Origin of the sequence: Amycolatopsis sp. NPDC059235, assembly GCF_042754125.1 — a bacterium.
Taxonomy (GTDB): domain Bacteria; phylum Actinomycetota; class Actinomycetes; order Mycobacteriales; family Pseudonocardiaceae; genus Amycolatopsis; species Amycolatopsis albidoflava.
This window is the reverse complement of the sequence record NZ_JBHZAG010000001.1, coordinates 1-57,428: the sequence shown is the minus strand read 5'-3', so window position 1 is coordinate 57,428 and position 57,428 is coordinate 1. Positions and strand designations below refer to the sequence as shown.

Annotated in this window: 52 protein-coding genes and 1 pseudogene (1 of these 53 running past the window's edge); 31 read left to right on the top strand and 22 right to left on the bottom strand. The window is 67.8% G+C overall.

Going from position 1 to position 57,428, the window contains the following annotated elements; translation table 11 throughout:
- Positions 1-525 carry the 5' portion of an ATP-binding cassette domain-containing protein gene (locus ACFXI3_RS00265; protein ID WP_378397094.1) on the bottom strand. The gene continues 438 nt to the left of window position 1, outside the view, so the window shows 525 of its 963 coding nt (coding positions 1-525); its start codon is at positions 523-525; its stop codon lies off the left edge, out of view.
- A 218-nt stretch (positions 526-743) separates the two neighbouring features.
- Here ACFXI3_RS00265 and ACFXI3_RS00260 point away from each other — a divergent pair, with 218 nt between their 5' ends.
- Together ACFXI3_RS00260 and ACFXI3_RS00255 are read left to right on the top strand one after the other, a co-directional pair.
- The gene (locus ACFXI3_RS00260) at positions 744-1,481 is read left to right on the top strand and encodes a helix-turn-helix domain-containing protein (RefSeq protein WP_378397093.1); all 738 of its coding nucleotides are present in this window, start codon (positions 744-746) and stop codon (positions 1,479-1,481) included.
- Between the two features lie 383 nt (positions 1,482-1,864).
- Positions 1,865-2,119, top strand: coding sequence for a hypothetical protein (locus tag ACFXI3_RS00255; RefSeq protein ID WP_378397092.1), 255 nt, complete (start codon positions 1,865-1,867; stop codon positions 2,117-2,119).
- Positions 2,120-2,729: 610 nt separating this feature from the next.
- Here the strand turns inward: ACFXI3_RS00255 and ACFXI3_RS00250 are convergent.
- Entirely contained in the window at positions 2,730-4,184 is a 1,455-nt protein-coding gene (locus ACFXI3_RS00250; protein WP_378397091.1) for an ATP-binding protein, read from the bottom strand.
- Positions 4,181-4,870 (bottom strand): response regulator, encoded by a 690-nt coding sequence (locus tag ACFXI3_RS00245; RefSeq protein ID WP_378397090.1) that lies wholly within the window; start codon positions 4,868-4,870, stop codon positions 4,181-4,183. Before ACFXI3_RS00245 ends, ACFXI3_RS00250 begins: the two co-directional genes overlap by 4 nt.
- Positions 4,871-5,522: 652 nt before the next feature.
- On the opposite strand from ACFXI3_RS00245, the gene ACFXI3_RS00240 reads away from it, so the two are divergent.
- Entirely contained in the window at positions 5,523-7,169 is a 1,647-nt protein-coding gene (locus tag ACFXI3_RS00240; RefSeq protein WP_378397089.1) for a hypothetical protein, read from the top strand.
- Between the two features lie 634 nt (positions 7,170-7,803).
- On the opposite strand, the gene ACFXI3_RS00235 is transcribed toward ACFXI3_RS00240, so the two are convergent.
- Positions 7,804-8,553 (bottom strand): TetR/AcrR family transcriptional regulator, encoded by a 750-nt coding sequence (locus ACFXI3_RS00235; protein WP_378397088.1) that lies wholly within the window; start codon positions 8,551-8,553, stop codon positions 7,804-7,806.
- Positions 8,554-8,624: 71 nt separating this feature from the next.
- Here ACFXI3_RS00235 and ACFXI3_RS00230 point away from each other — a divergent pair, with 71 nt between their 5' ends.
- Both ACFXI3_RS00230 and ACFXI3_RS00225 read left to right on the top strand, forming a co-directional pair.
- A complete protein-coding gene (locus ACFXI3_RS00230; RefSeq protein ID WP_378397087.1) occupies positions 8,625-9,086 on the top strand; it encodes a VOC family protein in 462 nt (153 codons plus the stop codon).
- A complete protein-coding gene (locus ACFXI3_RS00225; RefSeq protein WP_378397086.1) occupies positions 9,083-9,529 on the top strand; it encodes a nitroreductase family deazaflavin-dependent oxidoreductase in 447 nt (148 codons plus the stop codon). Before ACFXI3_RS00230 ends, ACFXI3_RS00225 begins: the two co-directional genes overlap by 4 nt.
- 1,248 nt (positions 9,530-10,777) lie before the next feature.
- On the opposite strand, the gene ACFXI3_RS00220 is transcribed toward ACFXI3_RS00225, so the two are convergent.
- Complete coding sequence (locus ACFXI3_RS00220; protein ID WP_378397085.1) at positions 10,778-11,527, bottom strand: TetR family transcriptional regulator; 750 nt, start codon at positions 11,525-11,527, stop codon at positions 10,778-10,780.
- Positions 11,528-11,637: 110 nt separating this feature from the next.
- On the opposite strand from ACFXI3_RS00220, the gene ACFXI3_RS00215 reads away from it, so the two are divergent.
- Both ACFXI3_RS00215 and ACFXI3_RS00210 read left to right on the top strand, forming a co-directional pair.
- A complete protein-coding gene (locus ACFXI3_RS00215) occupies positions 11,638-12,093 on the top strand; it encodes an anthrone oxygenase family protein (protein WP_378397084.1) in 456 nt (151 codons plus the stop codon).
- Positions 12,094-12,185: 92 nt separating this feature from the next.
- Positions 12,186-13,163, top strand: a complete 978-nt coding sequence (locus tag ACFXI3_RS00210) for an ATP-binding protein (protein WP_378397083.1) — start codon at positions 12,186-12,188, stop codon at positions 13,161-13,163.
- Positions 13,164-13,228: 65 nt separating this feature from the next.
- Here the strand turns inward: ACFXI3_RS00210 and ACFXI3_RS00205 are convergent, their stop codons facing one another.
- Together ACFXI3_RS00205 and ACFXI3_RS00200 are read right to left on the bottom strand one after the other, a co-directional pair.
- Positions 13,229-13,915, bottom strand: a complete 687-nt coding sequence (locus ACFXI3_RS00205) for a hypothetical protein (protein ID WP_378397333.1) — start codon at positions 13,913-13,915, stop codon at positions 13,229-13,231.
- Between the two features lie 169 nt (positions 13,916-14,084).
- Positions 14,085-14,588, bottom strand: coding sequence for a tyrosine-type recombinase/integrase (locus tag ACFXI3_RS00200; RefSeq protein WP_378397082.1), 504 nt, complete (start codon positions 14,586-14,588; stop codon positions 14,085-14,087).
- Positions 14,589-14,801: 213 nt separating this feature from the next.
- On the opposite strand from ACFXI3_RS00200, the pseudogene ACFXI3_RS00195 reads away from it, so the two are divergent.
- Positions 14,802-14,898: pseudogene (locus ACFXI3_RS00195) on the top strand (transposase); the annotation flags it as partial.
- 503 nt (positions 14,899-15,401) lie between these two features.
- On the opposite strand, the gene ACFXI3_RS00190 reads toward ACFXI3_RS00195, so the two are convergent.
- From ACFXI3_RS00190 to ACFXI3_RS00180, 3 genes are read right to left on the bottom strand one after another with little or no spacing between them, the layout of a single operon-like run.
- Positions 15,402-16,190, bottom strand: coding sequence for an SDR family NAD(P)-dependent oxidoreductase (locus tag ACFXI3_RS00190; protein ID WP_378397081.1), 789 nt, complete (start codon positions 16,188-16,190; stop codon positions 15,402-15,404).
- Positions 16,191-17,666, bottom strand: a complete 1,476-nt coding sequence (locus ACFXI3_RS00185; RefSeq protein ID WP_378397080.1) for an APC family permease — start codon at positions 17,664-17,666, stop codon at positions 16,191-16,193.
- 54 nt (positions 17,667-17,720) lie between these two features.
- Positions 17,721-18,785 carry an NAD(P)-binding domain-containing protein gene (locus ACFXI3_RS00180; protein WP_378397079.1) on the bottom strand — a complete coding sequence of 355 codons (1,065 nt, stop codon included), beginning with the start codon at positions 18,783-18,785 and terminating at the stop codon, positions 17,721-17,723.
- Between ACFXI3_RS00180 and ACFXI3_RS00175 the strand changes: the two genes are divergently transcribed.
- Positions 18,784-19,575: a carbon-nitrogen hydrolase family protein gene (locus ACFXI3_RS00175; protein ID WP_378397077.1), complete on the top strand. Its 792-nt coding sequence runs from the start codon at positions 18,784-18,786 to the stop codon at positions 19,573-19,575. The two genes, ACFXI3_RS00180 and ACFXI3_RS00175, sit on opposite strands and share 2 nt — an antisense overlap.
- A gap of 49 nt (positions 19,576-19,624) precedes the next feature.
- On the opposite strand, the gene ACFXI3_RS00170 is transcribed toward ACFXI3_RS00175, so the two are convergent.
- Complete coding sequence (locus ACFXI3_RS00170; RefSeq protein WP_378397075.1) at positions 19,625-21,100, bottom strand: APC family permease; 1,476 nt, start codon at positions 21,098-21,100, stop codon at positions 19,625-19,627.
- Between the two features lie 369 nt (positions 21,101-21,469).
- Here ACFXI3_RS00170 and gabT point away from each other — a divergent pair, with 369 nt between their 5' ends.
- Genes gabT through ACFXI3_RS00150 form a run of 4 tightly spaced genes read left to right on the top strand, consistent with a single transcriptional unit; the run spans position 21,470 to position 26,590 of the window.
- The gene (gabT, locus tag ACFXI3_RS00165) at positions 21,470-22,804 is read left to right on the top strand and encodes a 4-aminobutyrate--2-oxoglutarate transaminase (protein WP_378397073.1); all 1,335 of its coding nucleotides are present in this window, start codon (positions 21,470-21,472) and stop codon (positions 22,802-22,804) included.
- Positions 22,801-24,276, top strand: a complete 1,476-nt coding sequence (locus ACFXI3_RS00160) for an aldehyde dehydrogenase family protein (protein ID WP_378397071.1) — start codon at positions 22,801-22,803, stop codon at positions 24,274-24,276. Before gabT ends, ACFXI3_RS00160 begins: the two co-directional genes overlap by 4 nt.
- Positions 24,273-25,415: a CaiB/BaiF CoA transferase family protein gene (locus ACFXI3_RS00155; RefSeq protein WP_378397070.1), complete on the top strand. Its 1,143-nt coding sequence runs from the start codon at positions 24,273-24,275 to the stop codon at positions 25,413-25,415. Before ACFXI3_RS00160 ends, ACFXI3_RS00155 begins: the two co-directional genes overlap by 4 nt.
- Complete coding sequence (locus tag ACFXI3_RS00150) at positions 25,412-26,590, top strand: acyl-CoA dehydrogenase family protein (RefSeq protein WP_378397069.1); 1,179 nt, start codon at positions 25,412-25,414, stop codon at positions 26,588-26,590. The genes ACFXI3_RS00155 and ACFXI3_RS00150 overlap by 4 nt, the downstream gene beginning before the upstream one ends.
- Before the next feature lie 6 nt (positions 26,591-26,596).
- On the opposite strand, the gene ACFXI3_RS00145 is transcribed toward ACFXI3_RS00150, so the two are convergent.
- Positions 26,597-28,000, bottom strand: a complete 1,404-nt coding sequence (locus tag ACFXI3_RS00145; RefSeq protein ID WP_378397067.1) for an NAD(P)/FAD-dependent oxidoreductase — start codon at positions 27,998-28,000, stop codon at positions 26,597-26,599.
- Positions 27,997-28,707, bottom strand: coding sequence for a DsbA family protein (locus ACFXI3_RS00140; RefSeq protein WP_378397066.1), 711 nt, complete (start codon positions 28,705-28,707; stop codon positions 27,997-27,999). The genes ACFXI3_RS00145 and ACFXI3_RS00140 overlap by 4 nt, the downstream gene beginning before the upstream one ends.
- Before the next feature lie 198 nt (positions 28,708-28,905).
- Between ACFXI3_RS00140 and ACFXI3_RS00135 the strand changes: the two genes are divergently transcribed.
- The 4 genes from ACFXI3_RS00135 to ACFXI3_RS00120 all read left to right on the top strand — a co-directional run bounded on the left by ACFXI3_RS00135 (position 28,906) and on the right by ACFXI3_RS00120 (position 34,084).
- A complete protein-coding gene (locus ACFXI3_RS00135) occupies positions 28,906-29,757 on the top strand; it encodes an FAD binding domain-containing protein (protein WP_378397065.1) in 852 nt (283 codons plus the stop codon).
- Positions 29,754-30,263: a (2Fe-2S)-binding protein gene (locus tag ACFXI3_RS00130; protein WP_378397063.1), complete on the top strand. Its 510-nt coding sequence runs from the start codon at positions 29,754-29,756 to the stop codon at positions 30,261-30,263. The genes ACFXI3_RS00135 and ACFXI3_RS00130 overlap by 4 nt, the downstream gene beginning before the upstream one ends.
- A complete protein-coding gene (locus ACFXI3_RS00125) occupies positions 30,253-32,658 on the top strand; it encodes a xanthine dehydrogenase family protein molybdopterin-binding subunit (protein WP_378397062.1) in 2,406 nt (801 codons plus the stop codon). The genes ACFXI3_RS00130 and ACFXI3_RS00125 overlap by 11 nt, the downstream gene beginning before the upstream one ends.
- A gap of 142 nt (positions 32,659-32,800) precedes the next feature.
- On the top strand, positions 32,801-34,084 hold the full coding sequence (locus ACFXI3_RS00120) for a flavin monoamine oxidase family protein (protein ID WP_378397061.1): 1,284 nt from the start codon (positions 32,801-32,803) through the stop codon (positions 34,082-34,084).
- A 59-nt stretch (positions 34,085-34,143) separates the two neighbouring features.
- Here ACFXI3_RS00120 and ACFXI3_RS00115 read toward each other — a convergent pair whose 3' ends face one another.
- From ACFXI3_RS00115 to ACFXI3_RS00105, 3 genes are all read right to left on the bottom strand, one after another.
- Positions 34,144-34,617, bottom strand: a complete 474-nt coding sequence (locus ACFXI3_RS00115; RefSeq protein ID WP_378397060.1) for a (2Fe-2S)-binding protein — start codon at positions 34,615-34,617, stop codon at positions 34,144-34,146.
- On the bottom strand, positions 34,614-35,486 hold the full coding sequence (locus ACFXI3_RS00110; RefSeq protein WP_378397059.1) for an FAD binding domain-containing protein: 873 nt from the start codon (positions 35,484-35,486) through the stop codon (positions 34,614-34,616). Before ACFXI3_RS00110 ends, ACFXI3_RS00115 begins: the two co-directional genes overlap by 4 nt.
- Before the next feature lie 125 nt (positions 35,487-35,611).
- Entirely contained in the window at positions 35,612-36,823 is a 1,212-nt protein-coding gene (locus tag ACFXI3_RS00105; protein WP_378397057.1) for a PucR family transcriptional regulator, read from the bottom strand.
- A gap of 70 nt (positions 36,824-36,893) precedes the next feature.
- Here ACFXI3_RS00105 and ACFXI3_RS00100 point away from each other — a divergent pair, with 70 nt between their 5' ends.
- Positions 36,894-38,102 (top strand): PucR family transcriptional regulator, encoded by a 1,209-nt coding sequence (locus ACFXI3_RS00100; RefSeq protein ID WP_378397055.1) that lies wholly within the window; start codon positions 36,894-36,896, stop codon positions 38,100-38,102.
- 12 nt (positions 38,103-38,114) lie between these two features.
- Here the strand turns inward: ACFXI3_RS00100 and ACFXI3_RS00095 are convergent, their stop codons facing one another.
- On the bottom strand, positions 38,115-38,465 hold the full coding sequence (locus ACFXI3_RS00095) for a cupin domain-containing protein (protein ID WP_378397054.1): 351 nt from the start codon (positions 38,463-38,465) through the stop codon (positions 38,115-38,117).
- Positions 38,462-39,574: an alpha/beta hydrolase family protein gene (locus tag ACFXI3_RS00090; RefSeq protein WP_378397052.1), complete on the bottom strand. Its 1,113-nt coding sequence runs from the start codon at positions 39,572-39,574 to the stop codon at positions 38,462-38,464. The genes ACFXI3_RS00095 and ACFXI3_RS00090 overlap by 4 nt, the downstream gene beginning before the upstream one ends.
- A 166-nt stretch (positions 39,575-39,740) precedes the next feature.
- On the opposite strand from ACFXI3_RS00090, the gene ACFXI3_RS00085 reads away from it, so the two are divergent.
- The 6 genes from ACFXI3_RS00085 (at position 39,741) to ACFXI3_RS00060 (ending at position 47,040) form a co-directional block, all read left to right on the top strand.
- Positions 39,741-42,086 (top strand): xanthine dehydrogenase family protein molybdopterin-binding subunit, encoded by a 2,346-nt coding sequence (locus tag ACFXI3_RS00085; RefSeq protein ID WP_378397050.1) that lies wholly within the window; start codon positions 39,741-39,743, stop codon positions 42,084-42,086.
- A gap of 97 nt (positions 42,087-42,183) precedes the next feature.
- Positions 42,184-42,483 carry a Dabb family protein gene (locus ACFXI3_RS00080; RefSeq protein WP_378397049.1) on the top strand — a complete coding sequence of 100 codons (300 nt, stop codon included), beginning with the start codon at positions 42,184-42,186 and terminating at the stop codon, positions 42,481-42,483.
- Positions 42,484-42,485: 2 nt separating this feature from the next.
- On the top strand, positions 42,486-43,430 hold the full coding sequence (locus ACFXI3_RS00075) for a cyclase family protein (protein ID WP_378397047.1): 945 nt from the start codon (positions 42,486-42,488) through the stop codon (positions 43,428-43,430).
- Positions 43,421-44,590, top strand: coding sequence for an FAD-dependent monooxygenase (locus tag ACFXI3_RS00070; protein WP_378397046.1), 1,170 nt, complete (start codon positions 43,421-43,423; stop codon positions 44,588-44,590). Before ACFXI3_RS00075 ends, ACFXI3_RS00070 begins: the two co-directional genes overlap by 10 nt.
- A gap of 34 nt (positions 44,591-44,624) precedes the next feature.
- Positions 44,625-45,272: an SRPBCC family protein gene (locus tag ACFXI3_RS00065; protein ID WP_378397045.1), complete on the top strand. Its 648-nt coding sequence runs from the start codon at positions 44,625-44,627 to the stop codon at positions 45,270-45,272.
- Positions 45,273-46,053: 781 nt separating this feature from the next.
- Complete coding sequence (locus ACFXI3_RS00060; protein WP_378397044.1) at positions 46,054-47,040, top strand: hypothetical protein; 987 nt, start codon at positions 46,054-46,056, stop codon at positions 47,038-47,040.
- A gap of 119 nt (positions 47,041-47,159) precedes the next feature.
- Here the strand turns inward: ACFXI3_RS00060 and ACFXI3_RS00055 are convergent, their stop codons facing one another.
- The 4 genes from ACFXI3_RS00055 to ACFXI3_RS00040 all read right to left on the bottom strand — a co-directional run bounded on the left by ACFXI3_RS00055 (position 47,160) and on the right by ACFXI3_RS00040 (position 52,716).
- Positions 47,160-47,537 carry an integrase core domain-containing protein gene (locus tag ACFXI3_RS00055; protein WP_378397043.1) on the bottom strand — a complete coding sequence of 126 codons (378 nt, stop codon included), beginning with the start codon at positions 47,535-47,537 and terminating at the stop codon, positions 47,160-47,162.
- Positions 47,538-47,838: 301 nt separating this feature from the next.
- On the bottom strand, positions 47,839-48,570 hold the full coding sequence (locus ACFXI3_RS00050; RefSeq protein WP_378397042.1) for an SDR family NAD(P)-dependent oxidoreductase: 732 nt from the start codon (positions 48,568-48,570) through the stop codon (positions 47,839-47,841).
- Positions 48,571-48,696: 126 nt separating this feature from the next.
- A complete protein-coding gene (locus ACFXI3_RS00045) occupies positions 48,697-51,204 on the bottom strand; it encodes a CoA transferase (protein ID WP_378397041.1) in 2,508 nt (835 codons plus the stop codon).
- Positions 51,205-51,459: 255 nt separating this feature from the next.
- Positions 51,460-52,716 carry an MFS transporter gene (locus ACFXI3_RS00040; protein ID WP_344276084.1) on the bottom strand — a complete coding sequence of 419 codons (1,257 nt, stop codon included), beginning with the start codon at positions 52,714-52,716 and terminating at the stop codon, positions 51,460-51,462.
- 360 nt (positions 52,717-53,076) lie between these two features.
- Between ACFXI3_RS00040 and ACFXI3_RS00035 the strand changes: the two genes are divergently transcribed.
- From ACFXI3_RS00035 to ACFXI3_RS00005, 7 genes are all read left to right on the top strand, one after another.
- A complete protein-coding gene (locus ACFXI3_RS00035) occupies positions 53,077-53,808 on the top strand; it encodes a GntR family transcriptional regulator (protein WP_344276087.1) in 732 nt (243 codons plus the stop codon).
- Positions 53,809-54,657: an urea carboxylase-associated family protein gene (locus tag ACFXI3_RS00030; RefSeq protein ID WP_378397040.1), complete on the top strand. Its 849-nt coding sequence runs from the start codon at positions 53,809-53,811 to the stop codon at positions 54,655-54,657.
- A 184-nt stretch (positions 54,658-54,841) separates the two neighbouring features.
- Positions 54,842-55,090, top strand: coding sequence for a hypothetical protein (locus ACFXI3_RS00025; protein ID WP_344276093.1), 249 nt, complete (start codon positions 54,842-54,844; stop codon positions 55,088-55,090).
- Entirely contained in the window at positions 55,090-55,503 is a 414-nt protein-coding gene (locus ACFXI3_RS00020; RefSeq protein WP_378397039.1) for an acyl-CoA thioesterase, read from the top strand. The genes ACFXI3_RS00025 and ACFXI3_RS00020 overlap by 1 nt, the downstream gene beginning before the upstream one ends.
- A 32-nt stretch (positions 55,504-55,535) precedes the next feature.
- Positions 55,536-55,862, top strand: coding sequence for a hypothetical protein (locus ACFXI3_RS00015; RefSeq protein ID WP_378397038.1), 327 nt, complete (start codon positions 55,536-55,538; stop codon positions 55,860-55,862).
- A gap of 97 nt (positions 55,863-55,959) precedes the next feature.
- On the top strand, positions 55,960-56,838 hold the full coding sequence (locus ACFXI3_RS00010) for a 3-keto-5-aminohexanoate cleavage protein (RefSeq protein WP_378397037.1): 879 nt from the start codon (positions 55,960-55,962) through the stop codon (positions 56,836-56,838).
- A 399-nt stretch (positions 56,839-57,237) separates the two neighbouring features.
- The coding region (locus ACFXI3_RS00005) for a hypothetical protein (RefSeq protein WP_378397036.1) at positions 57,238-57,428 on the top strand (191 nt) is incomplete at its 3' end.

The following is a 57,428-nucleotide window of genomic DNA, read 5'->3' as shown; positions in this document are numbered from 1 at the left end:
GCTGCGCGGGTCCAGCCCGGTGGTCGGCTCGTCGAGGAAGATCACGCGAGGCCGGCCGACCAGCGTCATCGCGAGGTCCAGGCGGCGGCGCATCCCACCGGAATACGTCGCCGCGGGCTTCCGGGCCGCGTCCACGAGATCGAGCCGCTGCAGCAGGTCAGCTGCACACTGCCGCCGTTCCCGGCGGGGAAGGCGGTTCAGGTCGGCCATCAACAGAAGGTTCTCCTCGCCGGCGAGGAAGCCGTCCACCGCCGAGAACTGGCCGGTGACACCGATCGCGGCACGCACCGCGTCCGGATCCCGCACCACGTCATGGCCGGCGACCCGCATCTCGCCGGCGTCGGCGCGGATGAGCGTGGACAGGATCTGCACCACGGTGGTCTTGCCCGCTCCGTTCGGACCGAGCAACGCGAAGACCGACCCCGCGGGGATGTCGAGGTCGATGCCGTCGAGCACGACGTGGTCGCCGTACGCCTTGCGTATCGAGGTCGCTGCAAGCGCGGGTCGACCGAGATCAGTAGTCATGGGCTTCGCTCCCCGTTGGTGAGATCCAGTGTCAGTGAGAACCTTCACGATTTGGCGAAAGTTACGTTGCATACACAAGATCGTCAATCTAATCTTTGTGAAGCAACGGCATAATCCCAGTTAGAAGTGGGTAAATCGTTGCGTGATCTATGCTGGCTAATGCAACTGCGCTCTCGTTGCATTAAGCTGGACACGACGCCGACAGCGGAGGCCGCCCGATGCCTGGTGACAGACTCACCCTCCAGGACCGACAGCAGATCGCCGCAGGACTGCGCGAGGAGCTGACCTACGCCGCCATCGGCCGCCGCATCGGACGGCCGACCTCCACCGTCACCCGTGAGGTGATGCACAACGGCGGACCGCGCGGCTACCGCGCCGAGGCGGCCCACCGGGCCAGCACACGACGTGCGCGTCAGCGCGGGACCAGTGCGCCAACACCGTCACCGGGCAGGGCCGACCTCGGCGGGCGCGATCCACGGCTCGTGGACGAGGTGGACGCGCAGAGCATGGAACTGATGATTCAGGCAGGACTCCCGCAGATGATGGCCAGGGTGCTCGGCGCGCTGTTCACCACTGACAGCGGCAGCCTCACCTCCGCGGAACTCGTGCGACGCCTGCGCGTCAGCCCCGCCTCCATCTCCAAGGCCATCGGATACCTGGAGAACCAGGCACTCGTCAAACGTGAACGCGATCCCCACAGTCGCGCCGAACGCTACGCCATCGACGACGACGTAGCATTCCAGTCCATCATGGCCAGCGCGCGCAACCAAACCCGGATCGCCGAAGCTTGCAAGATCGCAGCCCAGAAACTCGGCACCGCCACCCCCGCCGGCACTCGACTGGAAAACACGAGCGAGTTCCTCCTCCACGTCATCGACGACCTGGTCCGCTCAGTCCAGCACTGGCACAAGATCTACTCCGCCCACCCTCGGCAGACGTCCGAAACCGACGACTGAACAGATCCCGTTGACCACAGGTCTCGCCACGTCGCTTCCGTCGCGATATCAAGCATCCGCTTGATAGGCCTTACCGCCGAGACAGCTTCCGCGCAAGAATCATCGTTCTCGCGCGCAGGCGGCCACAACATTGTCACGTGATCAGGAAAGAGACGCCACTCGGCTCGCCAGGGCCAATTGATCCTGTTCGCCTGCCTCGAGCATTCGCCTGCAACCCGGGCGGCAGGCTGCTGCGCGAACACCGCCTTCGGGCTGTGGCAGGGCTCCGGCACGATGTGGCCTGTCATGACCAAGGGGCACTAGCGCCGTCCTGCCGGACCACGATCCCAAGTTGACTTCCTGCCGCAAGCGCTTCTTCTTGCACGCCATAAGAAGGAGCTGAAATGGGGCCAGGGGCCAGCATCCACGAAGCGGCATCCTTGCCGATTCTCGTCGTGTCCGGCCTGCCGATCGTTGTGTACGTGGTCTTGGTCGCAGTAACGGCACTTACGGCGATCCGCACAAACGACAAAGACCGCCGCGAGGAGGCCTTCACAGTCTTGAGAATGCTCCTGCCGGGAGGTCGCCGCCGCAAGCAGGCCGCGACAATGGAGCGTTTGACCTTTTGCGCCGTCGGCGTCCTGGCCGGCCCACGCTGAGAGCCGATCTTGCGATCCTGTCCCGGATTCTGGAGCGCAGCAACCTCGTCGCACCAGCAATCAAGCAAGTGATCGAGCAGTGCAGGACACAGGCGCCGCACGTGCGGTCAATCGGGCTTAAAACCACGTCACGGTTTAAATTGCCCGTGCGCACACGGAACGTACAGATGACGGACTCGTCCGAATCGCCTAAGACGACTTCTCAAATGCCCGGCGATGGCGTCCGCGAGTTTTGACCGCACTTGTTCGTGGATTCTGAACGCACATGTTGATCGCCTGTCATGATCAATGTCGCTGAGTTTCAACCGCGCTATGGCGTTCCTCGCGGTCAAGCCTGACCGCCGCTCGATGCCCTGGTGCTTGCCTCGTTGCGGACCACCAGATTGCCAGTGGCGGAGTCACCGACGGCAGCGCAGAAGTGGAACAGGTTATCGCGCTGTCAATCGGTGAATACCGTGCTCCTGTAGGCGCGCTATGCGGCATGTGCGGACGATTGGTCGATCGCCGTCTTGTCGACCACCTCGCGTCCCATCAGCAGATACCGCACCCGGTTGCAGCGTTCCCACGCACGTCCCGATGGCGTGCTTCGACAGCTGCGCACCCAGTGACATCACCCTGGTTGGCCCGCCACACGCCGTGGGAGCGTCAAGGTGAAGACGGCACCGCCGTCGTTGTGCGCAGTGAGGTCACCGCCGTGGACCAGCGCATTCTCCCTGGCGATGGACAGTCCTAGCCCGCTTCCCTCCGTCTCCCGGCGCGCCTGATCGCCCCGGACGAACCGGTCGAACAGGATGGGGAGCAGGTCCTCGGGGATGCCCGGGCCGGAGTCGGAAACCGCGATCGCGACGTCGGCGGCGGTGCCGTGGATCGACACGGTGACCGGGGTCCGGCCGTGCCGGACGGCGTTGACCAGGAGGTTGCACACGATGGCGTGGACGCGGCGCGGATCGGCGACCACGGTCGTGTCGCCGGTGCCCGTGGCCCGGACCTCCGTGCCCGGCACGCTGACCTCGATCGCGTCCTCCACCAGTTCGGGCAGATCGACCGGTTCGGGGAGGAAGTCCGTGGACCCGGCGTCGAAACGGGAGATCTCCATCAGGTCCTCGACGAGTTTCGCCAGCCGCCGGGCCTGTGTCGCGAGCAGCCGCTTCGCCCGGGTCCGGGTCTCGTGGCTAGCGCTGTCGAGGGTGTCGGCTGTGGCGACCAGCGAGGAGACCGGGGTCCTCAGGTCGTGGGCCACGTCGGCGACGAACCGCTGTTGCTGGCGGTCCTTGGCGCGTAGTTCCCCGACCGACTCGCTGACGCGCTGCGCCATGGAGTTGAAGGACGCGGCGAGGTCGGCGAGTTCGTCCCGGCCCTTGACCGGCACGCGCACGTCGAAGGTGCCCTCGCCCAGTTCACGGGCGGCGGAGGCGACCCGGCGGACCGGGCGCTGGATGTACCGGGCGGCGAGCAGGGCGGCTCCGACACCGAAAACGGCGACGCCGAGGGCGAGACAGGCCAGCTTCCGCCGTTGTGCGGCCAGGTTCTGTTCGAGCGGGGTGAGGTCGAAGAACTGCACCATCCAGTAGGTGACGAAGTTTCCGCTGACCACGAGGACGTCCCGGCCGGTCGCCGGGTCAACGGTGCTCGCCGTCAGCAGGTCCGCCGGCTTGCCAGTGCGGACCAAGACCCTGTTCGCGACCGAGGCCACGACGCTTTCCCGGTCGGAAACGCGGATCGGAACCGGTTTCGGGGCCCACCAGAGGTTGTGCGCGCCGTAGTCCACCAGCTCGGCGGAGCCGTCGGGTCTCTTGGTGAACAGTGCCCACTCCGTCGTCCTGCCATCCATCGCACGCGCGAAATCCGTCACGGTGCCGTTGCCCGCCATCGCTTGTTCGAGTACCGGCCATGTCTTGTCGAAAAGGGCGCTGACCGACGATTGCGCGGCGAAGGTGAATCCGGCGATCGCGTCGTCTTCCTGCAGCTTGGTCGCTGCGAAGGCCATCACCGCGGTCGCCGTCGTCGTCACCAGCACGACCGCCGCCGTGATCCGCACCCGGAGACCGAAGGCCGGCAGCTTCACGGGTTCACCAGCCGGTAGCCGAGCCCGCGCACCGTCCGCAGCACCACCGGATTCGCCGGGTCGTCCTCGATCTTCGCCCGCAGCCGGGCGACCGCCGCGTCGACGATCCGCGAGTCGCCGACGTAGCCGTAGTCCCACACTCGCTTCAGCAGCGCCTGCCTGCTGAGAACCTGGTTCGGCCGCTCGGCGAACTCGACGAGCAGCCGGATCTCGGTGGCTGTGAGCGCGATTTCGGCACCGTCTCGGGTCACGCTCATCGCCCCGACGTCGATCTCCAGGCTTCCCGCCCGCAGCAGGCCCGCCGACGGACCCGCGGCGGTGACCGCGCGACGGCCGACCGCCTTGATCCGCGCGTCGATCACCCGCGGTTCCGCGGGTTTGACCACGTAGTCGTCGGCACCGCATTCCAGCCCGACCACGATGTCGATCGGGTCACCGCGAGCGGTCAGCAGGATCAGCGGCAGCCTGCTCCTGGCGCGGATCCGGCGGCAAACCTCGAAGCCGTCCATCCCGGGCAGCATGACGTCGAGCAGCACGAAGTCGAATTCGAGCCGGTCGGTGAACAGCGCCTCCAGCGCTCGTTCCCCGGTCGGCGCCGCGACGACGTCGTGCCCGAGCGCTTCCAGCGCCAGCGTGAGTGCTTCGGCCAATGCCCGGTCGTCCTCGACGAGCAGGAGTCGCGGCATAGGGCCCCTCCAAAGATCAAGTTCGTGTCCGATTCTAGGGACGCTGGGGCGCGTGCGCGGTGAATTCGTGCGCAACCGTGGCGGTGTCGTGCGGTTTCGTTACAAACATCTGCGTTCTCGGGTTCAAGGCTCCAGGCAGTCCCTGTCACTTCGCCGGTGGCGCTGACTTCGACGCATGCCCGTCCGAACCGGACGTCGCCACGGCCTTGCCGAGGCTCTGCGTGCGAAGGCATTCCTGGCGTACGTCACGACGCGAGCGGCTCGGTCACAGAACCGTGCGGAATGGTCGATCTTCGATCGCGGCAGGCACATGATCCGTTCCTAGCCTGGACTCCGAGAGATTCCTTGAAGAGCTGAGCGATGACGACCTTGCTGCCAGGACCAGTGCGGGCGCTGCGGCCGGGCGGTATGGAGCGGTCGTCGCATACGGTGCGCGAGCCGTATCCAGCCCATCGGGGAAACCGGCCGCGCTCGTGAATTAGTTCGGGAACCGGAATTCGATTCGAAACGTAAGGGCTAATCTTCTATGGATACCGCTGTATCCGTTGCACCTGCCGCGGTCAATGCCGCCCGCGATTCGAAGGCGACGAGAACTCGCTGGAATCTGACAGTCGTTGCGGGCTCGGCGTTACTCATCGCGGTGTTGGGGTACTTGACGCGCTGGATCTGCGACGACGCGTTGATCTTCACTCGTGCGGTGGAGCAGATCCTCGCCGGAAACGGACCTGTCTACCAGATCGGCGAGCGGGCGGAGACGTCAACCAGCGCACTCTGGCAGTGGCTGCTCGCGCTGGCCGGATTCCTCTTCGGACAGCCGGATACCTCGACGATCTCGTGGGTGCTCGGCCTTGTGCTCACCGCGGCCGGGTTCGGCCTCGCGGTCGATGCCACGCGGCGGCTGCACAGCCGACGCCACGCGACAGTGCTGCTGCCCTGTGGCGTCCTCGTGCTGCTGGGATTGCGGCCCGTCTGGGAGTACGCCACCTCCGGCCTGGAGACCGGGCTCAACACATTCTGGATGGCGGCCAGCTGGTGGCTTCTCGTACGGCTGCGCGAGCGGGGCTCGACGAAAGCAGTCTTGTTCGCGGCCTTCACGATCGGCCTCGGCCCGCTGGTACGGCCGGACCAGGCACTGGTTGCCGCGGTGTTCCTCGCCGCGTTGTGGTTGACAGTCCGGCCCGGCTGGCGCTTGACCCTGGGTGCCGTCGGCACCGCGGCCACCCTGCCGGTCGCCTATGAGATCTTTCGGATGGGCTTCTACGGCATCGTCGTTCCGATGCCCGCGCTCACCAAGAACGCGGGCGAGTCGATGTGGACGCGCGGATTCGCCTACGCCGCGGATTTCGCCGGTCCCTATCTGTTGTGGCTGCCGCTGGCCGTGGTCATGGTCGTGTCCGCCGGGCTGCTGCATCGGCTGGGCGGCAGGCGCACCGATCTGATGGTGGCGCTCGCCCCGGTAGTGGCGGGTGCGCTGCACCTGGCGTACGTAGTGAAGGTCGGCGGAGACTACATGCACGCGCGCATGGCGCTACCGGCCCTGTTCCTCATCCTGCTGCCTGTCCTGGTGGTCTCCCGTTCGAAGAACGCGGGCGTAGCCGCGGTGATCGTGGTGGTCTGGGCGTCCCTCTGCGCGGGCTTGTGCCGGTATCCGGCGGTGGACGGCTCCGTGCACGGCATCGACGACGAGCGCGCGTACTACGTCGCCTGGACCGGCAGCTCGCATCCCACGGATTCCGCGACCTACGTTCAGCAGCTCCAGAGACTGAAGAACGTCGTGACGGCCGAGGCCGTTTCGGGGCATCGATCACTGATTTACCACGGTTTGGGCCCAGGCAACGACATCATCACCACGCCCATGCGCACGGGTATTGCGGAGAAGGCCATGGTCGTCGGCGTGTACCTCGGCACGGCCGGGATGCTCGCGCCCACTGACGTCGGGATCGTCGATTTCTGGGGCCTGGCCAACCCGATCGGTGCCCGGTTCGAATTCCCGACGGTGAAACCGGGACACTCGAAACCCCTCGGCAACGCCTGGCTGCTCGCCGACTACGCCGCCCCGGCGACACCGCCCCACCCCTCGGGAAACTTCGCGGTATCCGGCACCGTCACCTCGGAACAGGTGATCGCGGCGCGGCACGCACTCAGCTGCGGGGACCTCGCCGAGATCCAGCAATCCGCACGAGAACCGTTGACGTTCAAGCGCTTCTGGGACAACCTGACCGGCGCATGGCACCGGACCCGGGTCACCATTCCCCCGGACCCCTTCGAGGCCGAGCGAAAATTCTGCGGACGACCGTGAACCAGGAATCAGCACCTGGCCACCGCCAACGAGTCCTCAGCGACACCTCGGTGTCAGCCATGAGCACACCCGCCGATCTGCCTGCCCCGCACGACAACCCCAATAGCGCAGCAAACGCTCGCCTGACGACGATCATCCACTGCGCGAACACACGGCAATCGGCAATAGCTGACGTCCAGTCGCTGTCGCCGTGGTCGGTCCGCCGCGCACGGCGGCGCGGCGATTCGCCCCGCGAGGCGGGCCAACACGCACAAGGCCGTGCCACCCACACAGTGGCAAGCGCCTCCGGCAAGTGACACCTATCGCCTGTAGCCGCAAGCGTTGGCATGGCGGCTTCGACACCGCAGTTGTCGCCGACTGGCCAAGCTAGTTGTCGCCAGTCGCATCCGCGCCCTGACGTTCACGACATGGTGGGGGCGGCCGCGCTCGGGTTCATCGGCGCTTGCGGGGCAACTGAGGCGGCCAGCTCGTGACGTCTCGACGTGACGATCGCTGATGCCGCGGCGAGTGCGAGCGGCTCCGGTGACGTCCGTTCGCCGTCGACGAGAGCGTGGCCGGGTCGGCAAGCAGGCTGTGTTCGCGTGCGGGATGTCCCTGGGGATCGGGCGCTGCGCGAGCGCGGCCGGAAACGCGGCTATTTGCCGTTCACGAATGACTCGATGCCGTCGATGACGCGCTGGAGGCCGAATTCGAAGGCGTGTTCGGCGTCGTGGACGCCGTTGTAGTGGGTGGTCGCGGCGGTGCCGACGCGGATCGCCAAGGCGTAGCGCCGGGGGTCGAGCAGCCGTTCCAGGCGGGGGGCGAGGGTGGACCACCACTGGTCGTCGCCGTGTTCGGCGTGCGCGGCGAATTTCCTCCTCTCGACGAGGTTCGCGGTCGCGCCGTGGACGTATTCCAGGACGAGGGTCAGCACCGAGTCCATCTCGACGTCGGTCAGCCCGATCTCGGCGACGGCGCCCAGTTCGGCGTTGTATTTGGCGATCACGCCGGGTCCCAGGGGCGGTCGCCGGGGGAACAGCGGCAGCAGCCAGGGGTGGCGCTCGAACAGCGCGCGGTTGGCGCGGGCGACCTGCTCCAGCCGGGCACGCCAGCGACCGCGGCCTCCGTCGTCGTACCGGATCTCGGCGCTGACCCGGTCGACCATGATGTCGAGCATCTCGGTCTTGCCGGGCACGTACCGGTACAGCGACATCGTGCCGACGCCGAGCCGGTCGGCGACCCGGCGCATCGACAGGTTGTCCAGCCCGTCGGCGTCGGCGAGTTCGATCGCGGCCGACACGACCCGGTCGAGGCTGAGCTCGGGTTTGCGGCCGAGGCCGGAATGGGGCCGCGCGTCCCACAGCAGCTCGAGCGTGCGTACCGGGTCACCGGCGGACGTGGCCATGGGCGTCCTCCCTTGTTTGCGTGTACTGTACGCACAGAGTTCGCGTATGGTGTACCCAAATGGAGGTCTAGATGGTTGCGGCATCGTTTCGAGTGGGTCTGCGGGTCGGCGACGTGGGGGCCGCCGCACGCTTCTACCGGGGGTTCGGCTTCGACGAGGTCGGCGGCGTGCCCGGCCCCGACGGCCGGCCGGTGATGACGATCCTCCGGCGCGGCGAGGTGCAGTTGATCGTCGACGCCCTGGCGGGCATGCCTTTCCCCGACAGCGAGCGGGAGCGGCAGACCCAGGCCGGCCCGCGCGGGCTCGGCGTGGCGATCGGCCTCGGCGTGGACGACCTCGCCGAGAGCTACGAGTACTGCCGGGCCTCCGGGTGCACGGTCACCGCGGAACCGGCGGACCAGGCGTGGGGCGACCGCGTGTTCGAGTGTATCGACCCCTTCGGCTACCAGTGGGAATTCTCCCAGCCCGTCAAGGACTGGGAGGCCGCCGCAGGACTCGAAGCCGCGCAGGCGACCTGGTTCGGCACCCGGTGAACCCGTCCGGAGCGGAGGTGCGGATCAGCCCGGTCGGATGGGTGGCCAGGCAAGCACGGCTGTACGAGGAGTCCGAGGGCGCCAAGGGAACCACGGTCAACGGCGCGCCCTGCCTGCTCCTGGACTACCGCGGCCGGCGCAGCGGCCAGTGGCGCCGCACCGTGCTGATCTACCACCCGGACGACGGGGCCTACCTGGTCGTCGCGTCCAACGGCGGCGCCGACAGCCATCCGCTGTGGTATCTCAGCATCCAGCAGCATCCGGACGTGAAGGTGCGAGTGGGAACCGACCGGTTCGCCGCCCGCGCCCGCACGCTGTCGCGAGAGGAGAAGTCCGACGCGTGGCCAAGCCTGGTCGAGGTCTTCGCGCCCTATGCCGCCTACCAGCGCAAAACCTCCCGCGACATCCCAGTGGTGCGACTGCATCCCCAGACCGGCGAGTGATCGGACCACGCCGACACCGAATGCCAGCCGAGCGCTCTCGGTCCGGGCCAGCCGCGCACGGAACCTCGGAGAAAATCCTCAGCAGACCAGCGACGACGGCAGCGACACATCCAACGCGAGCCCGGCTGCCGGCTCGGAACGACGGAACCCGTGCACAGCAACCGGAAAGCAGCAATCCCGCGACGGCATACGGCGCGCTCCTTCGCGAACCCGCAGTTCCATAAGCCGGCCCCGACAACCGGCACCCCGGCGACGAGAGAATGGCGGTCAGATGACAGACAGCGTGGCCAGCCGCAAACCGTGTGACAGCAGGTGCCAGTCGGCGTCATCGTGACGTCCGACGTGGCTGTTCCTCGTCGAGTGCAGGCGGCAGACTGCATGGAACACCGGCAATTGCCGGCATAGCTGACGTCGCGTCTGCCGGCTTCGGCGCGGCGTGCTTGGACGGCGCGGTGGTGGGCGAGCAGGCACCAGCGTGGTCGCACGCGTGCAGCCGGGGCGGGCCTGGCGCGGAGCGAGTCCTCGTCCGTTGACGGCTGTGCCCGGTTGCGACCGGAGGACTTCCCGCGTCGGTGGCCGGCGGTGGTCCGATGGGGCGGCGGTGGCGTATCAGTCCCGGCTCGGAGGAACCTTCCGGGGTGTCGACAGCTGCGCGAGAGCCGGCACGGCGGTTCTCGCGGCACCCGGGGTTCACGGCATCGTCCGGGGCTGGAGCAGCTGGCCAGCCCCGGACGAATGCACGGGTTCGAGTCGCCGGCCGAGGCGCAGCTGTCGTTGATGCTCTATGTCGCCGGCCAAAGATCATTTTCTGGGCAGATCCCGCCGTTGGGATCGTCAGCCAGGTTGATGAGCGGCAGACGATAGACGGCGTGTCCGCGGTTGCGCATCTGCTTCCAGGCGCTGAACAGGTTGGCTTCGCCAAAGCTTCGAATGTGGCCAGTCGGCGGGCGATGCGGACAACGCGCTCCGGCGGCCGGAGGGGTTGCTCGCCGACGGGTTGCGACTGCTCGGCCCTGACCATGCGACAACCCCGGACGCTTGTGACTCTCGCGAACAGACGAGTTCAGGCGGGTGGTGAGGCGGGGGCAGCAGCCGGGTTGGAGGAGTTGCCCTCCGACGTGTGCGAGTGTTGGCCCTGATGATCTCGACATCTTGGGCATCCACGACAACCTCGCCTATTTGCGGGGCCACGCGGGGCAATGCGACTGGAGCGGCAGTATCACGTCTCACATCTTGTCTCATTTGGTCTCACGTCGAGGAACGCCGGGGCTCAGCGGGATCGCTCGTCAGGTAGCGGTACGCCGTCGCCCTGGACACGCCCACCATGCGGGCGATGTCCGCCACGGTGTGGGTCCCGGCGGCCTGGAGGCGCCTGGCCTCGGCCATCCGGTCGGCGGTCATCACGCGGCGGCGGTCGGTCCGGCCGTGCGGGAGAACTGGCGGCGGCACCGCAGGGTCGCCGATGTCGCGGAGCAGTCGGGCGGCCGCGTCGAGCACCTCCCGGCGCACGTCCTGCGGCGGGTCCTCCTGGTGGAACAGCGCGGGGCGGGCGAGCAGGGCGAGCGTGGCCGAGGCTCGCACGCGCTCGCGCAGGCCGGCCCCGGGGCCGGCGATGATCCGCGATGCCCGGTTGTTGATGACCACCACCCGGCGGTATACCGGATCTCGTGCCACCCAGGCGGCGTTGGCGATCGCCAAGACCCGCAGGTGCCCGAAGGACGCATCCAGAATTCCTTCGACCACCGCCCATCGGGCGCTCTCCGGCTCCATCCCTTCGGCCGCGTCCAGGACGCCCTCCAATTCGGCCAGCATCGGTTCGGCCAGCTCCGTCAGAATCGTGTCCTTGGCCGGGAAGTGGTACAGGACCGCCGCCTTGGTCAACCCGAGTCTCCTGGCGATCTGGCTCAACGACGTCTCGATGTAGCCCTGGCGCAGGAACAGGTCGGCGGCGACCTCCAGAATCCGCGAGCGGGTGTCCGGCGCATGTTCCTCGTCCACGCGCACGACTGTACGTCAGCCTGACCGTCGGTCAATCGCGTGCTAGATTTCCCTGACCGTCGGTCAGTCGATCGAGGACTGGCCGCCTCATTCGGGAAAGAGCGTGTCCGATGTACCAGGTCCTGATCTTCGCAGCGATCCTCGCCGCCGCCATGCTGGTCGGGCTGATGGCCACCTTGCTGAGCGTCATGCGGGCCATGTGGCGCGGTCAAGCCGACGACGACGCCGCGCGGAACCTGCAGGACTTCCTTCGCCACGCGGCCACCAACCGGATCCTGTCGACACTGACGATCATCCCCATAGCCTGCTCGATCGCCATCGGATTCCTCGGCGCCCCGACCACCGCCAAGTACGCGTGCGCGATGACTGGCGGCGGCGTCTTCCTGACGGGCTTTTTCCTCTGGACCGCGGTGTTCAACCTGCCCATCTACACAACAGTGTCACGATGGGACCTGGCAACGACCCCTGCGGACGTGCGCTCGGTCATCAGCAGGTTCCACCGCGTGAACGCCGTCCGCCTCTGCGCCGCGCTCATCACCAGCGGACTGTTCTTTCTGGCCGCATGACACCCGCCCGCTCATCGGCACGAGCTGACGTTCCCCGACGAAAACGGAAGCCGCACAACACCGTCTTCGACGACCGCGGGCGACGTCGGCGCTTGACGACGACCCGGCCGCTGCGGCTCCGAGCACCGCATCAAACAGCCGCGTGCCCGCGCGAGAAAACGTTGCGGGGCTTCGACTTCGGCGAGAACCACAACGTCACCCCAGCCGTCATCCATACCCACGCCACCTGCGAATGGGTCAAGAAAGGCCTGCCGCTCTGCTTGACCGGCGGCTCCGGCGCAGGGAAGTCGCACCTACTGATCGCGCTGGGCACCAAGGCCGCGATGGTCGGGTTCCGGGTCAAGTACGCCCTGACCGCCAAGCTGGTCAACGAACTCGTCAAGGCCGCCGGCGACTTCATGCTGACCACGACGATCGCCCACTACGGCGAGTCGACCTGCTCCGTATCGACGAACTCGGCCAGATGGAACTCGACCGACGCGGCACCGAACTTCGGCACACCAATCGCCGGCACGACACGAGGCTGCATGTGCCACGCGCCGGCTGCCTCGGCTCCGGGGCTCGCGCCGCTCTCGCCCGTCGTTTCGCCTGACGGTGCCGATGTCACTCTCGCGCCGAGCCCGCGCGGACGCAGCGCTCGAACCGATCTTCGTTGTCGTTCCGATGCACCTCGGCAGCCACGGCATCACGGCTACGGTGTGCCCACGACCTCTGATACCCGGCGCGCGGCGGCGCTCCGGCCACAGCCTTGCACGCCGAATGCTCCCGCAGCGCTGGCCCCGGCCAGCCGCCGAACCGAGGCAGGACCGGCGAGAACTTCGGTGACCACCCTGCGCCGCAAGAGCGCCAGCGGCCCGAGCCCAGAGAGCGCAGTGGCCGCCTCCTCCGCGATCGCCGCGGGCCGGTCCCCGCCCACGACCCTCATCGAAGACCTCCTCGACGGAATACGCGGCTGCCACCTGCTCCACCGCTCGTACCCTGACGACGAAGACGAGGACAAGGATCTCGACGAAGCCGAGAGCAACGAGCTCGACGAACGACTCGACAGCCAATTCGCAAACTCCGTCTGAGCAGAAGCCCCAGCCAACCAGAACCGGCTGACCTGACCAAACACGACAGCGGAAACCGGCCCGGCTCAGGCAATCGACGCCGGGGCCGAGCCAGGCCCGTCGCGCCACTCCGTACGGATCACCTGTGTCAACACGCGGGAGCGTTGTGCCCCGACCCCCAGCGCCTTCCGCAGCACCTCCGCCGAGACCGGACGCTGATGCCGCACACGATGCTCCGCGTCAATCCGTCGTGCGCGCTCCACCAGCTCGGGATCAAGCCCCGTTGTTCTCTCTACGGGCTTCTCCAGGGAGAACGCATGTTGGTCGACCACTGACTCATCGGGACGCCAATCGACTGCCCCGTGCACGTCGACGAGAGCTTGCAGCAGTCCCGGGCCCACCTCGGACCAGCCGATCAGCAACAACGGCCCCACCGCGTCGAACAGTGCCTTGCCGACCTCGCCAGCGGCGAGCGGCTCGGCGACGTTCAACGCCAACGTCACGACGCTCGCACCGACCAGGAGCCGTCGTGCCGACCGCAAGGTCACGGAAGAAGCGCCGCATGCCGACAGCCGCCGAACCGCGACAAGCAACGCCACAACCGTCAGATCAACCGCCGGTGCAACCAACGGCGCCACCCAGACCGGAACACCCAACCGAAGAGCAAGCGCCAGCACGTTCCCGAAACCGAACAGGAACGTCAGCCCAACCACCACACCCACCATGATGCTGACCGCCGAGACGACCGGATCACGCCGCACACCCGGCACCATCACGACAACCACCCCAGCACGCGTCGCAATACCCAGCCTGAACCACACGACACCAGCCGACATTTGCGAGCCCGAGGCGAGCCCGAGACCTCCACCACACGACAACACCGGCCGACACACCACAACACCACCGAAGCCCCGCGACCACACGAAAAGGTCTTGTCCGGCATCACTCGACACCACCCGACACGTCAGGCAGCGAACTCTTAACCAGCGGGTTCGGGGTTCGAGTCCCTGATGGCGCACACTCACTCCCCAGGTTCGAGAAGTTTTCGACCTGGGGATTTGTGCTGTCTGGGCGCGAGTCTTCCGTCTGCGGTCTGTCCATTGTGGTCTCCTGCGAGCCCGAGGGGAGCCCGAGAGCGCGGGCCGGGTGCAGCGCTGTCTTCCGCGGGATCGCACCGGCGAGTTTCCGCGACGCTTCGGCAAGAAGTTCCTGGGCGACGTTCGTGTAGAGGTCCATCGTCACCTTGATCGAGGAATGCCGGAGCATGTGCTGGATCACCTTGATGTCCACACCCGCGGCCAGAGCCAGAGTCGCCGCTCCGTGCCGCAGCCCGTGCAGCGTGATCGGCGGCAGATCCGCTATCTGAATCAAGCGAGCGAACTCGTCCGCGACGTCCGCAGGATGCAGCGGACTGCCGTCAGAGCGGGTGAAGATCCTTCGCAGCATTCGACCGCGCGCACAGCACCAGCCAACCGAACACCCGCGCCACCAGCAGACACAGAAACCTCATGACCACAACTCGCGATCATCGACCACCGAGCAGCCACCCCATCAACCACCCGCCCACACGCCATGAACCAGCTGGACAGAACCTACGACAGCGTTTCCGGCACCCACATGGTCGTCGCCGCAGGCGATCTGGCCTCCGGCGCCGACGCCGGGCATCTCGCCTCGGCCGCCGGGCTGGTGCCGGTGCCGCGGGATTCCGGCCGCCGCACCGGGAATCTGCACCGCCCCAAGCGCTACAGCCGTCGACGGCCAAATCGCCGCCGTCGCCCCATCCTCACCAAACTGCGACGCGAACACCCGAGCATGCTGATACGCCGCACCCGACGCCACCAAACCCGTCGCATCACACTGCACCCGCAACGACCACGACCGCACCCTTCGAACCACTGCTCCGTTCGGATGCCCAGCAGCACACTCGCGCATCAACTCCGCCGTCACGCCGGCTCACCCGACGACAGCTCACAATCCCCACCACCGCCGGAAACCCGCAGCTCAAAGAGCATATTTCCCGATGTAGAGATCGTCCGAACCGCCCCCCCCCGAGGGCCATGCTGCGAAGAAGCCTTCGACGAATTCCAGCGAACTCGAAGACCCCATGTCTCGGGAGCTCGACACTCACTCCGCCAGTCCGATTATGCTGGAGGTGGTGACATCGACCGCAGCATGATCACTCGCGGCTCGCTTCTCGTTTCAGACGCGACCACCGGAACCGCGAGACAGGAGTGAGCGTCTCGCATCGCTTCGCGGTGCCTACCCCCAATCCGCTGCCTCCGCGAGCGGGCCGGCCAGGAGACCGCCGTCGATGACGAAGTCGGCGCCGGTGCAGTAGCTGCTTTCCTCGGACAGCAAGAACGCGACCATCGCGGCGACCTCGCGGGGTTCCCCGATCCTGCCCATCGGCACAGTGGCCCCGGATTGGCTCTTGGTGTGGGCGATGTTTTCGCGCTGTCCCGCGCCCTGGCCGCCCATCATGGTGTCGATGAAGCCGGGCAGCACCGCGTTCACGCGGATTCCGCTGTCGGCGAGTTCGAGGGCCGCCTGCCGGGTGATGCCGCGGATCGCCCATTTCGCCGCGCTGTACGACCCGAGGCAGGGTTGCCCGACCGCGCCCGCGACGGAGGAGACGTTGACGATCGCGCCGCCGCCCGCCGCGCGGATCAGCGGGCTCATTGCACGGATGCCGAGCCATGCCCCGGTTTGGGACACCGCGACGACGCGGTCGTAGTCCGCGAGGCTGCTCGATTCGATGGTGCCGTCCGCGGCGATTCCCGCGCAGTTGACGAGTGCGGTCACCTTTCCGAACCGTGCTGCGGCGTCCGCTGCCAAGCTGGCCCAGTCGGCTTCGCGGCTGACATCGAGGTGCGCGTACCGCGCGTTCGGGCCGAGTTCGTCGGCGAACGCTGCGCCTTGCTCGTCCAAGACGTCGCCGACCACCACCTGCGCCCCTTCGGCGACGAGCAGCTGGGCAGTCGCCCTGCCGATGCCGCGTGCCGACGCTGCTCCGCTGACTACGGCGACGGTTCCCTTGAATCGGTGCACCTAAGACTCCTGGCAATCGGCGGCGAAGGCTGGTTGTTCCGGGTCCGCGGCGATCCCGCGATAGCGCGCCGGACGCGTCCTCTTCAACCAGAACCCATAGGCGGAGCCCAGCACGACGAGCGCGACCAGTGCCCAGGGCAGAGCGTCGATGAAGAAGGACTCGGCACCGGTCAAGGCGTGGAAGTTACGGACGATCAGCACGACGAGCAATCCCAGCCCGACGAAGGCCACGGCTGTTGCGATCAGGGTGCCGGTCAGGTTCGCCCGTCGCCGCCAGAAATACACGCCGATGGCTGCGGATGCGGCGAGCTGCAACAGAACCACGCCGAGGGTCCCGAGACCGGTCATCGACGTCACGACGTCCAAATACGGATCCATCCCGGCAGCCATCGCGATGCCGATGCAGAGCAGGTTGACGGCGGTCTGGACGAGGCTGGCGTGCGACGGGGTGCCATGGCTGGGATGCGCCACACCAAGCCAGCGCGGAAGCAACCCCTGCCGTCCGGCGACGAACACGTACCGGTTCGTCACATTGTGCAGGGAGAGCAGCGAAGCGAGCAGGCTCGTCAGGTACGTCAGCTGCATGACGGCGGTCAGCGCGGACGAGGCATAACTGTCGCTGAGATCGAAGAAGGTGTTGCCGAGTTCTTTCGCCGCGTACGGCTGGACCTGGTCCGGGCCGATCGCGCCCACGGCGATCCAGGTCGACAGGAAGTAGAAGACCGAGATCACCCCGACCGACAGGTAGGTCGATCGCGGCACCGTCTTGCGCGGCTCGTCGGTCTCCTCGCCGTAGAGCGCTGCCGACTCGAACCCGATGAACGACAGCAACGCGAACATCAGGCCGAGCCCGATCGAACCAGTGCTGGCGACGCGGTGCGGCGCGAAGATCGACAGCGGGAACGCGTCGAGTCCTTTGTGGACGACGATCGCCACGTCCAGCACTACGATCATGGCGACCTCGGCAGCGAGCAGGACCACCAAGACCTTGGCGGCGACGTCGATCTCTCGGTACCCGAGGAACCCGACCACGGCGACGGCGATCACCGAAAGGACCGGCCAGGGCACGGTGAGACCGAACAGCGAGTGCAGCACGAGGCTGCCGAAGTAGCCCAGACCGGCAACGCAGGTGAGCGCGACGGCGTTGTATGCCACGATCGCGACCAGCGCCGCCGCGACTGCCGGGGGTTTGCCGAGACCCACCGCGATGAATTTGTAGAATCCGCCGGCGCTGCTCATCCGGCGGCAGATCGCGGCGTATCCCACTGCGAAGAACAGCAGGACCACCCCGGCGATCAGGAACGCGGCGGGGGTCGACGCCCCGCTGCCGATCGCGAAGCTCAGCGGCACGATGCCGGCGATGCACGAGATGGGCGCCGCGGCCGCGACGACCATGACCGTGATCTTGAAGGTGGTGAGTCTTCCTTTGAGGACCGGGGAACTGTCGGACGTCGTAGGGCGCTTTTGTGCAGTCACGTGCTTCGTCGCTCCTGTGACTCGAACCGGGGGTGAGTTGGGGTGCTTCCGAGGTCAGGCCGAGGCAGCGGTGTGCACTTGCGCGAGAAAACCGGCGTCTCCGTGTCCGGCGGCCGCGGCGTTCTCCAGGTTCCCGATCGCGGCCGCCAGGATGCTGCCGCGCTGTCCGGCGGCGAGCATGGTCTCGTGCCATTGCCGCGCGGCGCCGAGATACACCGCCAGGGTCGCGTCAGCGGTGGAGTAGTCGTCTTTGGACAGTGCGGCGGCGAGACTCCGGGCCTGTGCCTGGAAAAGGTCCAGCCAGTAGTCGAGCGACACTTCGGGCCGGGTCGGATCGATGCCGCTGTCGCGGAGAAAGGCCAGCGCTTCGCAGAACGCGCCGAGGCCGGCGGTGTAGAACGTTCCGGCGAGCGCGGCGTCGAGAATGGCTGCGGTTCCAGGGTCTTCTCCGACGTAGGCGGCTCCGCCCGCGACGGTGGTCAACGCTGCCTTGCAGTCGTCCCACACCGTGCTGTCACCGGAGAAATTGACGAGCGCTTCCGCACTGCCGATGTCGGACGGATAGCACTGGACGGTTCCGTCGAGGTACCGGCCGCCCGCCTCCGTCACTCGCTGTGCCAACTCGCGCGCCAGCGCGGGAGTTCCGGACATCAGGTTCACCACCGCCTTGCCTTCGGCTCGTTCGAGCCGTTCGCCAAGGACTTCGCGCGCGGAGCCTGCGTCCAGCATCGTGAGGAGCACCGCGTCGCTGGTCTCGAGCGCTGAATCGACATCGGCGTGCACGGTCACGCCCTGGCCGGCCAACTGCCGGGCACGGGACGCCGTCCGGTTCCACGCTCCCGTCGGGACGCCCGCGCCCGCCAACGCCCGCGCCACCGCCGAGCCCATCAAACCGGTTCCGAGGGCCGAGAATCGCATTTCGGCTCCTTCCCGAAGGATCGCTGCTCGCGTCTGGTGCCGTAGCTTGCGCCTGCCGGCGGCGACAGCAATGTGCCGAGACCGGACACCCCGCGCGAGTCTTTGTCGTTGTCGGTGGAACCGTGCGGCGCGGCCGGGCGGGGAAACTCCGCTCGGCAAGCCGGGGGAACCCTGCCCCCGCACGAAGAAGGGATCCTTCATGGTGCGCATCAGCGTGTGCCAGCTGACTTCAGAAAACGAACCTGCCGAGAATCTGCAGGCCATCCGGAAAGCCGTCGCTTCCGCTACGGCTGAGGGCGCCCGCGTGGTTGTCTTTCCCGAAGCCGCGATGGCCCGCTTCGGGACACCGCTGTTTCCGCTCGCGGAGCCGATCGACGGACCTTGGGCCAAGGGGCTCGCGCAGCTCGCGGACGACCACGACGTCCTGGTGGTGGCCGGGATGTTCACTCCGGCCGACGCGGGCCGGGTGCGGAACACCTTGCTAGTCACCGGTTTGGGCCACCACACCGGATACGACAAAATCCACCTGTACGACGCCTTTGGGTTCCGCGAGTCCGACACGGTGGCCGCCGGTACCGAACCGCTGGTCCTCGACGTCGACGGCGTCAAGATCGGCTTCGCGACCTGTTACGACGTACGGTTTCCCGAGCTGTTCCGCGAACTGGCCGACCGCGGAGCGTCCATTGTGGTCCTTCCAGCGTCGTGGGGAGCGGGCGAAGGCAAGCAGGAACAATGGGAGGTCTTGGTCCGCGCCCGCGCGCTGGACTCCGGCTGCTGGATCGTCGCCTGCGACCAGGCGGATCCGACTGCGAGCGGGATCGAGACCCAGCCTGGCGTGCCGGCCGGAATCGGCTGCTCCATGGTCGTGGACGGGTTCGGGCGGGTGCACGCTCAGCTCAGCGCCGGCCCGGACACCGCAGTCGTCGGCCTGGACCCGGAGGTCGCCGTCCGGGCCCGCAACGCTACCGGCGCGCTCGTCAACCGCCGGTAGCGGAACGCCCGGCACACCGCGGCGCGGTGTGCCGGGCAGCTTCAAGGTGTCACTCCGCGGCTAGTTCGCCGTGCTCCAGCGCCGGCTCAGCAATCCCTTCGCTTTCGGCCTTCGCGGAACGCTTGCGCATGACGGCCCGGATGACGATGCCCAGGGCAAGCCAGACGGCCGCCGCGAAGACCGCGGTGTTGTAGGGGCTGGCCGGAAGCGGGAAGAATTGCGCCTTCACCGAAATTCCGATCAGCGCCACGACGATCACGGGCGCGACGTACTTCACTACGAAGCCCGATTTGACCCGATGGCCCACGACTGAGCCGGCGATGGCCACGACCGGGTAGATCACCGCGATCAGGACCGCGTCCACGACGTACATCCAGCTGAAGGCAACCAGGCCGCCTTGGGCGCTGCCGCCCTGCCAGGCCCAGCTGATCAGGCATCCGGCCAGCGAGGCCGCGGCCAGCGTCCCGAGCGCCACGACCGGCGTCCGGAAGCGCGCGTGGGTCCGCGCGAATACCCGCGGCAGGTGCGCTTCGCGTCCCCATTCGAACAGCAGCCGGGCCGCGTAGTTCGTGAACGCCAGCGCGCCGGTGATCCCCGCGGTCGCGACGACGGCCAGCAGCAGACGCCCGAACCAGCCGACGAGGTACCGGTCGGACAGCTCGGTCACGACGTTGGCGCCGAGGGTGCCCCAATCGCCCATCTTCGCGGAACCGAGGCCCGACGTCAGCGCGAGCGAGGTCAGCAGGTAGAAGAGCACGACGATGCCCATCGTCAGCATGATGGCCCGTGGCACCGAGCGGCGCGGGTTGCGGGCTTCCTCGGCCATGAAGACCGCGCCTTCGGAGCCAGCGATGCATGTCACCGCCAGGCCGAGGCCCAGCAGGAAGCTTTCGATGCTTACGCCGTGCAGCGAGAAGGGCGACAGCGAGGACCAGTCGATCCCGTTCGCTCCGCCCTTGGCCAGGATGGCGAAGTCCAGCACCAGCACCGCGGCGATGCCGACCACGGTGAGCCCCAGCAGCAGCCGCACCGAGACCTGCACTCCGACGAAGGCGCAGGCGAGCAGGATCGGGGTGAGGATCAGCGCCCACGGCACCCAGCTCGCGGAAAGCCAGGTTTCCTTGGGCAGCGCGGCGGCGAAGAAGTTCTGCACCAAAAACGCGGAAGAGATGAACGTCGCCGGGGTGACGATGACCGCGATGCCGAGGTAGAGCCATCCGGTCACGTACCCGACGTCGCTGCCCAGTCCTTTGCGCGCGAAACTGTAGAGCCCGCCCGCCGCGGAGACGTGCCGCGAGAGACTGGCCATCACCAGCCCGAACGCGAACATCCCTACTCCGGCGAGAACGAAGGCCGCCGGGGTCGCACCGCCCGCGATGCCCGCCACGATCGACCCGGTGAGCAATGCCGAGTACTCCGGGGATACCCCGCCGGTCGCGACGGCGACCAGCCCGGCGATGCCGAGCGCGCCTTTCTTGAGGCCGCCGTTGTCAGTGGCGACTTTGTCACTGCTGTCCAGCGTCATGTCCGGTTCCATTCTGATGTGCCGAAGCGCGGCGGGCCACACCGCCACGCTAATGCGCACCGCGCCCGGCGGGGCGTCGGCGGACGCGGACCCGGCTGCGGCTTCCGGGTAGCTTGCGCCTCCGGCCCTTCTCGTCCATGTATCCAGACCGGACAGTGCCGCGGCGTCTTTGTCGCTATCCGTGCATCCCCGCCGCCCCGGCATCGGACCGCGATCCGCTGACCGCGATCCGTTGCGCACCGGCGCGACATTGTCCTGCCCGGTTTTGGTCGGTTCCGGCAAAGCGCGTCCGCCGTTTGTCACTCCGCACGGAGCGCCCGGCCGGGCCGGATTCCTAGCGTGAGCACATCAGCTCACCCGGAGGAATCCATGCCGCAACCCCCGCAGCGACGCAAGCTCGTCACGACCGTACCCGGCCCGGAATCACTGGCACGGCAGGAGAAACGCGCCGCAGAAGTGGCCGGAAGCTTCGGCAGCGTGCTGCCCGTCTTCGTCTCCCGGGCCGGCGGCGGCATCCTCGTCGACGTCGACGGCAACCACTTGATCGATTTCGCCTCGGGCATCGCGGTGACGAGTGTCGGAGCCTCCGCACCCGCGGTGGTCGAACGCATTTCGGACCAGGCCGAGCGTTTTACGCACACCTGTTTCCTCGTCACCGGATACGACGGATTCGTGGACGTTGCCGCCGCACTCAACCGGCTCACGCCCGGCGACCATCCGAAAAAGACAGCACTGTTCACCACCGGCGCGGAAGCGGTCGAGAACGCGGTCAAGATCGCCCGCACCGCGACCGGCCGCCCTGCTGTGGTGGTGCTCGGGCACGCGTATCACGGCCGAACGCTGCTGACCATGACGATGACCGCGAAGAATTCTCCCTACAAGGACGGATTCGGCCCCTTCGCCCCGGATGTCCACCGGGTTCCTTCGCCGTATCCGTACCGGTGGCCGGGCGGGCCGGAGCGCGCCGCGACGGAAGCCCTCGCGGCTCTCCGCGACATCGTCGAGACCCAGATCGGCGCGCACAACGTCGCCGCGATCGTCGCCGAACCCATCCAGGGCGAAGGCGGGTTCATCGTTCCGCCGCCCGGCTATCTGAAGGGAGTCCGGGATTTCGCGTCCGAGCACGGCATCCTGTTCGTCGCCGACGAAATCCAGACCGGGCTCGCCCGGACCGGTGCGCTTTTCGCTTGTGAGCACGAGGGAGTCGTCCCGGACCTCATCACGACGGCGAAGGCTCTCGGCGGCGGGTTGCCGTTGTCCGCGGTGACCGGACGAGCGGAACTGATGGACGCCGTCGCGCCCGGCGGGCTCGGCGGCACCTACGCGGGCAACCCGGTCGCCTGCGCCGCCGCGCTCGGCGTGCTCGAAACCATCGAACGCGAGAATCTCGTGCAGAAGGCAAAAGACATCGAAGCCACGGTGCGGCCACGACTCGAAGCACTGACCGGACCGCGGTCCATCGTCGGCGAGGTGCGCGGCCGGGGCGCGATGCAGGCGCTGGAATTCGTCCGTCCCGGCACCACGGAACCCGCGCCGGACCTCGCCCGGGCAGTCGCCGCGCGTTGTCACGGCGAGGGAGTGCTCGTTCTCGTGTGCGGCACCTACGGCAACGTCGTGCGCTTGCTGCCGCCGCTCGTCATCGAGCCGGAATTGCTCGACGACGGCCTCACTGTCCTGGAAACCGCGATCAAGGCGGCGTCATGACGATCGTGTCCTATGACCCGAAGACCGCGGCAGCCAACGGAGTCGTGCCCGAATCCAGCCGCGAAGACGTCCGCCGGGCAGTCGCGCGGGCAACGGCTGCCGCGGCGAAGGTCGCCGATGCCTCTCCCTCCGAGCGTTCGGCCTGGCTCCATGCCGTCGCGGACGCGCTCGAAAGCGACCTCGAGGCGTTGACGGCGCTCGCCGACTCCGAAACCGGCCTCGGACCGGAACGGCTGCGCGGCGAAGTGCTGCGGACTGCCGGGCAGCTGCGGTTCTACGGCCAGGTCGCGGCGGAAGGTTCTTACCTCGGCGTGACGATCGACCCGGCCGCGCGTCTCGTGCGCCTCAACCGGCCGCTGGGACCGGTCGCCGTGTTCGGCGCGAGCAACTTCCCGTTCGCGTTCGGAACTCTGGGCAACGACTTCGCCTCCGCCGCGGCCGCCGGTTGCCCAGTGGTGGCGAAGAGCCACCCTGCCCACCCCATGCTCGCGGCCCGGCTCTCGGAGCTGGCGGCCGAGGCGCTGACCGTCGCAGGCGCCCCGCCCGGCACGTTCGCGGCCGTCGCCGGCCACCACGCCGGTACCGAACTGGTCCAGGCGAACGACATCGCCGCGGTCGCGTTCACCGGTTCCCAGGCAGGCGGAATGGCGTTGTGGCGGCTTGCCTCCGAACGCGCGGTGGTCATTCCCGTTTACGCCGAGATGGGCACGGTCAACCCGGTACTGGTCACACCGTCCGCGGGGCAGGACATCGGCGCGGTCGCCCGCGGCTTTGTCGGCTCCTTCACTGCGGGAGCCGGTCAGTTCTGCACGAAGCCCGGCTTGCTTTTCGCCCCGGCAGGCACGGGTGCCGCGGTCGCGGTGGCCGCCGCGCTCCGGCAGGCTGCCCCTCAGCCGGTGATGCTGACCGGCGCCATCGCGGATTCCGTTCGCCGCGGCCTCGGCGAACTCCGTGCCGCCGGTGCCCGGATCGTCGCGCTGATCGACCGCCCCGGCACCGGATGGACAGCCCCCGCCGCGGTGCTCGCAGCCCCCGTCGACGCGCTGGAGCCCGGCAGCCGACTTTTGGAGGAATGCTTCGGCCCGGTCGCCGTGGTAGTCGAATACGCGAGCACAGCCGAACTCCGCTCGTCCGTCGCACGGCTTCAGGGCGCGCTCGCGGCGAGCGTCGTCACCGACGGCACTAGCGCCGATCCCGACGCTTCAGCATTCCTCGACATGCTGACGCCGAAAGTCGGCCGGGTCGTCGTCGACGGACGGCCGACCGGAGTCGCGTACTCGTGGGCTCAGCAGCACGGCGGTCCGTGGCCCGCGACATCGTGTCCTCAGGCGACCTCGGTGGGAGCGGCCGCGCTCGACCGGTTCGTCCGGCCCGTCGCGTACCAGTCCGTGCCTGATCAGTGGCTCCCCCCAGCCGCACAGCCCGGCAATCCGTGGCAGATCCCGCACCGCACCGTGGGAGACCTGCCGTGACCGCCCCGCTCGACGGAATTCTCGTCGCCGACTTCAGCCGGGTGCTCGCCGGCCCGCTCGCTGCCGCCACGCTGGCCGACCTCGGCGCGACGGTGATCAAGGTGGAACGGCCCGGAGTCGGGGACGACACGCGGCGCTGGGGTCCGCCGTGGACGGACAACTCCAGTTCCTACTTCGAATGCGCGAACCGCTCCAAGCGTTCGATCGAACTCGACCTTGCCGACCCCGCCGACCACGCGCTCGCCGCCGAACTCGCCCGCCGCGCCGACGTCCTCCTGGAGAACTTCCGGCCCGGAGCCATGGCCGAGCTGGGACTCGGCTACGACCGAGTCCGCGCCGTCAACCCCGGGGTGGTGTACGCGTCGGTCAGCGGATTCGGCAGCCGGGGCGGAGCCGCGTTGCCCGGCTACGACTTCCTCGTGCAAGCGGTCGGCGGGCTGATGAGCATCACCGGAACACCTGACGACCCGGTGAAAGCCGGCGTCGCTCTCGTGGACGTCCTCACCGCCAAAGACGCCGTCGTCGGAGTGCTCGCCGCGCTGCGCGCCCGGGAACGCAGCGGGAACGGACAGCTGCTGGAGGTCAACCTGCTGTCCAGCCTGCTCGGAGCACTGGCCAACCAGGCATCCGCGTACCTGGCGACCGGCACTCCCCCGGTCAGCATGGGCAACCGGCATCCCTCCATCGCTCCGTACGAAACGCTGGCGGCCAAAGACGGTTTCCTCGCGATCTGCTGCGGCAACGACGAGCAATTCGCCCGGCTCACCGCAGAACTCGGGATCCCGCAGGCGGCCGACGACGATCGGTTCGCCGCTAACCGCGACCGGGTCGAGCACCGAGGCGAACTGATCGAACTGCTGGAACGCGCCCTCGCGGCGGACACCGTCGACGTCTGGGTCGAGCGGCTCACCTCCGCGAACCTCGCCGCCGGGAAAGTCGGAACCGTCCAGGACGGATTCGAACTGGCCGAACGTCTCGGTCTCGACCCGACAGTGTCCGTCGGCCCCGGCGCGCCCGCGCAGGTCCGGCATCCCGTCACTTTCCACTCGACCCCCGTCACCCGCTACACCGCCCCGCCTCGGCTCGGCGAGCACAACGCCGACCTTCGCCGCTGGCTGACCGAGGAGACCGACCGATGACCACCCCCGCTGTCACTCCGCTCGACCTGCTCCGCATCGACGACTTGCTCAGCTCCGAAGAGAAGGCCGTAAGGGAGTCCGTCCGGCGGCTGAGTGCCGATCGCATCGCGCCGCAGGTCGCCGGATGGTTCGAAGACGGACGCATCGACGACGTCCGCGGGCTCGCCAAGGAACTCGGCGCCCTCGGCGTGCTCGGCATGCACCTCGACGGATACGGCTGCGCCGGGATGTCGGCCACCGATTACGGACTGGCCTGCCTGGAGCTCGAAGCCGTCGACTCCGGCATCCGGTCGCTGGTTTCAGTCCAGGGCTCTCTCGCGATGTTCGCGATCCACCGCTGGGGCTCGGAGGAGCAGAAGACGCACTGGCTGCCGAGGATGGCCGCCGGCGACGCGATCGGCTGCTTCGGCCTCACCGAGCCCGACCACGGCTCCGACCCGGCCGGGATGACGACCCGGGCGCGCCGGGACGGGACGGACTGGCTGCTCACCGGCCGTAAGATGTGGATCACCAACGGCTCGGTCGCCGACGTCGCGATCATCTGGGCGCGGACCGACGACGGCATCCGCGGCTTCGTCGTCCCCGCCGGCGTGCCCGGTTTCTCCGCGACGGAAATCAAGCACAAGCTGTCGTTGCGCGCGTCGGTCACCAGCGAACTGGTCCTCGACGACGTCCGGCTGCCCGCAGACGCGATCCTGCCCGGGGCGCGGGGGCTGGCCGGGCCGCTCAGCTGCCTGAACGAAGCACGCTACGGCATCGCGTGGGGCGCGATGGGCGCAGCGCGCGCAGCGCTGGAAGCCGCGCTCTCGTACGCGAACGACCGGGTCCAGTTCGGCCGTCCGATCTCCGCTTTTCAGCTGACGCAGCAGAAGCTCGTCGAGATGAACCTCGAGTACGCCAAGGGATTGCTGCTCGCAGTGCACCTCGGGCGGCGCAAGGACGCCGGGAGTTTGCGGCCCGAGCAGGTGAGCCTCGGAAAGCTGAACAACGTCCGGGAAGCTCTCGCGATCTGCCGCACGGCGCGCACGATCCTCGGCGCGAACGGGATTTCGCTGGAGTACCCGGTCATCCGCCACGCCGCCAACCTCGAATCCGTGCTCACCTACGAGGGCACAGTCGAGATGCACACGCTCGTGGTCGGGCAGGCGATGACCGGGCACGCCGCGTTCCGCTGACCGCCGCTACAGCCAGGACGTCGGGTCCAGGCGGGTCAGCAACCCGGTGACGGGATCGACCCGCCGGCCCGCGCCCCGGACCTCGTCGGCGCGCACGAGCGCTGCCCGGACGAGCTGCCCGCCCAGGAACCGCACCGGCTCGCCGGGCAGCCGCCGCCCGGGCAGCCGGGTCAGGCCGCACTCGCTCCACTCGTCGCGCACCCCGGTCGCGAGACTCGCCAGGATCCGGCCGCCGAGCCGGGACGGCCCCACGCCGTCGCCGGAGTACCCGGTGCCGACGAACAGCCGCGGACGGCCGGGCCAGGCGGCGAAGAACGGCAGCGACGTCAGCGAGTACTCCACCGGAGCTCGCCAAGATGTCACTGCCAGGGACGCGAGCGCGGGGAACGTCCGGGCGAACTCGCGCCGCAGCAAGGCAGGGCGCGGCACGGGGCCGAACATCGAGCTGGCACCGCGATCCCGGAACCCCAGTCCGACTCCGCCCTTGCCGAACAGCAGTCTGCCGTCGGCCGTCGTGCGCCAGTAGTCGAGCAACCGGCGGGAGTCCGACGTTCCCACGCCGGCGCCCGCGACCCCGCGCACCTGCTCGGGAAGCGGTTCGGTGACGAAGTTGTCGCTGGCGGTCAACACGAGGTGGCGGCGGACCCACGGAATCACCGACGCCCACGCGTTGATCGCCAGCACAACGCGGTCCGCGACCACCTCCCCGCTGCCAGTGCGCACCCGTACCGGCCCCGCGCCGTCTTCGACGGATCGGACCGGGCTCTGTTCGAAAACGTCCGCGCCCAGATCGACCGCGGCCTGCCGAAGGCCACGGGCCAGCCTCGCTGGCTGGAGCGTCGCCGCGGTCGGGTCGAACACGCCGCCCCGCGCGGGACTGCCGCCGAGGTCCACCGCACGTTCCGGCGAGACCGGGCGCAGCGGAGATCCGGACACAGTGGACAGTGCGTCGAGAGTGTCCTGCCACGCCCCGTCCTGGTCCGGTGCGGTCGACGTCCACAGCCAGCCGCACCGCCGGATCGCGGCGTCGATGGCGTGCTGTTCGGCGAACGCCACGATCTCGTCGACCGCGTCCGCCGATGCCTGTGCCAGCCAGGCCGCCTCGGACGGTCCGAGATGGGCGGCCAGCGCCGGGTACTTCGGCCAGAGGTTCATCAGGAAGCCCGCATTCGTTCCGCTGGCGCCGCTGCCGCACAGCCCGGCTTCGAGCACGGTCACCCGGATCCCGGGGTGCCGCTGTCTGAGCTCGACGGCCGTCCACAGGCCGGTGTACCCGCCGCCGACGACGCAGACGTCGGCGTGCCGCCGCCCGTGCAGACGAGGACTCCGGCCGGGATCGGTGCGCAGCGCTTCGGCGAGCCAGTGGCTCGACCTGCTTGCCGGGCCCGGCCGGTTCCGCAGCCGCGTCACGCGGTGCCCGCGGTGGTCAGCTCCGCGATGAGCGCATCCGCCCAGCCCGGGTCGTAAGCGACCAGCCGCGGGAAACCGCCGTCGTCCGGACGCGCGGTCCAGTGGTAGTCGACGCCCGGGTTGTGCAGCACCGAACCGGACCCGCCGACGAACAGATGCGGGCTGCCCACGATCTCGGCACGGCACGCGGTCCGCCATTGTTCGTGCACCGCACGGATTCCGGCGCCCTCGCCGAGCGCGTGCGCGAGCGCCTCCTCGTCCACCGACGGGCAGTCCGCGGCGAGGTCGAGGATCTCGCTCTCCACGCTGATGCATCGGCTTTCCGCGTAGAACGCGTGGCGCAGCAACGCATCGAGTTCATCGCTGCCGGTCAGGCCGCCGATCCGCTCGTCCTTCGCGGCTTGCACCGCGGCCATCGCCGGCACCGTCGTCACAGGATAACTGCTCTCGGGCGCGGCCCACTGCTGCCAGCGCAGGTCCGCGCACACCCCGGCGATCGCGACGATCTCCGCGTCCAGGATCGCTTTGGGGGTCGCGCGCCGGTTGAACAGCTCCAGCGGAAAGCTGCGGTGGTCCACCGCGATCGGCAGCCGGGCCTGATCCGCGGCGGCGTGCAGGGTGGTCAGCGCCAGCGACGCCCACGGGCAGCCGAGATCGGACCACACGGTCACGACACGGGGAGACGGATTGCGCACCGGTTCGGTCATCCGGCGATTGTCGGTGCCGTGCGCGGGTCTCCGCATGCGCGCAGCCGCACAAGCCCGCAGGCGGATTTGTCGTTCTCCGGCAAAGCATCGTTTGTCGGATGACGTGCACAAGCCCGCGTTCGTTTGCGCGCTTGCGTAGAGCCGAGTCCGGATGGACGTGCACATACTGGGGCACCATCGCCGGCTGAAGGAGCGTTGATGAAAGTACCGCCCCTGCGCTACGCCGCCCCAGCGACGGTCGCCGAAGCCGCGGTGGCGCTCGCCGCCGACGAAGACGCGAAAATCATCGCCGGCGGGCAGAGTTTGATGCCCCTGCTGGCGATCCGGCTCGCGGCCCCGTCGGTGCTGGTCGACCTCGGCCGGGTCCGCGGACTCGGCGCGATCGAAGAACACGGGGATTTCCTCCGGATCGGCGCGATGGCCACCCATCGCGAGGTCGTCGAATCCGGGCTGATCCGCCGCCGCGCACCGTTGTTCGCCGAGGCGGGCCGGTACATCGCACACCCCCAGATCCGGTCGCGCGGCACACTGGGCGGAGCGCTGGCCCACGGCGACAACGCCGGGGAATGGCCGCTGGCGCTGCTGACGCTCGGCGGGATGGTCGAGGCGGAAAGCGTCCGGGGCCGCCGCACTATCGACGCGGACGACCTGTTCGTCGGGCCGTACCTGACCGGCCTCGCCGCCGACGAGGTGCTGACCGACGTCTGGATCTCCGCAGTCGCCAGCGGCTGGGGCTTCGCCGAAGCGGCCCGGCGGGCCGGCGACTACGGCCTCGCGCTGATCGGCGTCCGCCTCGACATCGAAGACGGCCAGTGCCGCGACGCGCGGGTCGTGGTCGGCGCGGCCGCCGGAACCGTGCAGCGGGTCCCGGCCGCAGAACAGGTGCTGACCGACGTGCCGGCCGACGCGCAGACGGCGCGGGCCGCGGGCGCGGCGGCCGCCGATTCCCTCACCTTTATCGCAGACATCCACGGATCCGCGGCCTACCGCAGGCACCTCGTCGCCGGACTGGTCGAGCGCGCGGTCCGGCAGGCAGGAGGAATCCGGTGACCGCTGTTCCCGAGTCGGTGTCCACAGCGGACTCGACGATCACCGTCAACGGCACCGCCCGCAGCAGCCGGGTCGAGGTCCGCACGACCCTGGCCGACCACCTCCGCGAGGAGCTGGGCCTGACCGGCACCAAGCTCGGCTGCGAGCACGGCGTCTGCGGCGCGTGCACCGTCCTGGTCGACGAGCAGCCTGCCCGGGCCTGCCTGATGCTGGCCGTCCAGGCCGACGGCCGCAGCGTGTGCACCGTGGAAGGGTTGGCGCGCCAGAACACGCTTTCCCGCCTGCAGGAGTCCTTCCGCGCGCACCACGCGCTGCAGTGCGGCTTCTGTACCGCCGGGTTCCTGATGTCCGCCACCGCGTTGCTGGCGGACAATCCGGCGCCGACGCGTGCCGAGGTAGTGGATGCGCTGTCCGGGAACATCTGCCGGTGCACCGGCTACCAGAAAATCGTCGAAGCGGTATTGCACGCCGCCCAGAACGCGGAGGAGACCGCCGGTGACGACTGAGCCAGCCCAGGACCCGGTCCGCGGACAGCACGCGTCCGTTCCCCGGGTCGCCGCCCGCTCCGTCGGCGCGCGGGTCGCCCGGCACGAAGACCCCCGGCTGCTGACCGGGCGCGGCCGGTATCTCGCGGACGTCCGGCTGCCGGGCGAACTGCACGCCGCCTTCGTCCGCAGCCCGCTCGCCCATGCCCGCGTCACCGCCCTCGAAACAGCCGAGGCGACCGGCATGCCCGGCGTCCGCCTGGTCTGGACGGCGGCCGACGTCGCTCCCGTGTGCGAGGGGGTGGAGGGCGCTCTCGCCGTCGAGGGATGCGTGCCCACCGTCATGCCGCTGCTGGCCAAGGACATCGTCCGCTACGTCGGCGAACCCGTCGCGGTCGTTGTCGCGGACACCCGCGCGCTGGCCGAGGACGCCGCCGACGCCGTGTCCGTCGACTACGACCGGCTTCCCGCCGTGCTCGACCCCCGAGAAGCCCGGCTGGGCGGACCTGCAGCGAACGAGCAGCTCAGCGACAACATCGGCCTCCTCGGCGGCAAGACGTGCGGCGACGTCGAAGGGGCCTTCGCCGAAGCGCATCGAGTCGTGGCGGCCACTTACCACTCCGGCCGGCTGTCCGCGACGCCGATGGAAACCCGCGGCTGCATCGCCGACTTCGACTGGACGACCGGAGAACTGACCTTCTGGACCTCCACCCAGATGCCGCACTACGTGCGCTACTGCCTCAGCGCGTACCTGGGTTTCGCGGAACAGCTCGTCGAGGTCCGCACCCCGGACACCGGCGGCGGATTCGGGCAGAAAGCCCACCTCTACCCCGAAGAACTCGTCGTCCCGCTGCTCGCGCGCGAGGCGGGCGCGCCGGTCAAATGGGTCGAAGACCGCCGGGAAAACCTCATGGCGGGAGCGCACGCCCACGAACAATTCGTCACCATCGCCTACGCGCTCGACGAGCACGCCAGGATCACCGCGGTCCGGACGCACGCGCTCGGCGACGGCGGCGCCTACCACTCGCTCCCCTGGTCCATGGGCGTCGAGCCGTGGTGCACCGCCGCCGTGACTCCGACCGGCGTCTACGACATCGCGGCGGCCGAATACGTCTACGAGGCCACCGCGACCAACAAAACGCCGGTAGGCGCGTACCGCGGCGTCGGCTACATGGCGGGCACTCTCGCCCGGGAAGTCCTCGCCGACGAGGCCGCCCGGGAGTGCGGCCTGTCCCCGTTCGAATTCCGCCGGCGAAACGTGGTCAAAAGCTTCCCGTGGGTGAATCCGCAAGGCGTCACGTTCGACGAGGGCAGCTGGCTCGAGACGATCGACACCCTCGAAAAGATGGTCGGCTACCCCGAGTTTCTGGCGCGCCAAGCCGCGGCCCGGAAAGAGGGCCGATACCTCGGGCTCGGCCTCAGCGTCTTCGTCGAGAGCAGCGGGGAAAGCACCGCGATGGGCCGGATGCACGGCTTGCCGGACGTCTACCACGACACCGCGACCGTCCGGATGGACCCCAACGGCCGCGCGACCGTCTCGATCGGGCTGACCACGCAAGGGCAAGGAAACCGCACCACCATCGCGCAGGTGGCCGCCGACATGCTCGGCATCCCTTACGAAAACGTCGCCGTCCGGGCGGCGGAATCCACCTCCTACGCCTACGGCAGCGGCACCGTCGGCAGCCGCGGCGCCGTCATCGCGGGCGGCGCGGTCAGCCGGGCCGCGCATGTCCTCCGCACGAAAATCCTTGCCGTGGCGGCGAATCTGCTCGAAGCGGCACCGGACGACATCGTCCTGGAGAACGGTGTCGCCGCGGTGAAAGGCGTCTCTGGCGCCGAGGTCAGCGTGGCCGACGTGTGCACCGCCATCTTCTTCGACGCTTCCGCCTGGCCCGAGGACTTCGACCCGGCCATGGAAGCCACTTCGGCCTACGACGCGGCGAGGCCGATGTTTTCCAACGGCGGGCACGCGATGGTCGTCGAAGCCGATCCGTTCACCGGTTTCGTCACCGTCGAAAAAGTCTGGTCGGTGGAAGACTGCGGAACCGTCATCAACCCGGACATCGTCGACGGCCAGATCCGCGGCGGCGTCGTGCAGGGAATCGGCGCCGCGTTGTTCGAACGGCTCGCCTACGACGCGGACGGCCAATTGCAGACCACCACCCTGCTCGACTACCAACTGCCCACAATGGACGTTGCGCCGCCGTTCGAGATCGCGCACCTGTGCTCTCCGTCGGCCCACACCGCCTACGGCATCAAGGGAATGGGCGAATCCGGCCTGATCGCCGCCCCGGCCGCGGTCCTGAACGCCGTCAACGACGCGCTGGGCCCGTTCGGCGCGCAGTTGCGCGCGATCCCGGTGACGCCCGAAGCCGTCGTCGACGCGGTCGCCGCCGCGGAACCGGTTCGCCGGTGATCACGGCGTCTTCCGCACACCAGGACAATTCACCCGGCCGCATTGTGCGTTCGCACCGATGGAAACCCGGCGGCCCGCGGCCAGAGTACGGACGGCAGGAATTCAGCCGGCGCGCCCGCGCCGGAATCGACAAGGAGCTGTCATGAATCACGAGACGATCGTCGTCGGCGCCGGGTTCGCCGGGCTCCGGGCGGCCAGGGAGCTCGCCGCCGCGGGCCGGTCGGTGCTGCTGCTCGAAGGCGGCGACCGGATCGGCGGCCGGGCCTACCGCCGCCGTTCGGCCACCTCGCCCTCGCTGTTCGTGGAAGCCGGCGGCGCGTACGTCTCCCGTCATCACCATCCGCGGGTCGGCGCCGAAATCGACCGGTACGGCCTGCGCACCGAACCTGCCGCACCCGCGACTGTGTTCCGCAACCGGCTCGGCCCTGGCGAGCACGACTCGGCGTTCCCGATCCCGATCGAAGAGGCGGTCGAGGCCGAACGCGGCCTCTACGAGATGCTGCGCGACGCGCACCGGATCGACGTCGACGCCGGATTGGACCGCCAGGGCCTCGACGACCTCGACATCCCGCTGCTCGACTACGTCGACGGGCTGAAGCTGCCCCCGATCACCCGGCAGCTGGTGCTGTCCTGGGGGTGGAACATGATGGGCCGTCCGCCCGCCGAAGCGTCCGCGCTGTGGGCCCTGCAGTTCATCGCCGCCCACGACTACAGCCTGCTCGGCGTCGTGCTGTCCATCGACGAGGTCCTCACCGAAGGCACCTCCGCGCTGGCCGAGGCGATCGCCGCCGACGTCCCGGAGATCCGGCTGAACGCGGTCGTCAACGCGATCCGCCAACACGGCGACCACGTCGAGGTGATCGTCGACGAGGCCGAGCGGCTGACCGCCCGCGAGGTCGTCGTCGCGACGCCGCTGAACACGTGGCGCACCGTCGACTTCGACCCGCCGCTGCCCAAGGCCCGCGCCGCGGTGATCGGCGAGGGCCACGGCTGCCGCGGGCTGAAGCTGCTGCTGCAAGTGCGCGGAGTCCCCGAGGGCATCTCCTGCACCGGCGACGGCGTCTTCCCGACCGTGTACGACTACCTGCCCGCAGCGGACGGCGGCCGGATCGTCGTCGCGTTCACCGACTCGACGTCGCTCGACCCGACCGACTTCGGCGCGGTGGAAGCCGCCCTGCACCACTACCTGCCCGAAGCGGAGCTGGTCGGCGTCGACTACCACGACTGGTCCGGCGATCCGCTCTTCCGCGGTCCCTGGGTGTCGCCGGAGATCGGCCAGTTCAGCCGCGTCCACAAGGACCTCGGCGAGCGGCACGGCGCGGTGTGGTTCGCCGGTTCCGACGTCTCGCTGCGCTTCCCCGGCTACATCGAGGGCGCGTTCGAGACCGCAGACCGGGTCGTGCGGGAGATCCTCGCCGGATCCTGATCCGCCGCGAAACAGGAAGGGCGCCGTCCGACCGGACGGCGCCCTTCCCGCGTTGCTTCTCAGCGCGCGTCGAGCGCTCGCGCCGCAGCCTCGACGATCTGCTGATAACCCGTGCAGCGGCACAGGTTCCCGGAGATCGCGTCCCGGATCTCGCCCGCGGACAGCTGTTCCCCGCTGTCGTAGATCGGCTTGAGCGTCATCAGGAAGCCCGAGGTGCATAACCCGCATTGCAGCCCGTGGCAGGCGGAAAACGAATCCTGGAGCGGGTGCATCCGGCCGGTCTCGGCGTCGGCGAGACTCTCGACGGTCTCGACGACGCACCCGTCGGCCTGGACCGCCAGCGTGGTGCAGGACCGCACCGGCTCGCCGTCCAGCAGCACGGTGCACGAGCCGCACACGCCGTGTTCGCAGCCGACCCGCGTGCCCCGCAAATGCAAGTCGTGCCGAAGAAAGTCCGACAGCAGGCGGCGCGGCTCGATGTCTCGCTGGCAGTCCTGTCCGTTGACCTCGACGGTCACGCGGTGGGTGGTCATCGGCTGCTCCTCGCGCGCTCGGCGGCGGTCGTGACGGTCCGGCGGATCATGCTGGCGATCACCTGGCGGCGATAGCCCGGGCTGCCGTGGGCGGTCGCCATCGGGCTCAGCGACGGCAGCGCGGACTCCGCGGCCGCCGCGGCGTCGGCAGCACTCACCGAGGTGCCGATCAAAGCTGTTTCCGCCTCGGTGCACCGCACCGGACACGGTCCGCCGCCCAGCGCGACGATCCGCGCCCGCGTGCAGCGCCCGCGGTCGAGCGTCACGATGCTGACCGCACCGCCGATCGCGTAATCGCCGTGGCGCCGGGCAAATTCGGCGAACGCGCTCCCGCTGCCCGGCGGCAGCCGGGGAATCTCGAACCCGGTGATCATCTCGTCTTGCGCCAAGGTGTTCAGGAAGTGGCCGGCCACCAGGTCCGGCACCGGAATCTCCTGCACTGCGCCGGGAGACTGGATCGTGGCGACCGCCTCCAGCGCGGCGAGCACGACGGGCAGTTCGGCGGACGCGTCGGCGTGGGCGATCGAGCCGCCGATCGTGCCGCGCGTGCGGACCTGCGGATGCGCGATCCAGCCCGCGGCCTCGGACAGCACCGGCAGGTGCGAGGCCAACGTCGGGGAACGCTCCAGTTTCCGGTGCCGCACCAGCGCGCCGATGCGGATCGCGTCCGCGCCTGCCCCGATGTCGGCGAGCCGCGGGATGCGGTTGACGTCGATCAGCAGCGACGGCCGCGCCAGCCGGAAGTTCATCAACGGCACCAGGCTCTGGCCGCCGGCCAGCAGCTTCGCGTCATCCCCCGCGCTCCGCAACAGGTCGACGGCGGACTCGACGCTGTCGGCGACGACATAGTCGAATGGCGGCGGTTTCATGTCTGCGGCACCTCGTCGGTCAGCTCGGGCATCCCCCGACTATGACCGCAGGTCCGCTCGCGGCGCTGCACCGTCGCCGACAACACTCGGCCCGAGTTGTCACGCATCCGACAATCGCCCTCGGCTCAGAGCCGCACGATCGGGTCGACCGGGGACTCCGCCGCGGAGATCGCACGCAACGCGGCCAGCAGGCGGAGTGCGACGACGAGCTCGTCTCGCCGGGCGACGACCTCTACGCCGAGCCGTTCCTCCACCGTGCGCAGGCGGTACGCGACGGTCCGTTCGTGCACTTGCAGCTGCGCCGCCGCTTTCGTCGCGTTGCACCCGGATCCGAAGTACACCCGCATCGTGTCGCACAGCACCTCGGTCCGGGCGTCGCCGAAATCGAGCGGGCCGAGCTGCTGGGCCACGAGATCCCGGGCGGCCTGGAGATCTTGGAGGAACAGCGCTTCCAGTGCCACGTCCGCGTAGCGCGTGACCGTCGCGTGCGACAGCCGCCCGACGCGGTAAGCGCGCCAGGCTTGGTAATGGCTCGTCCGGAATCCGCTCGTGCCGCCGCCGGGCTTGCCCAGCGACACATGCGTCCCGGCCGGCAACGCGAGGTCGGCGGATGCCGGGTCCGGCACGGCACCGGGCGCGAAGCCGAACCACGCCATCGTGGTCCCGGACGCGCCTTCGACGGTCAGCGTCGCCCGCGCGCCTAGCCCCGCCGCGAGCTCGGAGACCGTTTGCGCGCGCTGTTCGCCCCACAGCACGGCGGCAAGGTGCCCGCCCTCGAGCCGGTATTGGCCGTTGGGCGACTCGTCCGTGCGGCCCGCCAGCAGATCTCGCAGCGCGGCGCGCAGGCGGCGGTCCCTCGCCTGGTGAAAGAACCGGCGCTGCTCGTCCTGGTACGCGTCGACGACGGCCGCGACCACAGTGTCGTTCCAGCGGAACTGGAAACCGGAGATTTCCTTCTGCAGAGCCAATTGCCGTGCCGCCGACGCCTCGCCGCCGAAGGTCTCTTCCAGCACGACGTCGCCGAGCAGCGACTGCGCGACCCGATAGGTCCGGATCAGCGCGTTCAGGTCGAGCCCGGCCTGGGCGGCCGCACGCGCCTCCGTCTCCGCCGCACGCAGCACCTCGTCGCTCGGCTCGTCGCCGCCGGTGATCCCGGCGGCGAACGAGCGCACCGCATTGGCGATGCGTTCCGATTCGTGCACCGCGAGCGCCGGATCCAGGTCCGGGGTGTACCCGGGCACTTCCTCGCGAAGCCGACGGCGGATCTGCGCGGACACTTCCGGCAGCCGGTTCCCGAGGTCGCGCGCCAGCTCTCGGAGTTGTTCGGGGTCGGGCATGTGTGCAGCCTAACCCTGCGAAGCAGCACGGGCTGCTTGACGAAACGGGCGCCGCCATTACGATTGCGCCGTGTCGATCGAGGACGGGCTCCGCCGGGTCACCGGCGCGGTGCGCGAACGCATTCCCGAGCTGTACGAAGCGATCCGGCTGCGGCTGCAGGCGGAAACGCCGGACTATTCCCTTGCCGGCAACGAACAGCTCTCCACCGCCGAATCCGCCACGATCACGGCGTCGCTGCACGACGTCCTGGACTATCTCGCCGATCCCGCCAGCGGCCCGGTCCGCGCGTCGAACGAGGCGCTGCGGGAAGTCCGGATGGCCGCCCGCGCCGGGGTCAGCCTCCAGCTGCTCCTGCGCGGTTCCCGGGTGGCGCAGTCGGCCACCTGGGACTTCCTGCTCGAGGAAGCGCACCGCCTGATCGAACGCGACGCCGAACGGATCGTCGTGCTGCGCCGGGCGAGCGCCCAGCACTTCGCCTGGAACCAGATCGTCTCCGACGCGATCGTCGAGGCGTTCGAGCAGGAAAGCTCCGCCAACGTGCTGCAGAGCCGAGAGCGGCGCAAGCTCTCGACCCTCAACGCGGTCCTCGCCGGCCTGCCGGTCGACACCGCCGAACTCGACTACACCTTCGACGGCCTGCACCTGGCCGCACGCGTCGCCGGCGCACCGTCCGAAGCCGTCGCCGCCGCGGCCGCGACAAAGACCGGCACGCGAGCCCTCGTCGCGACCTACCCCGGCGGAGACGGCGTGTTCTGGCTGCCGTGGTCGGCCCGCTACGGCGCGCCCGCGGAGCGGCTCGGGAAGCTGGACTGGCCGGCCGGGGCCCGGATCGCCTTCGGCGCGGTCGGCGCCGGCGTGGAAGGCTTCCGCCTCAGCTATCGGCAAGCCGGCGACGCCCGGACCGTGGCCGAGACCCTCGACCGGTCCGTCGTCTGGTACGACGAAATCATGCTCGAGGCGCTCGCGGTCCACGATCCGGTGGCGACGCGCGAGTTCGTCCTGGACGAACTCGCCCCGCTCGGCGACGTGTTCGACCCGGCCAACGTCATTGTCGAGACCCTGCGCACGTACTTCGCGGCGGGCGAGAACGCCGTCGTCACGGCACAGCGGCTCGGCGTCCACAGCCGGACCGTGGCTTACCGGCTGCGCTCCGCCGAGTCGAAGATCGGCGCGCACAACATGCACCGCGACGAACTGGCCACGGCATTGCGCATCGTTCCGCTGGTGCAGGCCGTTCCCCCCGCGCCCGGCGACAGCCTGCCGTCGCCGGCGCTCTGAGCGTCGGGCGAATCAGCCCACCAGGAACCAGATCTCCTTGAACGGCTCGTGGAACGTCCACGTCGACTGGTGGCCCTTCGGCAGATACGCGAGGTCGCCGACTGCGAGGCGCACCGGCTCGCCGTCCCCGAGCGCGATGGACACCGAGCCCTCCAGCACGTAGACGATCTCGTTCGAGGTGAGCTCGTACGTGGTCGTGGCGGGTTCGCAGCGGAAAACCCCGGTGGCGAACACGGTCGCGCCGGATTCCTCGGCCAGAGTGAAGCCGTGCCCGTCCGGGTTGCCGCGCACCACAGTGACGCCGTCCGGCTGCCACGCTTCCAGCGGAGCCTCCGCTGCGGACACGTAACGGATCTCGCTCATTCCTCGTCCTCTCGTCCGGTTTCCGGGCGTCCACTGTGGACCAGCTGGTCCGCCAGCCAGTCAGCCATCCGCAACCGCGGCCGCAACCCCAGGTTGTGGCAGCAGTGGTCCCCCTCGTCCTCGACCACGATCGTCAGCGGCGCGTCGACGACGTGCCGGCGAACCGTGTCGACGAACTCGATCGGGATCTCGTCCTGCCGGCCGTGCAGGACATATGTCGGGCACCGCAGGCGGCCGAGGACGTCTCTGGTTTCGAGCGCCTGGCGTACGTGTTCACGCGCTTCGTCGAGCGTGCGCACCTTGCTGACGTACCGCCAGCTTTCCTTGGTCATCGGCGTTTCGGCGTCCCATTCGTCCATGTCGGCAAAGCCGCCCCAGCACACGCAGGCGGCCAGTCGCGGGTCGCACGCGGCCGACTTCAGCGCATAGTTCCCGCCCAGGCTGCGCCCCAGGACACCGATCCGCTCCGGATCGATCTGCCCGCGCGTCCGCAGGTGGTCGACCACGGCCGAGGTGAACCGTTCGAAGTCCCCCGACAGCGCCCGGTGGCGGAAAGTCTCGCCCTGGCCGGGGCCGTCGAAGGTGGCGGTCGCCATGCCCCGGGCCAGGACCAGGTCCTCCATCAGCCGGCTTTCTTCCTTGGTGCTTTCCAGGCCGCCCAGCATGACCACCGCCGGGTGCGGGCCTTCGCCGGCCGGCAATCGGACGTAGAGGCGCACCGGTGCCCCGTCGACGATCAGGTCTACCGGATCGGCCGGAGGATCGAGCAGCGGAGCGGCTTTGCGGTACAGCTCGACCTTGCGGTCCTGCGCGGCAGCCCGGTCGCTGCCGAACCAGAGGAACTGAGCGTATTGGGCGGCGAGACTGCCGAAGTAGAAGTAGTCGCCCGCGGAACGGCCATGGCCGCCGGCGAGCGCCTCGTCGCCGAGCCGCTCGTACTCGGCGGCGCGGGCAAGCCAGTAGGTCAGCCAGCTGACCTCCGGATCACGATCGCGGGCGCCGGCCAGATCGGCATACGGCACGCCGTCCATCAGCAAGCGACCCCAGTTGAGCATTTCCTGTTCCGGGGAAGGAGTGGCGCCGGGCGACCCGGCAGGTGCGGCGGACAACGAGCAGCTCCCTTTGTGTCGTGCGAGGCAACGGCCAACCTGGCCGCAGCGGCCATTGTCACCACGGCAGGAGCCGGGAAGCGTCTGCACACAACGCCGATTCCCCGGCCGGGTTTGTCGTTGTGCGCAGACGGCAACGGGCCTCGCGCCTGGTCATACTTGCGCGATGCTGGAAGAGACACCTCCGCGCGACGACGCGTGGATCGGCCGGCCGGTCCGCCGGCGAGAGGACGAACGCCTGCTCACCGGTGCCGCGACCTTCGCCGCCGACGTAGACCTGCCCGGGCAGCTGCACCTCCGGATCGTCCGCTCGTCCCAGGCGCACGCGCGTCTTCGCGCCGTAGACGCCGAATCGGCGCGGCAACATCCCGGCGTGCGCCTCGTGCTCACCGGCGGCGACCTCGCCCGGCTGGGCCGCATCCCGCTGGAAGAAGCGGGCTACCACGAGATCTACCCGAACCTCGAATCGTTCACCCATCCGGTGCTCGCGACCGACCGGGTGACCTACGTCGGGCAACCGGTCGCCGCGGTGCTCGCCGAAGACCCGTACACCGCCGAGGACGCGGCCGAACTCGTCGAAGTCGACTACGACCCGCTGCCGGTGCTGCTCGACCCCACCCAAGCGCTCACCACGGACATCGACCTGTTCGACGGGCTCGGCAACGAAGGCGCCCGGATCGAGAAGTCCTACGGCGACGTCGACGCCGCCTTCGCCCGGGCCGCGCACGTCGTCCGCCACGAGTACGCCGTCGGACGCCACTCCGGGGTGCCGATGGAAACCCGCAACTGCGTGGTCGACCCCGATCCCGGACGCGACCTCCTGCACATCCGGGGCACCGTGCACGTCCACGACAACATGCGAATCCTGGCCCGCATGCTCGGCATGCCAGAAACGAGCATCCGCATGCACCACGTCGAAATCGGCGGGAGCTTCGGGGTGAAGGGCGGCGTGTACCCGGAGTACGTCGTCGCCGCCTGGGCGGCCCGCAAGCTCCGCCGTCCGGTGAAATGGACCGAGGACCGCCACGAACACCTGATCGCCAACGCGCACGCCCGCGAACAGGTGCACCGGATCGAGGTCGCCCTCGACGACGAGGGCGCGATCCTCGCGCTGCGCGACGAAATCTTCCACAACCACGGCGCGTTCTTCCGCCAGATCGAACCGCTCGTCAGCGACATCACCGCCGGAATCGTCTTCGGCCCATACCGCGTGCCCGCGTACTCGGCCACGCTGCACGCCGTCTTCACCAACAAGACGCCGCTGTCGGCCTACCGCGGTCCCGGACGCTACGAATCGACCTTCGCCCGGGAACGAATCCTCGACCTCGCGGCCGAAAAGACCGGCCTCGACCGGACCGAGATCCGCCGGCGGAACCTCTTGCGCGCCGCCGATCTTCCGTGGGCCCCGGGCATCACGATGGCCCACGAGCCCTACCATTTCGACTCCGGCGACGTCGCCGATCATTTCGACAAGGCGCTCGACGCGGCAGGCTGGACCGGTTGGGAGGCTGAAACCCGGCAATTGCGGGCAGAAGGCCGCAAGGTCGGGATCGGACTCGGCGTCCTGATGGACAAAGCAGGGCTCGGCCTGTACGAGACCGGCAGCGTCGAGATCAGCCCGGCCGGACGCGTCCGCGTGCTGACCGGCGCTTCTTCGGTCGGGCAGGGCGTCGAGACCGTACTCGCGCAGATCGTCGCCGAGCACCTCGGACTGCATCCGGACCTCGTGGACGTCGTCCACAGCGACACCGAACTGGTGCCGGACGGCGTGGGCTCCTGGTCCAGCCGGTCGACGGTGCTGGCGGGCGGGGCCGCCCGGCTGGCCGCGCTCGCTGTCGTCGACAAGGCGAAGCGGCTGGCCGGGGAGATGCTCGAAGCGTCCGTGGACGACCTCGAATTCAGCCGCGGACAGGTTCGGGTCAAGGGCGCGGAGACTCAGCTGAGCCTCTTCCAGATCGCCGAACGCTGGGACCCGTACTCCGCGCGGCTGGCCGGGGACTCGCCCGGCCTGCGCGCGGACGCGGTGTACCAGAACAACGTCATGAACTATCCCTACGGTGTGACCATGGCCCAGATCGAAGTCGACCCGGAGACCGGCGGGCACACCCTGCTCCGCTTCTTCACCACCACCGAAGCCGGCCGGGCCGTCAATCCCCTGACGACCCGGGGGCAGATCATCGGCGCCGCGGTCCAGGGCATCGGCGGCGCGCTCTACGAGGAATTCACCTACGAGGACGACGGGCAGCCGACCGCGACGTCCTTTATGGACTACCTCCTTCCCGGCGCGCACGAGATGCCTGACATCGGCATCTTCATGACCGAGGACGCGCCGTCGCCGGACAATCCGTTCGGCGCCAAGGGTCTCGGCGAGGTCGGGATCATCGCGGCGGGCGCCGCGGTCGCGAGCGCGATCGACGACGCCGTGCGCGACGGCAGGCAGACCGACCGGCTGCCGGTGCGCCCGGAGCAGCTTTTCTCCCGGTGTCAGGAAACGACAAAACCGCAGTCCTGATTGCCGTTCCCCGCAATACCTTCCGGAAGTGGGCCGGGCCACGATGAACCATCAGCGTTTCCCTTGCCGGGAAACGACATTCCGAAAGGAGCCCATCGTGGCTGTCCGGCACATCTTCCTCTGGCGCGTCGCCGAAGGACACCGCCAGCAGGAGATCCTCGACATCCTCAACACCCTCCCGGCCCGGGTTCCCGGCATCGAGTTCTGGCAGGCCGGAACGCACCAGGGCGACCCGGGCGACAACGGCGCCCCGTGGGACGGCGCGCTGATCACCGACTTCGCTTCGTGGGACGGGCTCGAGACCTACTCCACCGATCCGTATCACCTCGAAGTGGTCGAAAAGCTGCTGCCGCGCTTCGCCGAGCGCGCGGTCGTCGACTACGAGATCGGAGGCTGAGCATGGCAGGCGAAGCGCGCATCACGACCGGGGTCAGCCCCTGGGGCCCGGACGACCAGCTCGGGGCGCTCAACCGCCTCGACGCCGTCTCCCGGGCGGAACTGCTCGTCCGGGCCGACCCGGGCAAGGTCTACGACCTGAGCATCGACTATTTCGTCGGCATGCCGAGCTTCCAGGCGGCCGGGGACCCGGCGTACCAGATCTTCCTGAGCCACAGCCCGGACGGCACCGTCGTGGACAACCTCAACGGCGCGGGCGAAGCCGTCAACCGGCACGTGTGCTACTCCGGCGACGTCATCTTCATGTACACCCACACCGGCACGCACATCGACGCCCTCAACCACTTCGGCGTCGACGGCAAGATCTACAACAACTTCGACGTCGCATCGAACGTCGGCAGCCGAGCGTGGACGAAGGGCGGAGCCGAGCAGATCCCGCCGATCATCACCCGCGGCGTGCTCCTGGACATCGCCGGTCTCTACGACACGCCCTGTCTGCCCGACTCCTACGCCATCACGGCCGAAGATCTGCAGAAGTCGTTGGAGCTGAACGGACTGTCCCTGCGCGAGGGCGACTTCGCGCTGATCCGCACCGGCCGGATGTCCCATTGGCCCGATGCCGCGAAGACCCTCGGAAACCCGCCCGGGCTCAGCTTGGACGCGGCCCGCTGGCTCACCGCACAGGGCATCGCGCTCGTCGGCGCCGACCAGGAATGCGTCGAGGTCGGACCGTCCCAGCACGAGGACAACTGGCTGCCCGGCCACTGCCACTTCCTGGCCGAATCCGGCGTGCCGATGGTCGAACTGCTCAACCTGGAGGAGCTCGCCACCGACAGCGTCGCCGAGTTCTGTCTGATCGCGGCACCGATCCGGCTACGCGGCGCCAGCGGCGCGCCCTTGCGGCCTATCGCGATGCCGCTACGAGATCAGGCGGCGACATGGAAGTAACCACCGTCGCGGTCGTTGGCGGATCGATCTGCGGCCTCACCACGGCGTTGCTGCTGCGTGACGCAGGTTTCGACGTGGACGTCTACGAGCGCTCGCCCATTCCGTTGTCCGGCTTCGGAAACGGGATCGTCGTCCAGCCCGAACTCGTCCGCTACCTCATCGAACGGGGCGCCACGGACATCGACTCGGTCAGCGTCCCGTCGTCCACGATGCAGTACGTCGACGGTTCCAGCGGCGTTCCGCACGGGTCGGTCGCGGCCTCTTGGCGGTTCACCGCCTACGACACCATCTACCGCCGTCTCCTCGAACTGTTCGGCGAAGAGCGTTACCACCTCGGGAAATCATTCGTCGGACTGTCTCAAGAGGACAGTTCCGTACGGCTGCGCTTCGCGGACGGCTCTCAAGCAGAGGCAAGCCTGGTCGCCGCCGCGGACGGCGGCATGTCGGTCGTCCGCCAGCGGCTGACCGGGGTGACCGCGCGCTACGCCGGCTACGTCACCTGGCGCGGTCTCCTTGAACGCACCGCTGTTTCGCCTGCCGTGTGGGAATTCTTCGACGACGCCTTCACCTACGGCCTTCTGCCGGACAGCCATCTGATCGCCTACCCGATCCCCGGTCGCGACGGCGGCGACGAGCGGCGGCTGAACTTCCAGTGGTACTGGAATGTCCCCGAAGGCCCGGAACTCGACGAGCTGATGACCGACTGCAACGGCATCCGCCTGCCAGTGTCGGTGCATTCCCACGCGTTGTGCCCCAGCCAGCGCACCGCGCTGCACGAACGCAGCGAAAAGCTCGCACCCGCGTTCCGGGACCTCGTCCAAGCCGCCGACCAGCCGTTCGTCACCGTGGTCGCGGACGCCGACGTCGACCGTACCGTGCACGACCGGGTCGTGCTGCTCGGCGACGCCGCGATCACGCCCCGCCCGCACGCCGCGGCGGGAGCGGCGAAAGCCGCCTGGGACGCCTGGACCTTCGCCGACGCGGTCAACGTGGCAGCCGACGAGCGCCGCAGCAGCCTCGCCCGGTGGGAAGCACGACAGCTCTCCACTGGCCGCGCCTACCTGGACAAGGTCCGCACCATGGCCGCCCGCCTCCAGCACGGCGGCGACTTCCCGCCCGGCGACCCGGCGTTCCGCTTCGGACTGCCGCACCCGGCCTGACCTACCCCCTTCCCTCGAACGAGAGCACGCGACGATGCTGATCACGAACGAGATCCCCCTGCCCGTCCCGCCCGCCGAAGCCTGGCCCGTCCTGCTGGACCTCGAAAAGATCGCCCCTTGTCTGCCGGGGGCCGCGATCACCGGCGTCGACGGCGAATCCTACGAGGGCAAGGCGAAAATCAAGGTCGGCCCGATCACCGCCGAGTACCGCGGCGTCGCGGAGTTCGTCAGCCGGGACGAAACCGCCCGCCGCGCGGTCATCCGCGCCACCGGCAAAGACGCCCGAGGACAGGGCAACGTCTCCGCGACGATCGACGCCCATCTGGTCGAAAACGGGCCCGGGTCCACTGTGGTCGTCCGGACGGAACTGGACATCACCGGAAAGCTCGCCCAGTTCGGCCGAGGCGTGATCAACGACGCGGCCGGCGCGATCCTGGCCACCTTCGCGGAACGGCTGGCGGGCGTCCTGACCGCCTCGCCCGCCGCTGGCGTCGAAGCCCCGACGGCCCCTGGCGAGGAATCGCTCGACCTGCTGCGGGTGGCGAAAGACGCCCGGACAGCCAAACGCGCCGAGCGTCCCGCCGCCGACCCGGCGGGCACCCTTGCCGCGCTCGTCAGCCTCGTCGCCGCCGCGATCGCGATGTTCGCCGCAGGGCTCGCAATCGGCCGGTCGACCCGCTGACCGGCAAAGGACCGGAACACCCGGCTGACACGGTCCCGCGATCCCGCACACCAGCGCACGACCTGCTCGACGGCTCGCGCTTCGGCGACGGCACCGAGGAACTCAACTCACGACTCGACAACCAATTCGCAAACGCGGTCCGAACAGAAGCCACGGACAACCGGAACCGGCTGGCATAACCCGGCACGACGGCGGACCCGGCTCGGCTCAGGCAGCCCACTGCCTGAGCTGAGCCGGGCCGTTCGCGCCACTCCATGGGCCATCCGTGTCACCATGCAGGAGTGCATCGCCCGACCCCCAACGCCGCCCCGGCGGCGACTGCGCCCCCATCGAGTCGCCCGGCGGATTCGGCATGGCGTGCCGCACGACGGCGAGCGAGTCGCCGGCGTCCCGGGCTGCACCGCCGACGGTTCCGGCGCGGTCGCCGATCCCGGACGCGCGGTCGCCGGACGGTGCTGAGCGGAGAGCCGAGCAGCCGGGTGAGCCGGGTGCCCAACACGGCACCGAGGCCCGTCCTCCGAGAGCTTCGCCAGATCTTCGAACCGGTCCTGGCAACCGCATAAGAGCCCGGCAAACGGGGCGGTGCATTCGTCGAGGTTGCCGAAGGGAGCTGGATGTCGATGCCGTGGCAGGCACCGAACGGGGTGCCGTCCCAGGTCACCTCGTACAGGAAAGTCCGCCACCCGCCTCCGGATGCGATTCGGCGCAATAGTGCGACGACATCCGGAACGAGGTCCGCTACGTTCTCCTCCGTCGAACCATCCATTCCAAGGGGCGCACTGTGGCGGACAGTCGAAACTACAGCGAAGCAACGAAAGCGGCACTGTTCGCACTGAGCGTGTCCTGCTACGAGCCGGAGTGCCAACAGCCCACCGTCACCGTTTTCGTCGACGACCCCGACAAGAACGTCCAGATCGCACACATCCGCGCCCTCAACCCCACCGGCCCGCGATACAACCCGCCCGGCCACCCGACGATGGCGCCCGCAGCGCGGAACGCCTTCCCCAACCTCATACTTCTCTGCCCACGCCATCATCGGCTTGTCGACAACCCCGCCAATCAGCATCTGTACACCGTGGACCTGCTGCACGACTGGAAGAAAAAAGCAGAACGCGATATCCGGACGAAAGTCGACGGCCTTGACCGGCTGACCGAAGAGCGGCTGGATGCCATGCTGACCAACGCCGCGCGGAATACACGGGACGAGATCGACCAGGCGATCGCCGAATTCACGGAGGCCAGCGGAGCGGCGGCCGAACTGCTTCGCGCCTTGTTCGACAAGATCGAGCGTCACTACCTGGACGCGGAGTCGATCGCACGGCTCAGCGACGCGGCGCACCAGCTCACTCATCTGCAAGACACGGCAGGCCTCCTCTACCACGCAGCGGGGAAACTCGGAAACTTCGAGGACAACGTCGGCATTCTGTCCCAGACCGCGAAGAGCCTCGGCGAACTGGAAGGCACTGCGAGCCAACTCCAGGCCGCCGCCAGCGGCTTCTACGAGCAGGACGTCAGCGGCTCCTCCCGGCGTTTGACGAAGTTCATCGCCGACTACAGCGCCATCCCGGACCCGGCAGCGTCGATTGAGTCCGCCTCGGCAAGCTTGGTCGCCCGGATCGAGCATCAAGTCAAGAGGGTCGAGACCGCGACGCCGCCCATCGTCGTGGACGACCAGCAGCGATGGAAGTGGGGATTGTGGGGCTTCGCACTCGGCGTAGTGATCGTCTTTCTTACCGTCGCAATCTGGACTTCCACGCATAAGCCATAGAAGCCGTCGGCGAGGTACGGTTGAGCCTGTGGGTGCCGAAAACTGTGTCACATCATGCGACCTGCTGATATTCGTAGATCAGACCGCCAAGTCGACCGTGCCGGCGGACCGATCTGGCCTCACGCATCCGGACCGGAATCTGCCGTTCGGGCGGTCGTTGGCTCCAGGGAGCGATGAGGTCGACGGTGGTTGAAGTGATCGACGTACCCGGCCAGGACCTGTTCGAGATGAGGCCGGTTGACGATAAGCACCCGATCCAGACACTCGCGGCGAACGCTGCCCACCCAGCGTTCAGCGATCGCGTTCGCCCGCGGCGCCCGAACCGGACTGCGCAGGATGTCGATGCCGACCGACGCGAATACCGCATCGAACGCAGAGGTGAGCTTCGCGTCGCGGTTACGGATCAGAAACCGTAGACCGTCCACGCGACCATCAAGCTCCATCAGCACATTCCGGACCTGCTGAACCACCCACTCCGCAGTCGGATAAGCGATCACCCCTGCAACATGGATGCGACGACAGTCGTGTTCAACAAAGAACAACGTACAACCGGCGCAGCAACACCGTGTCGACGTGGAAGAGGCCGACCCCAACACCTACGAATCCACCCACCGGATAGCCTGACCACCTCAACGACCCCGCCCGTCAAAACGGGTCAGCCCCAGGTGGTCCGTCCAACGGCGGTCGCGGCGTGCCAACCTCCGCCACATGCGCGGACCGGTGAGCGTTCCTGCCGAGGCTCGCCTTCTGCTTCAGGTGAGCAACGCCGCGCCGCAGCAGAGGCAGGTCGGCGCACCGTCACGCCAGCGCACCCAGATCCACCGGCACGCAAACCCCGTTGATAGCTGACGCCGCGGGCGAAGCCAGAAACGATATGGTTGCCGCCACTTCTGTCGTCTCGACAAAGCGCTTGACGGGTTGCTCCTCAAGGAACGCCGCAAGAACCTCGTCCCGAGAGGCCTCTCGCAGCCGCATTTGATCGGCGAGTTGCTTCTCCACCAACGGGGTCATCATCCACCCCGGAGCCACGGCATTCGCGGTCAAACCAAGTTGACCACCCTCGACGGCGGCGGTCTTGATGAGCCCGAGCAAGCCGTGCTTGGCAGCGTTGTATGCCGCTTTGTTGGCCTCAGCTCGGAAGCTCAACGTGGAGGCGGTGGCGACAATGCGACCGCCCGGCGTACCGGTGAGCGCCGGCCACGCGGCCTTGATGGCGTAGAACGGGCCGTTGAGACACACGTCAAGAACCCGCTGCCACTGGACGTCATCGAATGATTCAATAGGCGACGCGTGCTGCACCCCGGCGTTCAGGACCAAAATATCGAGCTGTCCATGCAGCTCCAGGGTGCGGGCGACCATCGCCGCACACCCTTCCTTGCTCGCTATGTCGAATTGCTCGCAATCCCCGCCTACGACATCCACACCCACGACGTCGACGCCGGATTCGCGTAACTCGGCCGTAGTGGCCCGACCCAGCGCCCCGGCGGCACCGGTGACGATAGCAACTCGTTTCTCCGGCTTCTTTACCATGGTCTTCCCTTTCGCCCGCCCGCGCCTGCTCCCGAGCAAGCGCATGATCCCGCTGACCACAACTGCACACGGCCTCGACGACTCTCGTCCGCAGACCGAACGCACAGTCCGAACTTGTTGCCCAATTCACTCCGGCAAATAATTCTCAGACCAACTATCACCCGCTTCCCCCTTGGCAAGCATTGCCTTGACGCGCTCCTCTGCGTAGCCGATACCGCGCAATACCTCACGGGTTTGCGCACCATATTTCGGCGCGTCTCCCGGGATGAAGACACGACCCCGTTCGGGCCGTACCGAATTCGGCGCGACAAGATCGATCCACCGGCCCATCGGATGGCGGTCGTGACGGACAACGCGGAACGTAGCCTGGGCGAGGTCGATCTCACCTTCGCTCTCGGCCACCAGCGCGGCGGCGCGCGTGGCGCGCAGCGAGCCGATGCGGATAATCGCCGAAGATGTGCCCGCTAAGGACTTTTCCCAGTAGGCGACGTCGCGTGTCGCGAAGCGCGCCGCCAACGCGGCGCTCAGGTTCTCCTCGGCTTCCTCCGCGAGGTCCGCCAAATCAGGTACTGCCCTGAGCGCGACTCGCCGCTCTTCCGGCGCGGCAAAAAACATCCAGTCGTCCCGGGCTTGATAGCAGTGATAAAAAGGCCCCTGCCCGCGAGTTTCACGCCCGGCCGGCTCAGAAAATGGAGCGCGGCCCGGATAGTCGAACATGAACGGCGCCTGGATCAGGTTTCCCGCAGCGGCCAGCGAAGTACGCGCGACGCCGCCCTGCCCAGTTCTCCTTCGGCGTTCCAACGCCGCTCCTAAAGCAACACAGGCGCTCAGACCCGCGATCACGTCGATCGTGCCCATATGAGCGTGCTCCTCCGGGGTCGCCAGGCCTCCGCCGAACCGAACCATGACTCCCGTCGCCGCCTGGGCCAAGTCGTCGTACCCGAGATGATCGGATTTGGGGCCACGCCGTGGACCGCCGAACGCATCGACTTGAACGAGGATGACCGTCGGGTTCAGCGCGCGGAGACGTTCGATCGAAAGACCGAGTTCCTCACGCTGCGAGTCTGTGCAGTTCATCGTGACCACGTCAGCCCCGGCAATCAGCTTTTCGAGCGCTTCGCGTCCCGCGAGAGTCTTCAGATTCAGCAGAGCGCTCCTCTTGCCGCGATGAGCATGCACGCCAAGCGTCACCGCACCCCATGGATCGAGCGACGGCTCCACCGGCTGTACTGACACGACGTCCGCGCCGAAACGCGCCACCGTCGATCCGATGGTCGGACCGGCGACGACATTCGTCAGATCGACCACCCGCAGCCCTTCGAGCCATCCCGAGGATTCCGCGCCACCGCGCAGCGTGCGCGGCACCTCCGCGAGTATCGCGGGGAGCCTTGACGACGCATCGTCGAGGGCGTGCCCAGGGCGCTTTTTTTCCGCCGCGGAATCGTCGGCCAGCCAAGCGACGTTTCCCATTTGCCGCATATCGCCGCGGCGTGGATCGGAGACTCTCAAGACCAGGCCGGAGGCCAGCGCGTGGGGATCCGAAAGCCATTCCCTGGTAGATCGTTGCAGGGTTCCGGGCACCTTCGCCGCCCCGAAGATTTCCTCCCATTCGCGAGCTGGACGCCCGAGGAAGGCAGCCTTCATCACCCCGGCAAGACGTTCTCGGTCACGCTCCCCCACCGGAGAGTTTCGCATGCTCCACTCGGCAGGCCAATCTTTTTGGTCGAGATAGGCGTCGAAGTCGGGAAGGCTCCGTGCGAGCTCCTCGAGCCCCAGCGCCCGAAGCGCTCGCTGGGGATGCCCCGAGACACCGGCTGCGCCGACGAAGAACCCGCGTCCGTCCGCGCACTCGTATGTCCGGTAGAATGGATCCAAATATCTCTCTAATTCCGAAAATGGAAGATCGCAAGGGAGCCCTTCCGTTTCACGCCGGTCAAGCTCTATCTCGCGCGCGGAACTGTAGCGTTTTGGATAGTCTTCAATCTGCTCGCAGTTGTAGACAAGACCTTCGAGCAGCGCCGACGCCAGCGGAACCTCGATGTGATCCCCGCCGTTTCGATCCCGGGCGCCGAGCGCGAACAGCGTCGCCATTGCCCCGAAGGTCGCACCATACGCGGAAGCCAGCGGAAGCGGCGTGAAGCTGGGGTTGATTCCCATGAGGCGACGATTCAAGCCCATGTCACTGAACTGCCCGGTCCGTGCAGCGATCACCGCCTCCCATGCCGCGACAGGCGCCAGACCGGGATCGGTCGAAGCAAAACCAGGCAGCGACAGACTGATGATCGCGGGATTCGCCGCACGCAGTTCGTCCGGCCCCAATCCGAGCCGTTTCATGACACCAGGACGGAAATTCTCGATCGTGATATCAGCACGCCGCACCAGCTCAAGGGCCGTCGCCAAGCCATCCGAGGACTTGAGGTCGAGAGTCAAAGACGACTTGCCGCGCGACAGCATATCGGTAGCAGGTGAATGCAACCTGGGACCGCCAGGGGGATCGATGCGGATGACCTCCGCACCCAAGTCCGCCAGCATCATACCGACGAGAGGTCCGGCAAAATACTGCCCGAAATCGAGAACGCGAATGTGCGACAGGGGCCGAGGCAACGGCATTTCCCCTGAGCGGCCGGTGCTCAACGGTCGCGATCCGACGTGACCTTCAGTCATAGATTAAGCCCTTTCGAAGGTGAGCGGCAGCCAGCCGCTCGGATCCGGTTCAACCCCACCACGCCGTACGGAAATACTTTTTCCGGACGAACCGTAGCGAACCATCGGACTCAGAATCAGAGACTGCGCCTGGCCTTTGGCGAGGAATTCCCGCGAGACGCCGGGCGTGCCCTGTCATGGCCCGAATGCTGGCGGTGACTAGTCTGCCGACGATTGGCGGGCAAGTCATCGCACCTTTTTCCCGGGGGCCGTTTCGGGCGAGAGCAGCAGTGCGATCAGGCAGGCCGCGGCCAACACCATGACGATGAATGCCGGAGAGGCCGCGATGCCCGTTCGACCGATGAGCCAACTGGAAAGAAGAGGAGTGGTGCCCGCGAAAATCGCTACTCCGAAGTTGAAGAGGCTCGCAAAACCGGTAAAACGGACGTTAACCGGGAATGATTCGACAAAGAAGGTGGCGAAGGTGGAGTCACTGAAGGCGAACATGCTGGTCATCAGGATCTGGACGGTCAGCGCGACGGCGAACCCGCCATGGTCGAGCACCAGGAACGAGGGGAAACTGAACACCAAGAACAGCAGAGTATTAGCGATCAGGACCGGCTTGCGCCCAATGCGATCGGACAGCCGGGCGAGAAAGTAGAGAGTGGGCAGGTAAACAAGCAAGGCGATGGTGACAATCAGATTAGACTGAAAGGCGCTCAGTTGAACTTCTTCCTGAAGGTAACTGGCCATGTAGGCCAGCACGAGATAGTAAGCTCCGGCATTGATTCCCATGACGAACAACAGTCGTAAAAAGGTTTTCCAGTGCGCCGAGAAGCCCGCGAGCAAAGGAGGCGCGCTTTGGGATGCACCGTTCCGCACTTCCACAAAGGCCGGCGTTTCGTCGATCTTTCGGCGAATGTACCAGCCAACGAGCGTCAGCGGTGCGCTGAGCAGGAACGGAACGCGCCAGCCCCACGACTGCATCGCTGCGGTATCCAGCACGGCCTGCAAGACGGTGACCGAAATCGACGCAAGCATGAAACCCGCGGAGTTTCCGATGGCGATGAAGCTGACGTACCGAGCGCGCCGCCCGGGCGGCGCGTGTTCGCCCACGAGAACCGCCGCGCCCGCGTATTCGCCTGAGGCACAGAAACCTTGGCAGAGCCTAGTCACGAGCAGCAAGATCGGCGCCCAGAAGCCGACCACCGAGTACACGGGAAGCAGGCCGATGACAGTAGTGGTCAGGCCAGTGCCGATGATCGTAATGCTCAGAGTGCGCGCACGGCCGATGCGGTCGCCCACATATCCCCAGAACAGCCCGCCCAGGGGACGAATGAGAAATGAGAGGGCGAAAAGGCCCCAACTCTGGATCACCGCCAAGGCGGGATCGCCGCCGGCGAAGAACACCACCGCGATCGTCCCGGCGACGTAGGCGTACGAGCCGTAGTCGAACCATTCGATGATCGTGCCGGCGCACGCACCCGCGATTGTGCGCCGCATCTGAGGCGTGGCCCCTCGCCGAGTTCGGCCATCGACTGCCGTATCGCTCATCAGAACTGCCTTCCTGGGCGTGTCGGGACTCGCGGAGGTCGCTCGTGCGCGATGGGGCTCCGGCCGGCGGGCACCGCGCACGGCGGGCCTTCTCACACGCTGGCCGCGCTCCGTGCGACTCTCCCGCGTTCCGGCGCGGCATGCCTTGATCAGCAACGACCTGCTGCGCTCACGAGACACTAGATCGTGGAACAATATTAGTCAACAAGGCAGATGATGGCAGTCGAAAGTCCTGGTAGAACCCATGTTTTACCCTGACTGCCGCTCAGTGCCGTTGCATTGTGGAACGATCTAAGCTAACTTTGGCTCGTGACAGAGGACAGTGAGATCTTCGATCAGGCTGCTTCGGCACCCGCCGACGAGCGGATCGCCAGGGCACTGCGCGACCGGATACTCGAGGGACACCTGCCGCCCGGCACTCAGTTGCGCGACAGCCGGTTGTCCGCGGAGTTCGCGGTTGCCCGCCACACCTTGCGGGGCGCACTGCGACGACTGGAGCACGAGGGCCTGATTGTGTACCCGATGCACAAGAGCGCGGCGGTCAAAACGCTGACCGCCGACGACGTGCATGAGATCTACCGTGTCCGGCGAGCATTGGAACTTGGTGCCATCGAGAACAGTTCGGCAGCGCCCGCAGAGGCCTTCGAAGCTCTCGAAGCGACTGTTTACGCCGCCGAGAGCGCGGTGTCGCAGGAAGCCTGGAACCACGTGGGCACGGCGAGCCTGCGTTTTCATCAGGCGATAGTGGGCATGTTCGGCAGCGTAAGCATCGACCAGTTCTTCAGCGGTGTCCTCGCTCAACTGCGGTTGGCGTTCGCCGTCATGAAGGACGAGGCACAGTGGCAGACGCCATGGGTTCCGCGCGATCGAGAAATCTGCGGCCTGATCCGGAGCGGCAACCGCGCCGGGGCGGCCGCGCTGACTCGGCAGTATCTCGACGATTCCGAGCGCGGAGTGGTCGACGTGGTCCGGGCAAACGAAATGAACCAGCGGCGACCAGTACGACGACGCCGGGCCAACGCACCCGAGGGAGGACAGTAAATGGGCACCGTGGAAGCGGCGTACCGACCGACCGCCGGAAGTGCGCTCGAGGTGGATCGCGCCTTTTACCAACAGTTGGCGGCGACGCACAATCAGCACAAGCTGGTCGACTCGTTCGAGATACCGATCCGGTCGGGCCGGGCCTGGAAAGTGCCGCAGGGACACCTCTGCCGCCTGGTGACCATTGACGGACCACAGGTCGCCGACCTGAACGTGTGGAACGCGCATGACCCGCGTGAGCGCATGTGGGCAGCGCGTACCCGGCAACTGCAGCGTGCGCATGTGAGCACCTTCGATCGGCTGTGGTCGACCTTGCCGTTCCTCCGCCCGCTCGTAACCGTCACGCACGACACCCTTTCCGGCTACGGAGTCGACGGCGACGGCGGACGGGTGCACGACCTGCTCGGCACGCGGTGCGACCCCTATGTCAACCGAATGCTCACCGGTGAGAATTTCGACTTCCACTGCCATTCGAACCTGGTCCGAGCGGTGCTGCCCTACGGTCTCACCGAGTTCGATGTCCACGACGTCCTGAACGTCTTTCAATGCACCGGCCTCACCGATGAAGACCGATACTTCATGAAAGCGTGCCCTGCGCGGCCCGGGGACTTCTTCGAATTCTTCGCGGAACTCGATCTGCTCTGTGCGCTGTCCACCTGCCCAGGCGGCGACCTGTCGGTGCCGATGTGGGGACCGGACGCGCGCGATCCCTTGGATGTCTGCCACCCGATCGGCGTCGAGGTCTACCAACCCAGTCACGACCTGCTCCGCGGATGGCAGCCGCCCGCACGGGCTGCCTACGACACAATGCACGGCCTGCGGGCGCCTCAATGGCAGCACACCCGATGACCGGCGCGCTCGGCCAGATCACGGCCCACGAAAAGGACCAGGTCACTCGATGCCTCCATGCACGTCCGGGCTGCTGCCCGCCAGGTGCCGATCCGCGAACAGCCGTGCGCCGACGTACATACGGAGACGGCCGGACGAGCGGCACGATCGAACCGAACACGGCACCCGGCGCGCACTTCGGCAGGTGGCCGAAGCCGGACTGCTCGACGTCGTCACCCGCGCCGTCGTCGACTTCGGATTTCAGGTCGACGCCCCGAACATCGTGCGGCGCGTCTGCGCTCCCGCTTCGTTGGCGCTTGGCGACGACTGCGACAACGACCACGTCATTCGCGTCGCTGGACGGAGGCGGGCCAGCGGCGCGACAGACCACAGCGGTGCACTCGATCAATCGGCGAAGGCGCCAAGGCGCACTACCCTCGGAGTCGTGATCTGATGCCGGAACCCTTCGTCCGCAATATTCCGACACGATGGACCGACTTCGATGCCAACCGCCACGCCAACAATGCCGTCTACCTGACCTACCTCGAGCACCTTCGCGATAGTTTCTTCATCCGGGCTGGCATTCGCAGGGACTCGACAGTGCTCGCATCAGCCAACCTCACATTCATCACCGCCATACCGCTAGGCATAACGGAGGTAAGAGGATCCCTGGCCTGCATTCGCGTAGGGAGATCCAGCATAACGACCACTGAAATTCTCGCCGCCGACGGCGCACCGGCGATGGAAGCGACATCGGTATCTGTCTATGTCGACGAACAGGGCCGACCGTCTCCTGTGCCCGACCATGTCCGCCGGCAACTCGACGCCTACCGCATACCCGCCTCGACCGGAGAGGAGCACCTGTGAGAAACAGTGCGTGCGCCATAGGATGATCTGCGATGTTCGGGCCGCGTTCCGGCAATCAGGCCACAACGGCGGTGCGGACAATCCGTCGATGGCCGACACAAATGGCGCGGCACCAGCGTTCCTTCCTGCACAGGTCTCTTGAAGAAGAAACCCATGGGATCGCCGACGAAGACTTCGGCCTCGATCAGAACCTGGTTGCGGACTTCGATGGCGGAGTAACCGCTTCGCCGCGCGCCGAGAAAAGACAACAGCCGCGGATCGCTTCGGCCGCGCCCGCGCATCATTACACTGGCCGAATTCGTCGCAACTCTCCCACTGGCGATTCCGAGCATAATGGGATCGACGAAAGAAGAAGCTGAAACACTCTCACGACCGAACCGCGCTTATCCGCGAACTCCTCGGTCGGACTACCCGACAAGACTCACGACGGAAAGGTTGACGATGAGTCGAGAAGTCATGATCACCTGCGCTTTGACTGGCAGCGGCGACGGGCACAAGAAGAACCCCAGCGTTCCCGTCACTCCGAAGCAGATCGCCGAGGACGCGCTGCGCGCCGCCAAAGCCGGAGCCGCGGCAGTCCATGCGCACGTCCGCGAACCGGACACCGGCGAGCCGTCCCGACGTCGCGAACTCTACCGTGAAGTCCTCGAACGGATTCGAGAGGTCGATGACTCCCTGATCGTCAACCTGACTGGCGGCATGGGAGGGGAGATGCTGTTCGGACCGCCGGACAGTCCCCTGGAGTTCCCCGCCGAGATGGACTTCGTCAGCCCGACGGAACGCATCGAACATATCCTCGAGCTTCGCCCGGACATCGGCAGCTTCGACTGCGGATCGGTCAACTTCGGCGACGCGGTCTACGCGACGACTCCGTCATGGCTCGAACAAATGGCCCGGCAACTGCGAGAAGCCGGCGTGGCGCCGGAGGTCGAAGTATTCGACCTGGGTCACATCGAACTCGCCAAGAGCCTGATCGCCAAGGGGTTGCTGCCGTCGCCAACGATCTTCCAACTGTGCCTCGGGGTCCGTTACGGTGCCCCCGCGACGCCTGAAGGCCTGCTGGCGATGCGAAGCATTCTTCCAGCAGACTCCGTCTGGTTCGCGTTCGGCGTGGGTGCACGGCAGCTGCACATCGCCGGCCTCGCCGTGCTCCTTGGCGGACACGTGCGAGTCGGACTCGAAGACAACATCTATCTCGCCCGTGGAGTGCTCGCGACCAACGAACAACTCGTAGAACGAGCCGTCAAGATCATCGAATCCCTCGGCGACAAGGTCATGGACGTGACAGCGGCGCGCCGCATGCTCGGCCTGACTGCCGTCCAGCCCGGGACATAAGCTCGCACCCGCGCTGGACTGCGCCGCACAAGCCGGTCGGACCGGCAAAGAGAACAACGGAAGCTGGATCTCAAGTGGCAGAAAGGCTTCCTGAACAGAGCGAGGTTGCGAGTGCCGAAAATTACGTCCAAGCAGGTCAAGCCGCGTGTTGGTGCTCGTGGATGAGTCCGCCGAGGCGGTCTTCCCGGCGTACGGCGAGGTGTTCGATACGGTCGAGCTGAAGGGGTTGAGGCCGGGTTCGCAGCAGTGCCGCGGCAGCCAGTGACCGGTGGGTTCGGTGCCGGTTGCAATGCCGCTCGTACCCGCCAAACGCGCGCCGCAGGCGGGTCTCATTTCGTCCAAGCAGGAAACGGGGCAATTGAAGCAACGAAAAGCGCGCGGCGGAAAACAGGGGCGACAATGAAGAAGGTGCGGCGGGTTTTTTCCGTCTTTCTGAAACACTGGAAAATCACCACCCCGGTCGGGGTCGCGACTGTCGGCGCAGCCGTCGCGGCCATCATCCTGACAACCAGTTCGGAACCCGCGACCGTTGCCTACGCCAACGTCTCCCGCAACTTCCGCGTCTGCAGGCTCACCACCACCAAGGACAC

Coding starts and splice junctions, on each gene's coding strand:
- ACFXI3_RS00040 (WP_344276084.1), bottom strand. CDS start 52,716: ATGCGGCGCACAATCGCGGGTGCGTGCGCCGGCACGATCATCGAATGG.
- ACFXI3_RS00255 (WP_378397092.1), top strand. CDS start 1,865: ATGGGGCCAGGGGCCAGCATCCACGAAGCGGCATCCTTGCCGATTCTC.
- ACFXI3_RS00075 (WP_378397047.1), top strand. CDS start 42,486: ATGGCAGGCGAAGCGCGCATCACGACCGGGGTCAGCCCCTGGGGCCCG.
- ACFXI3_RS00245 (WP_378397090.1), bottom strand. CDS start 4,870: ATGCCGCGACTCCTGCTCGTCGAGGACGACCGGGCATTGGCCGAAGCA.
- ACFXI3_RS00205 (WP_378397333.1), bottom strand. CDS start 13,915: ATGGTGCCGGGTGTGCGGCGTGATCCGGTCGTCTCGGCGGTCAGCATC.
- ACFXI3_RS00015 (WP_378397038.1), top strand. CDS start 55,536: ATGTTCGGGCCGCGTTCCGGCAATCAGGCCACAACGGCGGTGCGGACA.
- ACFXI3_RS00065 (WP_378397045.1), top strand. CDS start 44,625: ATGCTGATCACGAACGAGATCCCCCTGCCCGTCCCGCCCGCCGAAGCC.
- ACFXI3_RS00170 (WP_378397075.1), bottom strand. CDS start 21,100: ATGACGCTGGACAGCAGTGACAAAGTCGCCACTGACAACGGCGGCCTC.
- ACFXI3_RS00030 (WP_378397040.1), top strand. CDS start 53,809: ATGGGCACCGTGGAAGCGGCGTACCGACCGACCGCCGGAAGTGCGCTC.
- ACFXI3_RS00215 (WP_378397084.1), top strand. CDS start 11,638: ATGTACCAGGTCCTGATCTTCGCAGCGATCCTCGCCGCCGCCATGCTG.
- gabT (WP_378397073.1), top strand. CDS start 21,470: ATGCCGCAACCCCCGCAGCGACGCAAGCTCGTCACGACCGTACCCGGC.
- ACFXI3_RS00230 (WP_378397087.1), top strand. CDS start 8,625: ATGGTTGCGGCATCGTTTCGAGTGGGTCTGCGGGTCGGCGACGTGGGG.
- ACFXI3_RS00110 (WP_378397059.1), bottom strand. CDS start 35,486: ATGAAACCGCCGCCATTCGACTATGTCGTCGCCGACAGCGTCGAGTCC.
- ACFXI3_RS00120 (WP_378397061.1), top strand. CDS start 32,801: ATGAATCACGAGACGATCGTCGTCGGCGCCGGGTTCGCCGGGCTCCGG.
- ACFXI3_RS00200 (WP_378397082.1), bottom strand. CDS start 14,588: ATGCTGCGAAGGATCTTCACCCGCTCTGACGGCAGTCCGCTGCATCCT.
- ACFXI3_RS00180 (WP_378397079.1), bottom strand. CDS start 18,785: ATGAAGGATCCCTTCTTCGTGCGGGGGCAGGGTTCCCCCGGCTTGCCG.
- ACFXI3_RS00095 (WP_378397054.1), bottom strand. CDS start 38,465: ATGAGCGAGATCCGTTACGTGTCCGCAGCGGAGGCTCCGCTGGAAGCG.
- ACFXI3_RS00235 (WP_378397088.1), bottom strand. CDS start 8,553: ATGGCCACGTCCGCCGGTGACCCGGTACGCACGCTCGAGCTGCTGTGG.
- ACFXI3_RS00050 (WP_378397042.1), bottom strand. CDS start 48,570: ATGGTAAAGAAGCCGGAGAAACGAGTTGCTATCGTCACCGGTGCCGCC.
- ACFXI3_RS00140 (WP_378397066.1), bottom strand. CDS start 28,707: ATGACCGAACCGGTGCGCAATCCGTCTCCCCGTGTCGTGACCGTGTGG.
- ACFXI3_RS00010 (WP_378397037.1), top strand. CDS start 55,960: ATGATCACCTGCGCTTTGACTGGCAGCGGCGACGGGCACAAGAAGAAC.
- ACFXI3_RS00150 (WP_378397069.1), top strand. CDS start 25,412: ATGACCACCCCCGCTGTCACTCCGCTCGACCTGCTCCGCATCGACGAC.
- ACFXI3_RS00105 (WP_378397057.1), bottom strand. CDS start 36,823: ATGCCCGACCCCGAACAACTCCGAGAGCTGGCGCGCGACCTCGGGAAC.
- ACFXI3_RS00160 (WP_378397071.1), top strand. CDS start 22,801: ATGACGATCGTGTCCTATGACCCGAAGACCGCGGCAGCCAACGGAGTC.
- ACFXI3_RS00260 (WP_378397093.1), top strand. CDS start 744: ATGCCTGGTGACAGACTCACCCTCCAGGACCGACAGCAGATCGCCGCA.
- ACFXI3_RS00020 (WP_378397039.1), top strand. CDS start 55,090: ATGCCGGAACCCTTCGTCCGCAATATTCCGACACGATGGACCGACTTC.
- ACFXI3_RS00115 (WP_378397060.1), bottom strand. CDS start 34,617: ATGACCACCCACCGCGTGACCGTCGAGGTCAACGGACAGGACTGCCAG.
- ACFXI3_RS00175 (WP_378397077.1), top strand. CDS start 18,784: ATGGTGCGCATCAGCGTGTGCCAGCTGACTTCAGAAAACGAACCTGCC.
- ACFXI3_RS00070 (WP_378397046.1), top strand. CDS start 43,421: ATGGAAGTAACCACCGTCGCGGTCGTTGGCGGATCGATCTGCGGCCTC.
- ACFXI3_RS00085 (WP_378397050.1), top strand. CDS start 39,741: ATGCTGGAAGAGACACCTCCGCGCGACGACGCGTGGATCGGCCGGCCG.
- ACFXI3_RS00135 (WP_378397065.1), top strand. CDS start 28,906: ATGAAAGTACCGCCCCTGCGCTACGCCGCCCCAGCGACGGTCGCCGAA.